Origin of the sequence: Micromonospora sp. SD12 (assembly GCF_052068495.1) — a bacterium.
GTDB lineage: Bacteria > Actinomycetota > Actinomycetes > Mycobacteriales > Micromonosporaceae > Micromonospora > Micromonospora echinofusca.
On record NZ_JBQHDF010000011.1, the window covers coordinates 113,133 to 169,644 of the forward strand.

At 75.0% G+C, this 56,512-nt stretch carries 49 protein-coding genes and 1 pseudogene (2 of these 50 only partly in view); 33 read left to right on the forward strand and 17 right to left on the reverse strand.

The features are described from left to right. The 5 genes from ACTMS2_RS20850 to ACTMS2_RS20870 all read left to right on the forward strand — a co-directional run. Positions 1-778, forward strand: partial view of a CapA family protein gene (locus ACTMS2_RS20850; protein ID WP_441176901.1) — the 3' portion only. The gene continues 386 nt to the left of window position 1, outside the view; the window shows 778 of its 1,164 coding nt (coding positions 387-1,164); the start codon falls outside the window, past its left edge; its stop codon occupies positions 776-778. A gap of 61 nt (positions 779-839) precedes the next feature. Continuing rightward, entirely contained in the window at positions 840-1,628 is a 789-nt protein-coding gene (gene nth, locus ACTMS2_RS20855; protein ID WP_172896620.1) for an endonuclease III, read from the forward strand. A 55-nt stretch (positions 1,629-1,683) separates the two neighbouring features. Then, positions 1,684-2,346 carry a TlpA family protein disulfide reductase gene (locus ACTMS2_RS20860; protein WP_441176902.1) on the forward strand — a complete coding sequence of 221 codons (663 nt, stop codon included), beginning with the start codon at positions 1,684-1,686 and terminating at the stop codon, positions 2,344-2,346. Next, the gene (locus ACTMS2_RS20865; RefSeq protein WP_393404349.1) at positions 2,343-3,035 is read left to right on the forward strand and encodes an NUDIX hydrolase; all 693 of its coding nucleotides are present in this window, start codon (positions 2,343-2,345) and stop codon (positions 3,033-3,035) included. Before ACTMS2_RS20860 ends, ACTMS2_RS20865 begins: the two co-directional genes overlap by 4 nt. Before the next feature lie 63 nt (positions 3,036-3,098). Then, positions 3,099-4,277, forward strand: a complete 1,179-nt coding sequence (locus ACTMS2_RS20870) for a MarP family serine protease (RefSeq protein ID WP_101413080.1) — start codon at positions 3,099-3,101, stop codon at positions 4,275-4,277. 100 nt (positions 4,278-4,377) lie between these two features. On the opposite strand, the pseudogene ACTMS2_RS20875 reads toward ACTMS2_RS20870, so the two are convergent. The 3 genes and pseudogenes from ACTMS2_RS20875 to eccCa form a co-directional block, all read right to left on the reverse strand. Further along, positions 4,378-5,106 (reverse strand): annotated as a pseudogene (locus ACTMS2_RS20875) (phosphatase PAP2 family protein); the annotation flags it as partial. 46 nt (positions 5,107-5,152) lie between these two features. Next, positions 5,153-6,562: a type VII secretion-associated serine protease mycosin gene (gene mycP, locus ACTMS2_RS20880; protein WP_441176903.1), complete on the reverse strand. Its 1,410-nt coding sequence runs from the start codon at positions 6,560-6,562 to the stop codon at positions 5,153-5,155. A gap of 110 nt (positions 6,563-6,672) precedes the next feature. Next, on the reverse strand, positions 6,673-10,638 hold the full coding sequence (eccCa, locus tag ACTMS2_RS20885) for a type VII secretion protein EccCa (protein WP_441176904.1): 3,966 nt from the start codon (positions 10,636-10,638) through the stop codon (positions 6,673-6,675). 101 nt (positions 10,639-10,739) lie between these two features. Between eccCa and eccD the strand changes: the two genes are divergently transcribed. After that, positions 10,740-12,140 (forward strand): type VII secretion integral membrane protein EccD, encoded by a 1,401-nt coding sequence (gene eccD / locus ACTMS2_RS20890; protein WP_441176905.1) that lies wholly within the window; start codon positions 10,740-10,742, stop codon positions 12,138-12,140. A 34-nt stretch (positions 12,141-12,174) separates the two neighbouring features. Here eccD and ACTMS2_RS20895 read toward each other — a convergent pair whose 3' ends face one another. Next, positions 12,175-12,681, reverse strand: coding sequence for an inorganic diphosphatase (locus ACTMS2_RS20895; RefSeq protein ID WP_089003820.1), 507 nt, complete (start codon positions 12,679-12,681; stop codon positions 12,175-12,177). Between the two features lie 705 nt (positions 12,682-13,386). Here ACTMS2_RS20895 and dacB point away from each other — a divergent pair. The 4 genes from dacB to ACTMS2_RS20915 all read left to right on the forward strand — a co-directional run bounded on the left by dacB (position 13,387) and on the right by ACTMS2_RS20915 (position 18,716). Next, positions 13,387-14,814: a D-alanyl-D-alanine carboxypeptidase/D-alanyl-D-alanine endopeptidase gene (gene dacB / locus ACTMS2_RS20900; RefSeq protein WP_441176906.1), complete on the forward strand. Its 1,428-nt coding sequence runs from the start codon at positions 13,387-13,389 to the stop codon at positions 14,812-14,814. Between the two features lie 78 nt (positions 14,815-14,892). Then, positions 14,893-15,963 (forward strand): zinc-dependent metalloprotease, encoded by a 1,071-nt coding sequence (locus ACTMS2_RS20905; protein WP_441176907.1) that lies wholly within the window; start codon positions 14,893-14,895, stop codon positions 15,961-15,963. A gap of 10 nt (positions 15,964-15,973) precedes the next feature. Beyond that, positions 15,974-16,966 carry a tRNA lysidine(34) synthetase TilS gene (gene tilS / locus ACTMS2_RS20910; protein WP_441176908.1) on the forward strand — a complete coding sequence of 331 codons (993 nt, stop codon included), beginning with the start codon at positions 15,974-15,976 and terminating at the stop codon, positions 16,964-16,966. Positions 16,967-17,072: 106 nt separating this feature from the next. Further along, complete coding sequence (locus ACTMS2_RS20915; protein WP_441176909.1) at positions 17,073-18,716, forward strand: gamma-glutamyltransferase family protein; 1,644 nt, start codon at positions 17,073-17,075, stop codon at positions 18,714-18,716. 57 nt (positions 18,717-18,773) lie between these two features. On the opposite strand, the gene ACTMS2_RS20920 is transcribed toward ACTMS2_RS20915, so the two are convergent. Then, positions 18,774-19,733 carry a GlxA family transcriptional regulator gene (locus ACTMS2_RS20920; RefSeq protein ID WP_441176910.1) on the reverse strand — a complete coding sequence of 320 codons (960 nt, stop codon included), beginning with the start codon at positions 19,731-19,733 and terminating at the stop codon, positions 18,774-18,776. A gap of 150 nt (positions 19,734-19,883) precedes the next feature. Here ACTMS2_RS20920 and ACTMS2_RS20925 point away from each other — a divergent pair, with 150 nt between their 5' ends. The 4 genes from ACTMS2_RS20925 (at position 19,884) to folE (ending at position 23,922) form a co-directional block, all read left to right on the forward strand. After that, complete coding sequence (locus ACTMS2_RS20925) at positions 19,884-20,021, forward strand: hypothetical protein (protein WP_199184607.1); 138 nt, start codon at positions 19,884-19,886, stop codon at positions 20,019-20,021. A gap of 101 nt (positions 20,022-20,122) precedes the next feature. Next, positions 20,123-20,698: a hypoxanthine phosphoribosyltransferase gene (gene hpt / locus ACTMS2_RS20930; RefSeq protein WP_089003078.1), complete on the forward strand. Its 576-nt coding sequence runs from the start codon at positions 20,123-20,125 to the stop codon at positions 20,696-20,698. 495 nt (positions 20,699-21,193) lie between these two features. Further along, a complete protein-coding gene (ftsH, locus tag ACTMS2_RS20935) occupies positions 21,194-23,218 on the forward strand; it encodes an ATP-dependent zinc metalloprotease FtsH (protein ID WP_357722613.1) in 2,025 nt (674 codons plus the stop codon). 38 nt (positions 23,219-23,256) lie between these two features. Then, positions 23,257-23,922: a GTP cyclohydrolase I FolE gene (gene folE / locus ACTMS2_RS20940; RefSeq protein ID WP_357722686.1), complete on the forward strand. Its 666-nt coding sequence runs from the start codon at positions 23,257-23,259 to the stop codon at positions 23,920-23,922. Positions 23,923-23,986: 64 nt separating this feature from the next. Here the strand turns inward: folE and ACTMS2_RS20945 are convergent, their stop codons facing one another. Beyond that, complete coding sequence (locus ACTMS2_RS20945; RefSeq protein WP_441176911.1) at positions 23,987-24,784, reverse strand: hypothetical protein; 798 nt, start codon at positions 24,782-24,784, stop codon at positions 23,987-23,989. After that, on the reverse strand, positions 24,781-27,327 hold the full coding sequence (locus tag ACTMS2_RS20950; RefSeq protein ID WP_441176912.1) for an FtsK/SpoIIIE domain-containing protein: 2,547 nt from the start codon (positions 27,325-27,327) through the stop codon (positions 24,781-24,783). Before ACTMS2_RS20950 ends, ACTMS2_RS20945 begins: the two co-directional genes overlap by 4 nt. A 195-nt stretch (positions 27,328-27,522) precedes the next feature. Here ACTMS2_RS20950 and ACTMS2_RS20955 point away from each other — a divergent pair, with 195 nt between their 5' ends. Beyond that, positions 27,523-28,080, forward strand: a complete 558-nt coding sequence (locus ACTMS2_RS20955; protein ID WP_441176936.1) for a hypothetical protein — start codon at positions 27,523-27,525, stop codon at positions 28,078-28,080. A 4-nt stretch (positions 28,081-28,084) separates the two neighbouring features. Here the strand turns inward: ACTMS2_RS20955 and ACTMS2_RS20960 are convergent, their stop codons facing one another. Genes ACTMS2_RS20960 through ACTMS2_RS20990 form a run of 7 tightly spaced genes read right to left on the reverse strand, consistent with a single transcriptional unit; the run spans position 28,085 to position 36,468 of the window. Then, positions 28,085-28,687, reverse strand: coding sequence for a hypothetical protein (locus ACTMS2_RS20960; protein WP_441176913.1), 603 nt, complete (start codon positions 28,685-28,687; stop codon positions 28,085-28,087). A gap of 13 nt (positions 28,688-28,700) precedes the next feature. Then, positions 28,701-29,867 (reverse strand): M23 family metallopeptidase, encoded by a 1,167-nt coding sequence (locus tag ACTMS2_RS20965; RefSeq protein ID WP_441176914.1) that lies wholly within the window; start codon positions 29,865-29,867, stop codon positions 28,701-28,703. Next, complete coding sequence (locus ACTMS2_RS20970) at positions 29,864-30,421, reverse strand: hypothetical protein (RefSeq protein ID WP_441176915.1); 558 nt, start codon at positions 30,419-30,421, stop codon at positions 29,864-29,866. The genes ACTMS2_RS20965 and ACTMS2_RS20970 overlap by 4 nt, the downstream gene beginning before the upstream one ends. Beyond that, positions 30,418-32,382 carry an MFS transporter gene (locus ACTMS2_RS20975; RefSeq protein WP_441176916.1) on the reverse strand — a complete coding sequence of 655 codons (1,965 nt, stop codon included), beginning with the start codon at positions 32,380-32,382 and terminating at the stop codon, positions 30,418-30,420. The genes ACTMS2_RS20970 and ACTMS2_RS20975 overlap by 4 nt, the downstream gene beginning before the upstream one ends. 1 nt (position 32,383) lies before the next feature. Further along, entirely contained in the window at positions 32,384-35,728 is a 3,345-nt protein-coding gene (locus ACTMS2_RS20980; RefSeq protein WP_441176917.1) for an ATP-binding protein, read from the reverse strand. A gap of 49 nt (positions 35,729-35,777) precedes the next feature. After that, positions 35,778-36,140 (reverse strand): hypothetical protein, encoded by a 363-nt coding sequence (locus tag ACTMS2_RS20985; RefSeq protein WP_089003089.1) that lies wholly within the window; start codon positions 36,138-36,140, stop codon positions 35,778-35,780. A gap of 13 nt (positions 36,141-36,153) precedes the next feature. Then, the gene (locus ACTMS2_RS20990) at positions 36,154-36,468 is read right to left on the reverse strand and encodes a hypothetical protein (RefSeq protein ID WP_089003090.1); all 315 of its coding nucleotides are present in this window, start codon (positions 36,466-36,468) and stop codon (positions 36,154-36,156) included. A 343-nt stretch (positions 36,469-36,811) separates the two neighbouring features. Between ACTMS2_RS20990 and folP the strand changes: the two genes are divergently transcribed. The 7 genes from folP (at position 36,812) to ACTMS2_RS21025 (ending at position 41,441) form a co-directional block, all read left to right on the forward strand. Beyond that, positions 36,812-37,729, forward strand: a complete 918-nt coding sequence (folP, locus tag ACTMS2_RS20995) for a dihydropteroate synthase (RefSeq protein ID WP_441176918.1) — start codon at positions 36,812-36,814, stop codon at positions 37,727-37,729. Continuing rightward, the gene (gene folB, locus ACTMS2_RS21000) at positions 37,726-38,091 is read left to right on the forward strand and encodes a dihydroneopterin aldolase (protein ID WP_441176919.1); all 366 of its coding nucleotides are present in this window, start codon (positions 37,726-37,728) and stop codon (positions 38,089-38,091) included. The genes folP and folB overlap by 4 nt, the downstream gene beginning before the upstream one ends. Beyond that, the gene (gene folK, locus ACTMS2_RS21005; protein ID WP_441176920.1) at positions 38,088-38,615 is read left to right on the forward strand and encodes a 2-amino-4-hydroxy-6-hydroxymethyldihydropteridine diphosphokinase; all 528 of its coding nucleotides are present in this window, start codon (positions 38,088-38,090) and stop codon (positions 38,613-38,615) included. Before folB ends, folK begins: the two co-directional genes overlap by 4 nt. Positions 38,616-38,634: 19 nt before the next feature. Next, entirely contained in the window at positions 38,635-39,177 is a 543-nt protein-coding gene (locus ACTMS2_RS21010; RefSeq protein ID WP_089003821.1) for a DUF3180 domain-containing protein, read from the forward strand. Between the two features lie 122 nt (positions 39,178-39,299). Beyond that, positions 39,300-40,514: an ABC transporter permease gene (locus ACTMS2_RS21015; protein ID WP_441176921.1), complete on the forward strand. Its 1,215-nt coding sequence runs from the start codon at positions 39,300-39,302 to the stop codon at positions 40,512-40,514. Positions 40,515-40,568: 54 nt separating this feature from the next. Beyond that, positions 40,569-40,883 carry a hypothetical protein gene (locus tag ACTMS2_RS21020; RefSeq protein WP_089003095.1) on the forward strand — a complete coding sequence of 105 codons (315 nt, stop codon included), beginning with the start codon at positions 40,569-40,571 and terminating at the stop codon, positions 40,881-40,883. A gap of 60 nt (positions 40,884-40,943) precedes the next feature. Then, complete coding sequence (locus ACTMS2_RS21025; protein WP_089003096.1) at positions 40,944-41,441, forward strand: hypothetical protein; 498 nt, start codon at positions 40,944-40,946, stop codon at positions 41,439-41,441. A 57-nt stretch (positions 41,442-41,498) separates the two neighbouring features. Here the strand turns inward: ACTMS2_RS21025 and ACTMS2_RS21030 are convergent, their stop codons facing one another. Beyond that, the gene (locus tag ACTMS2_RS21030; protein ID WP_441176922.1) at positions 41,499-42,500 is read right to left on the reverse strand and encodes an ABC transporter ATP-binding protein; all 1,002 of its coding nucleotides are present in this window, start codon (positions 42,498-42,500) and stop codon (positions 41,499-41,501) included. A gap of 2 nt (positions 42,501-42,502) precedes the next feature. Here ACTMS2_RS21030 and ACTMS2_RS21035 point away from each other — a divergent pair, with 2 nt between their 5' ends. The 4 genes from ACTMS2_RS21035 to ACTMS2_RS21050 all read left to right on the forward strand — a co-directional run bounded on the left by ACTMS2_RS21035 (position 42,503) and on the right by ACTMS2_RS21050 (position 47,082). Further along, positions 42,503-43,186 (forward strand): ABC transporter permease, encoded by a 684-nt coding sequence (locus tag ACTMS2_RS21035; protein WP_441176923.1) that lies wholly within the window; start codon positions 42,503-42,505, stop codon positions 43,184-43,186. A 58-nt stretch (positions 43,187-43,244) separates the two neighbouring features. Then, positions 43,245-43,967, forward strand: a complete 723-nt coding sequence (locus ACTMS2_RS21040; RefSeq protein WP_441176924.1) for an ABC transporter permease — start codon at positions 43,245-43,247, stop codon at positions 43,965-43,967. A 248-nt stretch (positions 43,968-44,215) separates the two neighbouring features. Next, a complete protein-coding gene (locus ACTMS2_RS21045) occupies positions 44,216-45,220 on the forward strand; it encodes a glycine betaine ABC transporter substrate-binding protein (protein WP_441176925.1) in 1,005 nt (334 codons plus the stop codon). 122 nt (positions 45,221-45,342) lie between these two features. Continuing rightward, positions 45,343-47,082, forward strand: coding sequence for a hypothetical protein (locus ACTMS2_RS21050; RefSeq protein ID WP_441176926.1), 1,740 nt, complete (start codon positions 45,343-45,345; stop codon positions 47,080-47,082). 73 nt (positions 47,083-47,155) lie between these two features. On the opposite strand, the gene ACTMS2_RS21055 is transcribed toward ACTMS2_RS21050, so the two are convergent. Both ACTMS2_RS21055 and ACTMS2_RS21060 read right to left on the reverse strand, forming a co-directional pair. Further along, on the reverse strand, positions 47,156-48,325 hold the full coding sequence (locus ACTMS2_RS21055) for an NADH-quinone oxidoreductase subunit D (protein WP_441176927.1): 1,170 nt from the start codon (positions 48,323-48,325) through the stop codon (positions 47,156-47,158). Then, positions 48,322-49,503: an SAM-dependent methyltransferase gene (locus ACTMS2_RS21060; protein ID WP_441176928.1), complete on the reverse strand. Its 1,182-nt coding sequence runs from the start codon at positions 49,501-49,503 to the stop codon at positions 48,322-48,324. The genes ACTMS2_RS21055 and ACTMS2_RS21060 overlap by 4 nt, the downstream gene beginning before the upstream one ends. Before the next feature lie 184 nt (positions 49,504-49,687). On the opposite strand from ACTMS2_RS21060, the gene ACTMS2_RS21065 reads away from it, so the two are divergent. The 7 genes from ACTMS2_RS21065 to ACTMS2_RS21095 form a co-directional block, all read left to right on the forward strand. After that, positions 49,688-50,641: a Rossmann-like and DUF2520 domain-containing protein gene (locus ACTMS2_RS21065; RefSeq protein ID WP_250102175.1), complete on the forward strand. Its 954-nt coding sequence runs from the start codon at positions 49,688-49,690 to the stop codon at positions 50,639-50,641. Between the two features lie 29 nt (positions 50,642-50,670). Further along, positions 50,671-51,519: a pantoate--beta-alanine ligase gene (panC, locus tag ACTMS2_RS21070; protein ID WP_441176929.1), complete on the forward strand. Its 849-nt coding sequence runs from the start codon at positions 50,671-50,673 to the stop codon at positions 51,517-51,519. 36 nt (positions 51,520-51,555) lie between these two features. Then, complete coding sequence (panD, locus tag ACTMS2_RS21075; protein WP_089003105.1) at positions 51,556-51,981, forward strand: aspartate 1-decarboxylase; 426 nt, start codon at positions 51,556-51,558, stop codon at positions 51,979-51,981. A gap of 167 nt (positions 51,982-52,148) precedes the next feature. Beyond that, the gene (locus tag ACTMS2_RS21080; protein ID WP_441176930.1) at positions 52,149-53,039 is read left to right on the forward strand and encodes a septum formation family protein; all 891 of its coding nucleotides are present in this window, start codon (positions 52,149-52,151) and stop codon (positions 53,037-53,039) included. A gap of 146 nt (positions 53,040-53,185) precedes the next feature. Then, positions 53,186-54,880 carry an L-aspartate oxidase gene (locus tag ACTMS2_RS21085; protein ID WP_441176931.1) on the forward strand — a complete coding sequence of 565 codons (1,695 nt, stop codon included), beginning with the start codon at positions 53,186-53,188 and terminating at the stop codon, positions 54,878-54,880. After that, positions 54,877-55,773 carry a carboxylating nicotinate-nucleotide diphosphorylase gene (nadC, locus tag ACTMS2_RS21090; RefSeq protein WP_089003108.1) on the forward strand — a complete coding sequence of 299 codons (897 nt, stop codon included), beginning with the start codon at positions 54,877-54,879 and terminating at the stop codon, positions 55,771-55,773. The genes ACTMS2_RS21085 and nadC overlap by 4 nt, the downstream gene beginning before the upstream one ends. Positions 55,774-55,805: 32 nt before the next feature. Then, a protein-coding gene (locus tag ACTMS2_RS21095) for a type III pantothenate kinase (protein ID WP_441176932.1) crosses the window boundary here: on the forward strand, positions 55,806-56,512 show its 5' portion. 52 nt of this gene lie beyond the right edge of the window; the window shows 707 of its 759 coding nt (coding positions 1-707); it begins with the start codon at positions 55,806-55,808; its stop codon lies off the right edge, out of view.

Sequence of the window (56,512 nt, forward strand, 5' to 3'; positions counted from 1 at the left end):
CTGCTTCCAGTTCCGGGCCCCGCCCGAGTACGCCGCACACCTGCGCGACGCCGGCTTCGACCTGCTCAACCAGGCCAACAACCACGGCTACGACTTCGGTCCGAAGGGCTACGAGAACACCCAGAAGGCGCTGGAGAAGTACGAGCTCGCGCACACCGGGGCGCCCGACCAGATCACCGTCGTCGACGTCAAGGGGGTCAAGGTCGCGGTCGCCGGCTTCTCGTCGTACGTCTGGTCCAACAGCCTCACCGACATCGCCGCGGCGAAGAAGGTGATCACCAAGGCGGCCGGCATGGCCGACGTGGTCGTCGTGCAGGTGCACATGGGCGGCGAGGGGGCCGACAAGACGCGGGTCAAGCCGGGCACCGAGATGTTCCTCGGCGAGAACCGGGGCGACCCGGTCAAGTTCTCCAAGGCGATGATCGACGCCGGGGCGGACCTCATCGTCGGGCACGGCCCGCACGTGCTGCGCGGCATGGAGTTCTACAAGGGCCGGCTGATCGCGTACAGCCTGGGCAACTTCGCCGGCGGGGGCAACTCGCTGAGCAACGCCGGCCGGCTCGGCTGGGGCGGGGTGCTGAAGGTGTCGCTGAACCCGGACGGCAGCTGGGCCGGCGGCTCGTTCGTCTCGACGTACATGAACTCCATCGGCAAGCCGACCATGGACCGCGACGACCGCGGGCTGGGCCTGCTGAAGCAGCTCACCAAGAGCGACTTCCCGGAGACCGGCGCCCGCTTCGACGACTCGGGCGCGATCAGCGCGCCGCAGGGCGGCTGACCGGGCCGGTACGGCGCGTGGCCCCGGCCGCGCGTCGGCCGGGCGACGTAGGCTGGCCGGCGTGACCACGAGTTCCTCCGGCTTCACCGAGACCGACCTCGGGCGCACCCGCCGCGCCCGGCGGATCGGCCGGATGCTGACCGACACCCACCCCGACGCGCACTGTGAACTGGACCACTCCAACCCGCTGGAGCTGGCCGTCGCGACGATCCTCTCCGCCCAGTGCACGGACAAGAAGGTCAACGAGGTCACCCCGAAGCTCTTCGCCCGCTATCCGACCGCCGCCGACTACGCGGGCGCGGACAGGGCGGAGCTGGAGGAGCTGATCCGGCCCACCGGCTTCTACCGCAACAAGACCGACTCGTTGATGAAGCTCGGCCAGGCCCTCGTGGAGCGGCACGGCGGCCAGGTCCCCGGCAGGCTCGCCGACCTGGTCGAGCTGCCCGGCATCGGCCGCAAGACCGCCAACGTCATCCTCGGCAACGCCTTCGACGTCCCCGGGATCACCGTCGACACGCACTTCCAGCGGCTGGTGCAGCGCTGGCGGCTGACCGCCGAGACCGACCCCGTCAAGATCGAGCACGCGATCGGGGCGCTCTTCCCCCGGCGCGACTGGACCATGCTGTCGCACCGGATCATCTTCCACGGCCGGCGGGTCTGCCACGCCCGCAAGCCGGCCTGCGGCGCGTGCACGCTGGTGAAGCTGTGCCCGTCGTACGGCACCGGCCCGACCGAGCCGGCGGCGGCCGCGAAGCTGCTCAAGGGCCCCCGGGCCCGGGACCTGGCGGTGGCGGCCGGGGTCGACCCGGAGCTGGTGCCGGTCCAGGCCGTCGTGGCGGAGGCACCGTGAGCGTGAGGAGTGAGCCGGTCTTGCGAGCCCCGCAGTCGCGAACCACGGTGAACCGATGAGCGTGAGGAGTGAGCCGGTGGCGCGGGCCCCGCAGTCCCGACGCCGCCTCGCCGCCCTGCTCGTACCCGTGCTGTTGGCCGCCGCCGGGTGCACCGCCGGCACCGAGGAGAAGGACCCGGGCCCCTCCGAACGGCAGAAGGCTGCCGCGAGTCGCCCGTCGCCCTTCCAGGACTGCTCCGCCCTCGGCACGCCGCCCGCCTCCGCCCCGCCGGCGGTGCCGTCCGGCGGCGGGGGGCAGACGCTGCCCGAGCTGACTTTGAACTGCTTCACCGGCGGCGCCCCGGTGGCCCTGCGCGACCTGCGCGGCCCGGCGGTGATCAACGTCTGGGCGTCCTGGTGCCCGCCCTGCCGCAAGGAACTGCCCGCCTTCCAGCGGCTCAGCGAGCGGGCCGCCGACCAGCTCCGGGTGGTCGGGGTCAACAACCAGGACGGCCGCGAGGCGGCCCAGGCCATCGGTGAGGACTTCGGCATCCGCTTCCCGGTGCTGGTCGACCAGGGTGAGGGCCTGAAGCGGGAGCTGAACCGCAAGGCCATTCCCCTGACCGTCTTCGTCGACGGGCAGGGCCGCGTACGGCACGTCGACTCCACAGGTGCCCTCGACGACGCCCGGCTGGCGGAGCTGGTCCGCCAGCACCTCGGCGTGACGGTGCCGGCGTGAGCCGGCGGCCCCCGGGCTGGTTCGACCCGCTGCTGGCCCGGCTCGGCAGCGCGCGCAGCGAGGACTTCACCCGACTGGTCACCCCGGAGAGCGGGGGGCGGGAGAGCGCCGTGCTGGTGCTGCTCGGCGAGGAGCCCGGCGCCGGCCCCGACGTGCTGGTCCTCCAGCGGGCGGCCACCCTGCGCAACCACGCCGGTCAGCCGGCCTTCCCCGGCGGCGCGGCCGACCCGGAGGACGCCGACGCCCGGGCCACCGCGCTGCGCGAGGCGAACGAGGAGGTCGGCCTCGACCCGGCCAGCGTCACCGTCCTGACCGAGCTGCCGAAGCTCTGGATCCCGGTCAGCGACTTCGTGGTCACCCCGGTGCTCGCCTGGTGGCACGCCCCGCACCCGGTGCACCCCCGGGAGCCGGCCGAGGTGGCGCACGTGGCCCGGCTGCCGGTCACCGAGCTGGTCGACCCCGCGAACCGGATGCGGGTCCGCCACCCGAGCGGCTGGATCGGCCCCGCCTTCTCGGCGCGCGGGATGCTGGTCTGGGGCTTCACCGGCGGGGTGCTGGCCACTTTGCTGGAGATGGGCGGCTGGGCCCGGCCGTGGCCGCGCGACCGGGTCGTGGACCTGCCGCCGACCGGGGAGGCCCCCGCGCCCTCCGCAGGCACCGACGCGGTGGACGAGACGCCGGTGCGCTGACCGGACGGTCACCTTCGGCAAGCGATGGTCATCTCGCGGGCCCGGTGCCCGTACGCTTGACGCGTGTCCGCCGTGGATCTCGTACTGCTGCTGCTCATGCTCGTGTTCGCGATCAGCGGATACCGCCAGGGCTTCGTCATCGGGGTGCTGTCGTTCTCCGGCTTCTTCCTGGGCGCGCTCGTGGGCCTCCAGCTGGGGCCGTTGCTGGCCCGGCAGTTCGTCGACAGCGGCACCCGGGTGCTGGTGTCGCTGGTGGCGATCTTCGGGCTGGCGGTGGTCGGGCAGGCGCTCGCCGGCTGGCTCGGTTCGCACCTGCGCAAGACGATCACCAGCGACGTCGGCAAGCGGGTCGACGACGTCGGCGGGGCGTTCGTCTCGCTCTTCGCCGTCCTGCTGGTCGCCTGGCTCGTCGCGGTGCCGCTCGGCTCGTCGTCGCTGCCCTGGCTGGCCTCCTCGGTGCGCAACAGCGCGCTGCTCACGGTGGTCGACCGGGTCCTGCCCGATGAGGCGCAGCAGCTCTCCACGGCGCTGCGCGACACCGTCGACACCAACGGCTTCCCCGACGTCTTCGGCGACCTGGCACCCACCCGGGCCCGGCAGGTGTCGCCGCCCGACCCGGCGCTCGCCGGCTCCCAGGTGGTCGTCAACAGCCAGCGTTCGGTGGTCAAGGTGCTCGGCTCCGCCCCGAGCTGTTCGCGCCGGATCGAGGGCTCCGGCTTCGTCTACGCCGACGACCGGGTGATGACCAACGCGCACGTCGTCGCCGGCACCCGGTCCACGGTCGTGGAGCTGAACGGCGACCGGTACGACAGCAAGGTGGTCGTCTACGACCCCGACCGGGACCTGGCCGTGCTGCACGTGCCCGGGCTGCCCGGCCCGTCGATGCGCTTCGCCGCCGGTAACGCGGGCAGCGGCGCGGACGCGATCGTGCTGGGCTTCCCGCTCGACGGCCCGTACAACGCGCAGTCGGCGCGGATCCGGGACGTCGACCGGATCACCGGACCGGACATCTACTCCGCCGGCAACGTGACCCGGGAGGTCTACACGATCCGGGCGCTCGTGCAGAGCGGCAACTCCGGCGGCCCGCTGGTCTCGTCGAACGGGCTGGTGCTCGGGGTGATCTTCGCGGCGGCGGCCGACGACCCGAACACCGGCTTCGCGGTGACCGCGGCCGAGGCCCGTCCCGTCGCCCTCGCCGGCGCCGAGCGCACCCGGGCCGTCGGCACCGGCGAATGCACCTGACCGGTCAGGCTCCCGTCGTCGGCCCGTGACCCGCCAGCGGCCCGTGACCCGCCAGCGGCTTCTGGCCCGACGGCGGCTTCTGGCCCGACGACGGCGCGGGGCGGCCGGGTGGGGCGGCCCGCCAGACGGTGAGGGCGGCGGCCGTCGCGGCCACCACGGCCGCGCCGAGCAGCCAGCCGGCCAGCACGTCGCTGGTCCAGTGCACGCCGAGGGCCACCCGGCTGAACCCGGTCACCAGGGCCAGCAGCAGGGCGGCCGTCCACACCACCGGGCGCGCCGCCGGCCGTACGCGCGGGAGGAACACCACCAGCAGCACCCCGGCGGCGAGGGCGGCGTTGAGCGCGTGCCCGGACGGGAAGGCCAGGCCGGGCGCCTCGGCCACCGGATCGGGCAGATCCGGCCGGGGCCGACCGACGAGCAGTTTCAGCAGCGGGCCGAGCAGGCCGCCGACCGCCATGGTGACCGCCACCCAGACGGCCAACTGCCGGGCCTGGCGGTGGAGCAGCCAGAGCACCAGGACCAGGGCCGCCACGCGCAGCGGCATCGGGGCGAACACGTCGGTCCAGAGGGCCATCAGGCGTACCCACGCCGGATGGTCGGCGGCGAGGCCGGCCAACGCGTCGGTGACCGCCGTGTCGAGCCGGCGCAGCGGGGGCCAGTCTCCCAGCACCAGGAACGCCAGCAGCGTGAACGGCACCGCCACCAGGAACGCGGCGGTCGCGGCGAGGGTCAGCCGCAGGCCCCGCGCGTGGTCCGGGTGCAGGCGGCGGTCACGCCACGAGGAACGCGGTGGGGCGACGAGGGTACGCGGCGGGCCGGACGGGCTCATGACATCCGTCCTACCCGCGACGCGGCCCGGTCAGACCCGTTGCGGCTCAGCCCGGCGGCGGCGGACGGCGCCAGGTCGCGGCGGCGCGCCGGTGCGAGGCCAGCGGAGTCCACTGGCGGAACCGGCGCACCATCAGCGCCGCCCCGGCCAGCAGGGCGACGAAGAACGCGGCCCCGGTCCAGAGCTGCTCCGGCGTGGTCTCCTCCTGCGTACCCGCGGGCTGCGCCGCCCACCGGGACTGCTGGCGCGGCACGGTGAAGCCACGCGGGTCGCCGCCGACCCCCGCGACGTCGGGCCGCGCCGCCCCCGGTGCCGGCCCGAACCCGACCACGCCAGGGGAGGACTGGTCGTCCAGCGGGTTGCGGCCCACCGGGCCCACCTCGGCGTCGAGCGCGGCGACCGGGTCGACCATGCCGTACCCGAAGCGGTCGTCCCGGCCGGTCGGGCCGATGTCGCGGGCGGTGGTGAGCAGCCGGTTGACCACGTCGCCGGCGGGCATCTCGGGGTAGCGGGCCCGCACCAGCGCGGCGGTGGCGGCGACCAGCGGCGCCGCGAAGCTGGTGCCCTGCACCCGCCAGTAGCCGCCCGGCCGGGCCCCGACGAGGCCGGTGGCGGGGGCGGTCAGCACGGTGGCCCGCCCGGTGATCGAACCGGACCAGAGGTTGTCGCTGTCGCGCTCCGTGCCGGCGACCGCGATGACGCCCGGCTCGCGGGCCGGGTACCAGACCTTCGCGTTGGCCGCGTCGCCCAGGTTGCCGGTGCAGGCGACCACGACGACGTCCCGGACGAAGGCGTAGTCGAGCGCGGCCGCCAGGGCGGGGCTGTCGCCGCTGCCGCCGAGGGACAGGTTGATCACGCGGGCGCCGTTGTCGACGGCCCAGCGCACGCCCTTGGCGACGATCAGCGCGTCGTCGTAGCGGTTCTCGGCGTCGAGGACGCGCACCGGGAGGATCCGGGCGTCCGGCGCCAGGCCGACGGCCCCCCGCTCGTCGTCGTTGCGGCCGGCTATCAGCGCGGCCACGGTGGTGCCGTGGCCGACCGGATCGGGACTGCCGGTCGCGCCCCGGGGCGCGACCAGGTCGAGGCCGGGCAGCACCTGGCCGGCCAGGTCGGGATGGGTGGCGTCCACGCCGGAGTCGACCACCGCGACGGTGACGCCCTTGCCGGTCGAGCTGCGCCACGCGGTCTTCGCCCGCAACACGTCGAGCTGCCACTGCTCGTCGCGGACCTGGTCGGGGCGCTTCCTGCCGTCGGGCGCCGCGAACGCCACCGGAACGACGGCGGCCGGCTGGTCGAGGACGGGAAGGGGGGCGGGCTGCCGAGGGGCGGCGCCGGCCGCCGTCACCGGAGCCGCGACCGACACGACGGCGGCCGCCAGGCCGAGCAACGTACGTCCGGCGATCCGCCGAGCCGCTGGCGGACAGCTGTGCCGCACGGTCGTCACATCCTCAGGCATTCATCGCGACGCAAACATGACGATCGGAGATTACCGGTTCTCCGCTCCCTCGCGGGGTGTTCCCGGGACACTGGTCACGACCGCCCCACGGGGCCGTCCCGGGACACCGGTCACGGCGGCGGCAGATGGGCCAACTGGACCAGGCGTACGCCCTCGCGCCGGGTGACCAGCCGGCCGCGCCCCGGGGGCAACGGGCCGGGCCGGACCGGGCCGACCAGCGCCCCCTCCTCCGGGCTGCCCGCCATCACCAGCCCCGAGGTGGACAGCTCGCGCAGGCGTTGCACGAGCGGCTCGTACTGGGCCCGGCCGGCACCGCCCGAGCGGCGGGCGAGCACCAGGTGCAGCCCGACGTCCCGGGCGTGCGGCAGGTGCTCCTCCAGGGCACGCAACGGGTTGGACGGCCCGCTGGCGACCAGGTCGTAGTCGTCGACCAGCACGAACAGCTCCGGTCCGGACCACCACGACCGCTGCCGCAGCTGCGCGGGCGTGACGTCGGGCCCCGGCACCCGCCCCGCCATGTAGCCGGCGGCCGACTCGATCAGGTCGGTGGTGTGCGCCGCGGCCGAGCCGTACCCGATCAGGTGCGGCGACGCCGACTCCGTCATGTCCACCAGGCTGCGGCGGTAGTCGACCAGGATGACCCGGGCCTGCTCGGGGGTGAACCGGGTCATGATCGAGGTGGCCAGCGCGCGCAGGAACGACGACTTGCCGCACTCGGCGTCGCCGAAGACCACGAAGTGCGGCTCGGTGGCGAAGTCCAGCACCACCGGGCGCAGGTCCGCCTCGGCGATCCCCACCGGGATGCGCAGGCCGGTGGTCGCGGCCAGGTCCAGCTCGGCGTACGGGAGCACCGGCGGCAGCAGCCGCACCGGGGGCGCGACGGGGCCGGTCCAGCTCCCGGCGGCCTGCTTGACCAGGTCCGTCGTGTCCCCGCCGGACGCGGCGAGCTGTGGCAGCGCGGTGAGGAAGTGCAGGCTCTCCGCCGTGATGCCCCGGCCGGGGGTCTTCTCCGGCACGTTCGCCGCCGCCCGGCGGGCCACCAGCGAGTCGGCGGGGTCGCCGAGGCGCAGCTCCAGCCGGGAGCCGAAGAGGTCCCGGATCGCCGGCCGGAAGTCCAGCCAGCGCACCGCCGTCGCCACCACGTGCACCCCGTACGACAGCCCCCGGGTGGCGAGGTCGGTGATGAGCGGCTCCAGGTCGTCGTACTCGCCGCGCAGCGTGGCCCAGCCGTCCACCACCAGGAACACGTCGCCGAACGGGTCGGCCCCGGGCTGGTCGGTGCCCGCCAGCGCGGCCCGTCGCTGCCGCCAGGTCGCCATCGACTCCACGCCCAGCTCGGCGAAGCGTCGTTCCCGGTCGACCAGCAGCGTCGCGATCTCGCCGACCGTACGCCGCACGGCCGTCGGGTCGGCGCGGCCGGCGACCCCGCCGACGTGCGGCAGGTCGCGCAGCGCGGCCAGCCCGCCGCCGCCGAAGTCGAGGCAGTAGACCTGCACCTCGGCCGGGGTGTGGGTGAGCGCCATGGCGCAGATCAGCGTGCGCAGCGCGGTCGACTTGCCGCTCTGCGGGCCGCCGATCACGGCGACGTGGCCGGCGGCGCCGTCCAGCGCCAGCCAGAGCAGGTCACGGCGCTGCTCGAAGGGCTTGTCGACGACCGCCACGGGCACGTGGAGGGCGCCGTGCAGCTCCGGGTTGCCGAAGGTGAGACCGCGCGCCGGGTCGGCGCCGACCGGGCCGAGCAGCTCGTCCAGCGCCGGCGCCCGGCCGAGCGGGGGGAGCCAGACCTGGTGGGCGGGCGGCCCCTGCCCGGCCAGCCGGTCGACCATCAGCTCCAGCAGGCTCTCCGTGCCGCCCTCGTCGGCCGTGGCGGGCAGGGCGGGCGGCCCGACCGGCTCCGGCTTGGGCACGAGGTGGGTGGAGAAGGCGAGCAGGCGCGGGGCCCCGGTGCCGCCCGCGCCCGGTGCGGCGCCGCGTCGGCGCAGCGCCCCCGAGACGTACGCGGCCTTGAACCGCACCAGCGGTTCGGTGCCGAAGCGCAGGTAGCCGTGGCCGGGGGAGCGGGGCAGCTCGTGCGCGTCCGGCACCCCGAGCACCGTGCGGGACTCCAGCGCCGAGAAGGTCCGCAGCCCGATCCGGTACGACAGGTGGGTGTCCAGCCCCCGCAGCCGGCCCTCCTCCAGCCGCTGCGAGGCCAGCAGCAGGTGCACGCCGAGCGACCTGCCCAGCCGGCCGATCTGCACGAACAGGTCGATGAAGTCGGGCTTGGCCGACAGCAGCTCGGAGAACTCGTCGCAGATCAGCAGCAGCGACGGCAGCGGGGCGAGCGGGGTGCCGGCGGCGCGGGCCCGCTCGTAGTCGCGCAGGCTCGCGAAGTTGCCGGCCCGGCGCAGCAGTTCCTGGCGGCGGACCAGCTCCCCGTTGATGGCGTCGACCATCCGGTCGACCAGCGGCAGCGCGTCGGCCAGGTTGGTGATCACCGCGGCGGTGTGCGGCAGTCGGTCGAAGGAGGCGAAGGTCGCGCCGCCCTTGAAGTCGATCAGTACGAAGTTGAGCTGCTCCGAGCTGTGCGTGGCGGCCAGCCCGAGCACCAGGGTGCGCAGCAGTTCCGACTTGCCGGAGCCGGTCGCCCCGATCAGCAGGCCGTGCGGCCCCATCCCGTCCTGCGCCGACTCCTTCAGGTCCAGCTCGATGGCGCCGCCGTCGGTGCCCACCCCGATGGGCACCCGCAGCCGCTCCCGGGCGGACCGGGGCGCCCACCCCTGCTCGGCCGTGAAGCTCTCCGGGTCGCCGAGACCGAGCAGCTCGGGCAGGCCCAGCTCGGCGCCCGGCGGGGCGTCCGGGCCGCGGGCCGCGCTGGCCAGCCGCAGCGGGGCGAGCCGGCGGGCGACGGCCTCCGCGTCGACGAGGTCCAGCCGGTCCGCCGTACCCACCTCGGCGTGCCCCTCCGCCGAGTGGGAGTGCAGCCGGCCCCGGCGCAGCTCCAGCAGCAGCGCGAACCGGTCCAGCAGGCGCGGCGGCGGGGTGTCCAGGTCGATGATCGTGACGGCGTCGATGCCGCCGTCGCCGGTCAGGTCGGTGGCCCCCGTCAGGTCGCCCCCGTCGAGCACCACCACCACGTGCGGGCCGTCGGTGGCCGGGCCGGCGGGGCTGAACCGGGACCGGCTGGCCAGCACCTCGTCGAGCAGCCCCTCCAGCTCCGTCCCCGCGCTGGTGACCAGCCGGACCGGGCCGAGCGCGTCGGTGCGGGTGGGGTGGTGGGCGTGCGGCAGCCACTTGACCCACTCCCAGGCGGCCCGCCGCTCCGGCCCGGCGCAGACGGCGACGAGCAGCTCGTCCGGGGCGTGGAAGACCGCGAGCTGGGCGAGCATCGCCCGGGCCAGCGCCTGGGCGGCGGACCCGTCGCCGCCGGTCGGGCCGGCGTCGCGTACGAAGACCCGGGCGAAGCTGCGCAGCGACAGCGCCACCGGCAGGTCGGGCACCACGGCGTACGCGTCCAGGAACCGGCGCAGCGCGCCGGCGGTCATCGGTTCCAGCTCCTCCAGCGGGCGGGTGACCGGGGGGACCAGCGGCGTGGCGAGGGTCTGCGGGCCGACGGCGACCCGGACGACCGCGAAGTCCGGGTCGGTGGGGCGGCGTTCCCAGACCCGGTGGCTGTCGACGGTCGACCAGAGCCGGCCGGGGTCGGGGTGCCGGTAGTAGAGCCCGGCGCGCTGCTGCCCGGCGGTCTGCCGGACCCGGCGCCGCAGCACGGTCAGGTGCCGCAGGTAGTCCCGCCGGGCGGCCATCATCTCCGACTTCTTCGGGGTGCCGGAGGCGCTGCCCCACGAGGTCACCAGCATGGCCAGCGAGGAGAGCCCGAACATCCCACCGACCACGTACGAGTAGGCGCCCCCGCCACGGCCGAACATCATCGCCATCGCCACGGTGCCGCCGAGCATGGGCAGCACCATGAGCAGTTGCTGCCAGCGCCCGCCGGCGACGGCGGGGATCTCCGGCGGCGCGTCCACCGGCAGCTCACCCACCGGGATCTCCGGCGCCGGTCGGCGGGGTGGCCGCTTGATGACGACAGTGGACACTCGACCTCCTGACAGCGCTCGGTAACCCGAGCCTGGCTCATGGTAGGTAAAGTCCTGTCGTCCGCGCAGCCACCAACCCCGCCGGAGATGGAGATCAGTCGATGACGATCGGGCTGGCCCGGGTCACCATCAGCGCCCCTCAGCGGCGGGTGGACGTCGCCCTGCCCGAGCAGGTGCCCCTGGCCGAGCTGCTGCCCGAGGTGCTGCGGCACGCCGGCGAGGGGCTCGCCGACGACGGCGAACGGCACGGCGGCTGGGTGCTGCGGCGCACCGACGGCGCGGTACTGGCCACCGCGCAGGCGCTGCTGCCGCAGGGGGTCCGCGACGGCGAGGTGCTGCACCTCGTGCCGGCCCGCGCCGAGTGGCCCGAGCTGGAGTACGACGACGTGGTCGAGGCGATCGCCGACGGTGCCCGGCGGCGCGGCGGGGCGTGGTCACCGGCCGCCACCCGGGCCGCCGCCCTGGCCGGGGCCGCCGTGCCGCTCGCCGTCGGGCTGCTCGCCGTGACGGCCGGCGGGCCGGCGCACGAGGCGGCCTGGCCGGCCGCCGCCGTGGTGGCGCTCCTGCTCACCCTCGCCGGGGTGGTGGCGTCCCGGGCCCACGACGACGGGCCGGCGGGCGCGACCCTGGGCGGCTACGCCCTGCCGTACGCGGCGGCGGCGGGGGCCCTCGCGGTCAGCTCCGGCGACCCGGTCGGGCCGGTGCCGGGGCTGCGCTGGATCGGCGCGCCCGAGCTGCTGGCCGGCTCGGTGGCGCTGCTGCTGGTGTCGGTGCTCGGGCTGGTCGGCGTCGCCACCCGGCTGCGGGTCTTCGTGGCGGGCGCCACCGTCGGGGTTGCCGGCGCGCTGGCGGCCCTCGGCGGGCTGCTGCTCAGCCCGGCCGGCACGGCGGCGGTGCTGCTCTGCGTGCTGGTCTTCGCCGTGGGGGCGGTGCCGCTGCTGGCCATCCGGCTCGGCAAGGTGCCGCTGCCCCCGATCACCCTGCCCACCGGCGAGCCGGGTGGCGCCGACCGGGCCCGCGACCTGCCCGACCGGGACCGGGTCTACGCGGCGGTGGCCCGCACCGAGGAGATGCTCACCGGCATGCTGCTCGGGCACGCGGTGCTGGCGGTCGCCGCCGCGGTGGTGCTGGGCCTCTCCGGCGGGACGGCCGGCCGGCTGCTGGTGGCGGTCGCCGCGGCCGTGCTGCTGCTGCGCTCCCGGCTGTTCGTGTCGCTGCGCCACCGGGTGCCGACCGTCGCAGCCGGCCTCGCCGGGTACGCGGTGCTGGGCGCCGTCCTCGTCGACGGGTCCGGTCCGACGGGCCGGCTGGCGCTGGTCGTCGGCGGGCTGACGCTGGCCCTCGTGGCGGTGGCCGCCGGCACCACGTACGCCCGCCGGCCGGTCTCCCCGTACGTCGGCCGGCTCGCGGACCTGACCGACACCGCCCTGGTGGTGTCGGTGGTGCCCGTGGCCTGCGCGGTCCTCGACCTGTACGAGCGGGCCCGGGGGCTGCTCGGCTGAGCGGCCCCCGGGCCCGTCGGTGGTCTGTGCCGGGTCAGTGCGTGGACTCGCCGCGCGCCTCGGCCTCCCGGGCGCGCCGGTACGACGCCGCGATCTCCGCCTCGGCCTCGATGCGCCCCACCCACGTGGCGCCCTCGACCGACTTGCCGGGCTCCAGGTCCTTGTAGACCTCGAAGAAGTGCTGGATCTCCAGCCGGTCGAACTCGCCGAGGTGGTGGATGTCGCGCAGATGCTCCTGGCGCGGGTCCTCGTAGGGCACGCAGAGGACCTTGTCGTCGCCGCCCTTCTCGTCCGTCATCCGGAACATGCCGATGGTGCGGCACCGGATCAGGCAGCCCGGGAAGGTGGGCTCGGGGACCAGCACGAGCGCGTCCAGCGGGTCGCCGTCCTCGCCCAGCGTCCCCTCGATGAAGCCGTAGTCGGCCGGGTACTGCGTGGAGGTGAAGAGGGTGCGGTCCAGCCGGATCCGGCCGGTCGCGTGGTCGACCTCGTACTTGTTGCGGTGACCCTTGGGGATCTCAACCGTCACGTCGAAATCCATCTGCACGCTCCCTCGTTTGCCCACGCTGGCCAACGGAAACCAGCGGCACGCCGCTCCACGGATGAATGCCCACCCGCGGGCTCCGGCCGCCGCATAGTGTTCGGACCGAAGTAGTGTCACCCAAGCAGATTTTCGCGGGGCGAGGAGGGGGCCGTGGGGAGGGAAGATTCACACTACCGTCCGGATGCCGATGCTGGACGGGGTACCGGCCGATCTGCTTCCGGCGGCGCGACCGGGCGGTTCCCGGTCCCCGACGCCCATCTTCCCCGCCCACCCGCGTCCCCCGGCCCCGCCGACCTGACGCCCGGTCCGCCCCCGGACAGCGGAGTCCTCGCAGGTTCCGGCGTCCCGGCTGGCTCCGGCGCACCGAGCGGTCCCGGCGTTCCGGCTGGTCCCGGAACCTCGGGCGGTCCCGGCCTTCCGGGCGGTCCCGGCCTTCCGGGCGGTCCCGGCCTTCCGGGCGGTCCCGGCCTTCCGGGCGGTCCCGGCCTTCCGGGCGGTCCCGGCCTTCCGGGCGGTCCCGGCCTTCCGGGCGGTCCCGGCCTTCCGGGCGGTCCCGGCGGACCGGCGACCGGTCCCGCGGGCCAGGAACCCTCGTCGGGGACGGCGGACCTCTGGGCCGCCGCCGCGACCCGGCCGGCCGGCGGGCCGCCCGGCCCGGGCGCCCCGGAGCCGCCCGCGCCGACCCCCCGCCGTCGCCGGCGGATGCCCGTACTGCTGGCCGCGGTGCTCGTGCTGGTCCTGGCCGCCGTCGGGATCGCCGTGCTCCGCCCGGGACCGGTGGCGGAGTGGCTGGGCGACGAGCCCGCCGGCCCGGGAGTCGCCACACCGGCGGCGGAGCCGGCGCCCGTGGCGGTGCTGGCCGCCGCGGACGCGAACGCCCCGATGCCCACCCCCGAGGGCGTACGCGCCGCGCTCGCCCCGCTCGTGGGCGTGCCCGCCCTCGGCGACCGGGTGCACGTGTCGGTGGCCGACGTGGCGACCGGTCAGCCGCTCTTCGGCCGGGGCGAGGACGACGGCACGGTGCCCGCCTCGGTGACCAAGCTCGTCACCGGGGTCACGGTGCTCGCGGCGCGTGGTCCGGCGTACCGCATCCCGACCCGGGCGGTGGCCGGCGCGGCCCCCGGTGAGGTGGTGATCGTCGGCGGCGGGGACCCCACGCTGGCGGTCGACAAGAAGGGCTTCTACCCGGGCGCGGCCCGCCTGGACGACCTGGCCGCCCAGGTGCGCGACGCCCTCGGCGGCGCGAAGCCGACGAAGGTCACGGTCGACTCGTCGCTCTACTCGGGCCCGGTCTTCGAGCCGGGCTGGGACGACGACATCCCCACCGGCGGTTACGGCGGCGCGATCACGGCGCTGATGACCGACGGGGCCCGCAGCGACGTGACGCGCGCGAAGAAGGACGAGGCGGCCGGCAACCACTGGGCCGAGCGGGTGTCCCAGCCCGACCTCGCCGCCGGTCGGGCCTTCGCGCGGCTGCTCGGCGTGCCGCCCGGCGCCGTCGCGCGCGGCACCGCCCCCGCCCCCGCCCCCGCCGCCGGCGCCACCCCGGGGCCCGGGGCCGAGCTGGGCAAGGTGGAGTCGCTGCCGATGGTCCGGCTGGTCGACATCATGATCAGCGATAGCGACAACATCGTCGCCGAGGCGCTGGCCCGCCAGGTCGCGCTGGCCCGCGACCAGCCCGCCTCCTTCGTCGGCGCGGGCGCGGCGATGGACGCGGTGGCCGCGGAGCTGGGCCTGCCGGCCGACGAGCTGACCCTCGCCGACGGCAGCGGCCTGTCGCGCAGCAACCGGATCAGCCCCTCGCTGCTCACCGACCTGATCGCGCTCGCCGGTGACGGCAGCCGACCCGAGCTGGCCGCGATCTTCGGCGGCCTACCCGTCGCCGACTGGTCCGGCACCCTCGCCGACCGGTACGAGACGGCGGCGACGAAGGCCGGCGCCGGGGTGATCCGGGCCAAGACCGGGACGTTGACCAAGGTGCACGCCATCGCCGGCCTGGTGAGTACGAGCGACGGGCGGCTGCTCACCTTCGCGGTGCTCACCGACGCGGTGCCCCCGGACGGGCTGACGGCCGCCCGGGGAGCGCTGGACCGGATCGGCGCGGCACTGGCCGGCTGCGGCTGCCGCTGACCGCGTGCGCGGGCGTCGGCGTCGATCCCCGGGCGCGAGCCCGGGCCGGGGTGTCGCGGCGCGGGTACGGTGGGGTGCATGGCGCAGTTCGTGGACTGGGATCTGGCCGCCGCTACCGCGGGGGCGCTGAGCAAGTCGGGCCCCCGGGTGTCGTACGCCGAGGCCACCGACGTGGTCGCTGAGCTGCGGCGGCTGACCGACGAGGCGGCCGGGCACGTCGCCGACTACACGGGGCTGCGTTCGCAGGTCTCCCACCCGCCCGTGCGGGTGGTCGACCGGCGGGACTGGGCGGCCACCAACATCGCCGGGCTGCGCGAGGTGATCACCCCGTTGGTCGGCCGGCTCACCAAGGACAAGCAGCCGGGCGCGCTGACCGAGGCGATCGGCTCCCGGGTCACCGGCGTGCAGGCCGGCACCGTGCTCGCCTACCTCTCGGGCCGCGTCCTCGGCCAGTACGAGGTCTTCTCCGCCGACCCTGGGCAGTTGCTGCTGGTCGCGCCGAACATCGTCGAGGTGGAGCGCAAGCTGGGGGCCGACCCGCGCGACTTCCGGCTCTGGGTCTGCCTGCACGAGGTGACCCACCGCACCCAGTTCACGGCCGTGCCGTGGATGCGGGCGTACTTCCTCAGCGAGGTGCAGGCCTTCGTGGACGCGTCGTCCAGCGGCGGCGAGCACCTGCTGGAGCGACTGCGCCGGGGCGTCGCCACGCTCTCGGACGCGGTGAAGGACCCGGAGAGCCGCACCAGCGTGCTGGACATCGTCCAGACCCCGGGGCAGCGGGCCGTGCTGGACCGGCTCACCGCGCTGATGACCCTGCTGGAGGGGCACGCCGAGTTCGTCATGGACGGCGTCGGCCCGCAGGTGGTCCCGAGCGTGGATCGGATCCGGGCGGCGTTCAACCGGCGCCGGGAGGCCGGCAACCCGCTGGAGAAGGCCATCCGTCGGCTGCTCGGCATCGAGGTCAAGATGCGCCAGTACGCCGAGGGCCGCAAGTTCGTGCACGGCGTCGTCGACCGGGTCGGCATGGAGGGCTTCAACAAGATCTTCGGCTCGCCGCTCACCCTGCCCCGGCTGGAGGAGCTGGGAGACCCGGACGCCTGGGTGGCGCGGGTGCACGGCCCGGTCGGCCCGGCGCCGACCGTCGGCTGACCGTACGCCCGTGGCCGCGCTCGCCCCGCCGGTGGCCGCGATCCGGGTCGCGGTCCGCCGCGCCCTGGCCGACCTGCCGCCCGGCGGGCCGGTGCTGGTCGCCTGCTCGGGCGGTGCGGACTCGCTCGCGCTGGCCGCTGCCACCGCGTTCGTGGCGCCCCGGACGGGTCGCGTCGCCGGCCTGGTGACGATCGACCACGGGCTCCAGGAGGGGTCGGCGCAGCGGGCCGCGGCGGTGGTGACGTGGGCCCGCGAGGTCGGCCTGGCGCCGGTCGAGTCGGTGCGGGTCGAGGTGGCCGGCCGGCCGGGCGGTCCCGAGGCGGCGGCCCGCGAGGCCCGCTACCGTGCGCTCGCCGAGGTCGCCCACCGGCTCGGGGCGGCGGCGCTGCTCACCGGGCACACCCGCGACGACCAGGCGGAGACGGTGCTGCTCGCGCTCGCCCGGGGGGCCGGCCCGCGCGGCCTCGCCGGGATGCCCGCCCGACGGGACCTCGACGGGGTGCCGCTGCTGCGCCCGCTGCTCGAGGTCGGCCGGGAACAGACCCGTACGGCGTGCGCGGTGCTCGGGCTGAGCCCCTGGGAGGACCCGCACAACGCCGACCCCTCGTACGCCCGGGCCCGGGTCCGGGCCGACCTGCTGCCCGCCCTGGTCCGCGCGCTCGGGCCGGGGGTGCTGGACAACCTGGCCCGGACCGCCCGGCTGGTGGCGGCGGACAACGCCGTCCTCGACGGGCTGGCCGCCGCCGCGCTGGCCGACGTCCGCCACCCGGACGGCGGCCTCGCCGTACGCGGGCTGGCCGACCTACCGGCGGCGGTACGCGGCCGGGTGCTGCACGCCTGGGCCCGGGAGTTGGGCGCCCCGCCCGCCGCCCTGTCGCACCGGCACGTGACCGCCCTGGACGCGCTGGTGACCGGCTGGCGCGGGCAGGGGGCGGCGCACCTGCCGGGCGGGCTGCGGGTGCTGCGCCGCGACGGCCGGCTCGCCGCCATCGTTCCCCGCTGATCCGTTCCGCCGGACGGTGACCCAGTGGCGCCCCGGAGCCGGGTCCGTCGGCACGGGGCCCGGTTCCGGGGCCGCGGGATCCGCCGGGAGGCGGTAGACATGGCGCATGGCGTACCCCCGACAGCCGCTCTTCGCGCCGCACGGCGCGGTGGCGACGAGCCAGCCGCTGGCCGCGGCGGCCGGCCTGGCCGTGCTGCGACGCGGCGGCAACGCCGTCGACGCGGCCCTGGCCACGGCGATCACCCTGACCGTGGTGCAGCCCCCGTCCAACGACATCGGCGGCGACCTGTTCGCGATCGTCTGGGACGGCGAGCGGCTGCACGGCCTCAACGCCTCCGGCCGGTCCCCGGCGGCCCTGACCCGCGAGCGGGTGCTCGCCGCGACCGGGGGGCGCGGTGCGGCCGCGGTCGACGCGTTGGGCGGCGCGCAGCGGGCGGGCCTGGCGATGCCGGCCCGGGGCTGGCTGCCGGTGACCGTGCCCGGCGCGCCGGCCGGCTGGCGCGACCTGCACGACCGGTTCGGCTCGCTGCCCTTCGCCGACCTCTTCGCCGACGCGATCGGCTACGCCGAGCACGGCCACCCGATCTCGCCGGGGGTGTCGGCGATCTGGTCCCGTGCGCTCGCCGCGCAGGTCGACCAGAGCGGCCCGGAGTTCGCGGAGTTCGACCGGGTGTTCGCCCCCGGCGGCCGGGCGCCCCGGGCGGGGGAGCGGTGGCGCAACCCGGACGCGGCGCGGACCCTGCGGCTGATCGCCGAGACCGGGGCGGAGGACTTCTACCGGGGCGGGATCGCGGCGGCGCTGGCCGCGCACGCGGCCCGCACCGGCGGCCTGCTCACCGGCGACGACCTGGCCCGGCACGCCTCGACCTGGGTGACCCCCGTGTCCGCCCGCTACCGGGGCCACGAGGTCTGGGAGCTGCCGCCCAACGGGCAGGGCCTGGCGGCGCTGCTGGCGCTGCACATCCTGGACGGTGCGGAGCTGGCCGGGCTGCCGCTCGCCGAGCGGCTGCACCGGCAGATCGAGGCGACGAAACTCGGCTTCGCCGACGCGCACGCCCACGTCGCCGACCCGGAGCGGGTGCCGGTGCCGACGGAGGCGCTGCTCTCGCCGGCCTACGCGGCGGCCCGCCGCGCGCTGATCACCGAGCGGGCCGGGGAGCCGACGGCCGGCGACCCGGAGCGCGGCGGCACGGTCTATCTCTGCACCGCCGACGCCGACGGCATGATGGTCAGCCTGATCCAGTCGACCTACCTGGCCTTCGGCTCCCGCGTGGTGCTGCCCGGGCACGGCTTCGCGTTGCAGAACCGGGGGCTGGGGTTCCGCCTCGATCCCGCCCACCCCAACGTGGTGGGGCCGGCGAAGCGGCCCTACCACACCATCATCCCGGGCTTCCTCACCCGCGACGGGCGGCCCGTGGGCCCGTTCGGGGTGATGGGCGGGCACATGCAGCCGCAGGGGCACGTGCAGCTGGTCTCGGCGACCCTGGACGGCGGGCTCGACCCGCAGGCCGCGCTGGACGCGCCGCGCTGGTACTGGCACGCCGGCCGCTCGGTGTTGGTCGAACCGGAGCTGGTCGCCACCGCCGAGGGGCGCGCCGCCGTCACCGAGCTGCGGGCCCGGGGTCACGAGATCGCCGTCGCGGAGGAGCCGGCGGTCTTCGGGCACGGGCAGGCGATCTGGCGGCTGCCGGACGGCGGATACGCGGTCGGCTCGGAGCCCCGGGTGGGCGGGGGAATGCTCGGCTGGTGACCGGCGGGCCGGCGGCCCCGCTCCCGGTGCCGCGGTCCGTCGCTGCGGCTCCGGGGCTCAGGCCTCCACGCGTTCGCGGAAGGTGGTCCGGTAGGTGTGCGGGGTGGCGCCGACCCGGCGGGCGAAATGGTGCCGCAGCGCCGCCGAGTCGCCGAAGCCGGCCCGGTCGGCGACGGCCTCGACGCTGAGCCCGGTCTCCTCCAGCAGCCGTCGGGCCAGCAGCACCCGCTGGTTGGTCAGCCAGTCGTGCGGCGTGGTGCCGGTCTCGGCGCGGAACCGCCGGGCGAACGTGCGCGGGGACATCTCCGCCCGGGCGGCCAGCTCGTCGACGGTGACCGGGCGGTCCAGGTGCCGCATGAGCCACTCCAGCACCGGTTCCAGGGTCGGCGCCTCGGGGGTCACGGGGATGGGTGCCTCGATGTACTGCGCCTGGCCGCCGTCGCGGTGCGGGGGCACCACCATCCGGCGGGCCAGCCGGGTGGCCGTGGCGGAGCCGTGCTCCTGGCGGACCAGGTGCAGGCAGGCGTCGATGCCGGCGGCCGTGCCGGCGCTGGTGAGCAGCCGGTCGTCCTGCACGTAGAGCGCGTTGCACCGGACCCTGGCGCTCGGGTGGCGGCGTTGCAGCTCGTCGACGTAGCGCCAGTGGGTGGTGCATTCCCGGCCGTCGAGCAGGCCGGCCTCGCCCAGCACGAACGCGCCGGAGCAGACGCTGAACACGTACGCCCCCCGGTCGGCGGCCCGGCGCAGCGCGGCGAGCGCGGTGGCCGGCACGACGGTGCCGTCCTGGTGTGCCGGGACGGCGACCAGGTCCGCCTCCTCCAGCGGGCCGAGGTCGGCGTGCGGGGTCAGGTGGAAGCCCGACGAGGTGCGGACCGGAGCCGCGTCGGGGCTGCACACGTGGAAGCGGTAGCCGGGGAACCCGTCGGCGGTGCGGTCGGTCCCGAAGACCTCCGCGAGGACGCCGAGCTCGAACGTGGCGACCCGGTCCAGGGCGAGAACGGCGACCGATCTGAGCATGTGACGAGGGTAACCGCCCGGTTGGCAGGAAATCGAGGGGAGGTGGCAATCCTGCCACTGTCCGGGCGGCGGCAACCGACGGAAACTGGTTCCAGTCCGGTGCGCACCGGCGGCGAAACCGACAGCAACCATGCGAAAGCGAGCGCCGCCATGGAGATCCTGCTCTTCCTCTTCTTCCTCGTCCTCCTCGCCCTGGCCTCGGCCGTCGGCCTCACCGCCGACAGCCGGGACTCGGCCGACTGGAAGCCGTCCGACGACGGTCGGCGCTGGCGGTCCCGTCCCTGCTGAGGTGGAACGCGGCCTTCGCGGGGTTCGTCCGGGGTGGGACCGCGCCCAAAAGGGGCGGCCCCGCCGACGGAGGCCATCCGGCGTACGGCAGGCTAGGAGCCATGGCTGACGGCTCCTGGTACGACGCCGACATCGACCACGTGATCATCTCCGAGGCGCAGATCCGCGAGAAGACCGCGGAACTCGCCAAGCAGGTCTCGGCGGACTACGCCGACGTCGATGACGGGCTCCTGTTGGTCTGCGTCCTCAAGGGCGCGGTGATGTTCATGGCCGACTTCGCCCGGGCGCTGGGCCGCAGCGGGCCGCCCGCCGAGCTGGAGTTCATGGCCGTCTCCTCCTACGGCCAGGGCACCACCTCCTCCGGGGTGGTCCGCATCCTCAAGGACCTGGACCGGGACATTGCCGGCCGGCACGTGGTCGTGGTCGAGGACATCGTCGACTCGGGTCTCACCCTGTCGTGGCTGCTGCGTTACCTGGAGTCCCGCTCGGCTGCGAGCGTCGAGGTGGTGGCGCTGTTCCGCAAGCCCGACGCGGTCAAGGTGCCGGTGCCGGTGAAGTACGTCGGCTTCGACATCCCGACCGAGTTCGTCGTCGGCTACGGCCTCGACTTCGGCGAGCGCTACCGCGAACTGCCCTACGTCGGCGTGCTCAAGCCCGAGGTGTACGCCCGGACCTGAGCCCGCCCGCGTCGGCCCGCGACATCGGCGCCGGTCGAGCGGACGTTCAGCGGGCTCTCAGCGAGCCGGACTACGGTGGAGGCCGGTGGCGTGGAGGCTCCCTCCACGCCCGACCCCCGAACCGCGGGACCGGGCGGACGGGAGGCCGGGCGCGGAGCTCGCGTCACGCCGGCTAGACCCGGTTCGCCCTACGCGTAATTGTTGGGCTCACAGGCCCGCTCCGCGCGCACACGATGATCGGATCGTGCGCGTACGCGGGGCTCGCAAGCTCGCTCGGTGAGCGCACAGCTGTTCCCTTTGTGCGTCACTGCGGGGCTCGCAAGCTCACTCCTCGCGTGCACGGTGTACCGTCGAATGACCGCGGCGCGGCAGTTTCGCGCCTCGGGGTCGAGCCGGCCCGCACGGCGGCTCCGGCCGCCGCCGCAGGCGGCGACACCATCAGACGGTCAGGACGTCGATCAGGAGGATGCGGGCGCCTCGGCGCTCGACAACAGCATGGAACGTACGCGTTTCTTCCGCCGACCGGTGGTCTGGATCATCCTGGTCATCCTCGGCGCCGTTGTGCTCAGTCAACTGTTCACCGCTGGTCCCAGCTACCACCGGGTGGACACTTCCATTGCGCTCGACCAGCTCAACAAGGGCGGCATCGACAAGGTCGTCTTCCAGGACAAGGAGCAGACGCTCCGGCTCGACCTGAAGGACAAGGCCAAGTTCGGTGACACCAACACCGACCGGATCGAGGCGCAGTTCCCCTACGAGGTCGGCGACGAGGTCTGGAACGAGGTCCTCGAGGCCAAGGCGAACAACCGGGTCACCGGCCCGGCCAACGTCGAGGTGTCGTCCGACAGCATCTGGGTGAGCCTGCTGGTCAACCTGCTCCCGATCGCCCTGCTGGTGCTCCTGCTGCTCTTCTTCATGTCGCAGATGCAGGGCGGCGGCTCCCGGGTGCTCAACTTCGGCAAGTCCAAGGCGAAGATGATCACCAAGGACACGCCGAAGACCACGTTCGCGGACGTGGCCGGGGCCGAGGAGGCCGTCGAGGAGCTGCACGAGATCAAGGACTTCCTGCAGAACCCGGCGAAGTACCAGGCCCTGGGCGCCAAGATTCCGAAGGGCGTACTGCTCTTCGGCCCGCCCGGCACCGGTAAGACGCTGCTGGCCCGCGCCGTCGCCGGCGAGGCCGGGGTGCCCTTCTACTCGATCTCCGGCTCGGACTTCGTGGAGATGTTCGTCGGTGTCGGCGCCAGCCGGGTCCGCGACCTCTTCGAGCAGGCCAAGGCGAACGCGCCGGCCATCGTCTTCGTCGACGAGATCGACGCGGTCGGCCGCCACCGTGGCGCCGGCATGGGCGGCGGTCACGACGAGCGCGAGCAGACCCTCAACCAGCTGCTCGTCGAGATGGACGGCTTCGACACCAAGGGCGGGGTCATCCTGATCGCCGCCACCAACCGGCCGGACATCCTCGACCCGGCGCTGCTGCGCCCGGGCCGCTTCGACCGGCAGATCCCGGTGGACGCCCCCGACATGGAGGGCCGCAAGGCGATCCTGCGGGTGCACGCCAAGGGCAAGCCGTTCACCCCCGACGTCGACCTCGACGCGGTGGCCCGGCGTACCCCCGGCTTCAGCGGTGCCGACCTGGCCAACGTGATCAACGAGTCCGCGCTGCTCACCGCCCGCAAGGACCAGCGGGCGATCACCAACGACTCCCTGGAGGAGTCGATCGACCGGGTGATCGCCGGTCCGCAGCGCCGCACCCGGGTGATGAGCGACCAGGAGAAGAAGATCACCGCGTACCACGAGGGTGGGCACGCGCTGGTCGCCTGGGCGTTGCCGCACGCCGCGCCGGTGCACAAGGTGACGATCCTGTCCCGCGGTCGGTCGCTGGGCCACACCCTGGTCCTGCCCACCGAGGACAAGTACACCCAGACCCGCGCCGAGATGGTCGACACCCTGGCGTACGCGCTGGGTGGCCGGGCCGCCGAGGAACTGGTCTTCCACGAGCCGACCACGGGCGCCGGCAACGACATCGAGAAGGCCACCCAGCTGGCCCGCGCGATGATCACGCAGTACGGCATGAGCTCCAAGCTCGGCGCGATCAAGTATGGCACCAGCGGCGACGAGCCGTTCCTCGGCCGCAACATGGGCCACGAGCGGGACTACTCCGACGCCGTCGCCGCCGAGATCGACGGCGAGATGCGGGCGCTGATCGAGCTGGCCCACGACGAGGCCTGGGAGATCCTGGTGGAATACCGGGACGTCCTGGACAACATCGTGCTGGAGCTGATGGAGAAGGAGACCCTCTCCACCGCCGACATGGCCCGGATCTGCGCCCGGGTGGCCAAGCGGCCGCCGATGGCGCCGTACAACGGCTTCGGCAAGCGCCAGCCCTCCACCGAGCCGCCGGTGCTCACGCCGGCCGAGAAGGACGCGCTGAAGGTACAGGCCCAGGCCGACGGCGCCCAGGCCACGGTGGGCGGCGGCACCGCGAGCAACTCCAACAACTCGGACGGTACGCACTGAGCACCGACCCGACGGCCAGTTCCCGGGTGCACCGGGAACTGGCCGTCTCCGCGACCGAGCCGGACGGCGACGACACCCTCGACTACGTCGCCGCGCGCCTGATCAGCGGCAAGCTCACCGGCAGGCCCATCGAGGAGACCATGGACCTCGGGCGGATCGAGAAGGCGGTCCGCGAGATCCTCATCGCCGTCGGGGAGGACCCGGACCGCGACGGGCTCCAGCAGACGCCGGCCCGGGTCGCCCGCGCGTACGCGGAACTCTTCGCCGGCCTCCGGGTCGACCCGGCCCAGGTGCTCAGCACCACCTTCGAGGCCAACCACGAGGAGTTGGTGCTCGTCCGGGACATCGACGTGATGAGCCTCTGCGAGCACCACCTGCTGCCGTTCCGGGGCAGCGCCCACATCGGCTACATCCCGGGGCCGGACGGCCGGATCACCGGCCTGTCCAAGCTGGCCCGGCTGGTCGAGGTCTTCGCCCGCCGGCCGCAGGTGCAGGAGCGCCTCACCTCCCAGATCGCCGACCTGCTCATGGAGCGGCTCGCGCCGCGCGGCGTGGTGGTGGTGCTCGAGTGCGAGCACATGTGCATGGCGATGCGCGGCATCCAGAAGTCGGGCGCCAAGACCATCACGTCCGCCGTACGCGGCACCCTTCAGCGCGACGCCAAGTCCCGCGCCGAGGCGATGGCGCTGATCATCCCCCGCTGACACCGCACGACCGGCCGGCCGCCCGCAACCCGGGTCGGCCGGCCGTCGCTCTGGGCGGTGGTGCTCAGCCGGCCAGCATCGCGAGCAACAGGCCCGCGCTGACCAGCACCGCCGGGACCAGGCACACCAGGGCGCCCAGCCGGGCCGTGCGCGCCACCCGGCCGCCGTCCGGCGGCGGGAAGAGCCGCCCCACGCCGATCCAGCCCGCCGCGAACGCCACCGCCGGCATCGGCAGACCGCAGACCAACGCGGCCACGCTGGCCGCCCCGGTGCCGGTCGCCACGAACAACGCCACCTGGATCGCCGGCACCAGCAGCGCCAGCGGCCCGTACACGAGCAGGTTCCGCAGGTGCGGCGGCCAGGCGGCCAGACGGGGCAGTCCGCGCGCGGAGAGCGTCGCGTCCGCGGCGTCCGCCCGGCCCCGGGCTGCGCGCAACGCGGCCAGCACCGCCGCCGGCCCGCCCGCCATCGCCCGGGCCGCCTCGGTCAGCTCCGGCGGCGTCGGGACCAGCGAGATCGGCGGTACGCCCCGCTCGCGCAGCCGGGCCTCCTGCGAGGCCAACCGGGTGCGTACGGCGGTCAGCTCCTCGCGGGCGGCCTGCACCGACCGGGCCTGCTCGCCGGCTGCGGTGGCCGCGTCGCGGCGCACCCCGTCGAGCTGACGGGCGGCGGCGAGGTACTCGGTCCACGCGGCGGCCACCGCGTCGGCGTCCCCGCCGGTGCCCGCCTGCCCGGCGGTGTCCGCCTGTCCGGCCGGGTCCGCCTGCCCGGCCGGGTCGGTGCGTTCCGGTGTCGGGTCGGCCCCGGAACGCTGCCCCGGCGCGGACTGTCCCGCCGTGGTCCGTGCCCCGCCGCGGGTCATGCCGCCTCCTCCTCGCCGAAGGGGACCAGCACGGTGCCCTGCTCGCCGGGGCCGTCCCAGAGCACCGCCCGGCCGGGGCGGGGCCGCCACTGCACCTGCCGGCCGAAGACCGATGCGAGCTGCGCGCCCGGCAGGTCCACCACGGCCACGGCGGCGAGCTTGTCCACCTCGCCCTCGGGTTCAAGCAGCGCGGCGAACGACGGCACCGTCCGCCAGCGGCCCAGCAGGTGCCGGCCGATGGGCGGCCCCTCCCGCAGCAGCGCGCGCAGCCGCTCCGGGGGCAGTTGCTCCGGCGTCGGCACGTCCAGTCCGAAGACCACCAGGAAGGCCGGCGCGGGGTCGTCCACGGCGGCGAGCAGGCCCGGAAGGTCCACCGTCTCCACCGGATGGCGCCCCGCCAGCTCGGCCGCCAACGCCTCGACCGTCGGGCGGCACTCCTCGTCCGGCGCGGCCAGCACGAAGCGGGCGCCCCCGGGGGCGTGGTGCACGGCCGTGCTGCGTACGGCGGTGACCAGCAGCCGGGCCGCCTCCGGCCCGGGGCCGAGCACGGCCAGGTTCCGCCCCGGAGCCGGCCCGAGCGACACCGCGACGGTCGTCCGGGGCACGTCCACCGCCCGGCCCAGCAGGGCGGCGGGCCCGGGTGCCTGCCCGGCGAGCGCCGCCCGGTACCGGGGATCGTTGCGCAGCAGCGGGCGGGCGTAGCCGGCGAAGACCACCGGCGGGGACGCCCCCTCCGGGCGGGCCGACCAGAGCCGGTGCCGCAGCGCCTCGACGGTGTCGGGATGGTCCTGCGGGTCCGGGAACCGGACCATCCGCTCGTGCCCCCGGATCGCGCCCCGGGGCCCGCCGAGCCCGCCGGCGGTGTTCACCACCGCGCTGCCCACCGGCAGCCCGGCGGCCGAGTCGTTCGTCGGCTCCAGCACGGCACCTCCGCCGGGCAGCGCCACCCGCACCGGGAACTGCCCCAGCACCGAGTCCCGGTCGGTACGCGAGCCCAACCCCAGGTCGCCCTCGCCGGACAACACCAGGTGCACCCCGTACGCCCGTCCGGTGCGGGCCAGCGCGTCCAGCCGGGCGGCGGCGTCGGCGGCCAGCCGGTCCCGTTCGACGAAGAGCAGCGGCAGGTTGTCGAGCACGCAGACGACCCGGGGCATCGCCCGGTGCTGGCGCAGCTCGGCGAAGCGTTGCCCGCCGGCCCGGGCGCCAGCCTCCTCGCGCCGGCGCACCTCCGCCACGAGCTCGTCCAGCAGACTCAGCACGTACTCCCGGTCGGCCGCCATCGCGGCGGCCCGCACCTGCGGGATCCACGACCGGTCCCGCTCGGTCTGGAGAAACTCCACGAAGGACTCGGCGTCGGCGAGATCCGCCAGGTAGAGGACCAGCTCTTCGGGACCGTAGCGGGCGGTCAGGCCGAGCAGCGCGGTGGTGAGGAAGGTGGACCGACCCGCGCCCGATCGGCCGCTGACCAGCCAGTGCGGCGTCAGCTCCGTGAAACCGAGGGACACCGGCCGGCCACCGGCGTCGCCGACGGTCGTGGTCAGCCCGCCCACCCCGCTCGCCGTCCACAGCTCCTCGTCGGCTGCCGGCAGCAGATCGGTCAGCGCCAGCCGGGAACCCGCCTCCACCTGCGCGGCCAGCCGGCGGCAGACCGCGTCGACGAGTTCGCCCGGCGGATCGGTCTCGATGAAGACCGGCGAGTTCAGCCCGCCCGGCGGCTCGGCGCCCGGCCCGGCGAACGGGCTGCCCGGCGGATCACCCAGCAGCGCGTACGCGGTGCGGACCGCCAGCGTCGTCGCCCTCGGCAGCGGCTCCCGGCCGCCCGCCGGGGGCCAGCCGGCCACGACGAGATGCAGGCCGGCGGACCGACCCGACCCGGCCAGGGCCCCGATGCGGGCCAGGTCGGTGGGCCCGGTCGACTCGGGCAGTGCGGCGATCACCAGCAGCAGCGTCCGGTCGTGCCGGCGACGCCCGCTCGTCCCGGGGGCCACCCACTGCTCGGCCTCGGTGAGTACGGCCCGCAGACCCGCCACGTCCACGGCCGGCGGCGGCAGCAGGCCCGCGTCCGCGAGCGGCGCGAAGGGCGCGAGGGTCGTGCCGGTCGCGTCGACCGCGCGGACCAGCAGCGCCCCGGCCGGGGTCGCCGCCAACAACCGCAGCAGTACGCCCCGCAGCAGCCCCGCCACCCGGGGATCACGGGCGTCGACGTCCACCGCGAGGTGACCCGTGCCGAGCAGCGGCACCAGCGCCGGGAACCGGGCGTCGTCCAGCGGTGCCGCCGTACCGACCCGGACGAAGGGAGGCGGCCCCTCACCGGCCGGTGTGGTCGGTGCCGTCGTCTCCAGGGGAGCGCCCGCCCAGCCGGGAGCCAGCAGCGCTGCCGCGGACCGGAGGCGGTCCGCCAGCTCGTACTGGCGGCGCTGGTCGGCAGGGACGGGCCGGGTGTCGTCGAGGACGCTCGCGGCGGCAGTCGCGGTGGCGGCGGCCCGCCGGTGCAGTGCGGCGGCGCGGTTGGTGCGTGCCTTCGGACCGACCACCGCGTCCACCCCCTCCGCCCGAGGTCGGCAACCCCTCCCCGCGCAGAGACCGTAACCCAGCCGGGCCGACTCGTCCGGGATGCGCGGCGGCACTGCGCCGGGGATGTCGTGGATCTCACCGATGGGGAGTGGTCCGTCACGATCCGCTGGATCTGGGGCATTGGGTCTACCGCGTCCAGCCGCTAGCCTCAGAGGGTGGAATCAGTGCAGCCCCCCGCCGGTTCCCAGGTCTCCCGCGTACCGGCGCAACGGCCCCCCTCCGACCACCTGGCGCCGCCCTCGCCGGCCCCGGCACCGGAGCGGCCACGGCGGCGGCTGCGCACCGTGCTCACGGTGGTCACGAGCGTCGTGGTGGCACTCTGCCTGGGCGGGGTGGCCGCCGGATTTGTGCTCTACAACCGGGCCGCGGCACCCGACCGGAGCGCGCCCGACGTGGTGGTGGACAACTACCTCCGTGCCTTCCTCGTGGACCGCAACGACACCCGGGCCAACCTCTTCACCTGCGAGAACGCCGACAAAGCCGGCCAGCTAAGGGCGTTGCGCGACGATCTCGTCGCGCGCGAGAAGCGTTTCGCGACCACCTTCACGATCAGCTGGGGCAGTCTGCAGGTGCAGCAACAGGGCAGCGGCGCCGAAGTTCAGGTCGAGCTCATCATTTCCGCCCGTGTCGACGGAATTTCCCAAAGTGATCGACAGGCGTGGCAGTTCACCACCCGCTTGGACGATGACTGGCGGGTCTGTGCAGGATCTAGGGTCCCCTGACCCGCTACTCAATCCAGAGCAAATGCACCGGAACCTCCAAGGTGGTCGGCGACTGGCCCCGCCAGGCCCAGCGATACCAGTCCACCTCCGGCGTCACCCGGACGCAGATGTCGCCTTCCGCGCCGGAGTAGGTCTCGGTGACGGCTCGCAGGTCCCGGTGCTCCACGGAGTCGACGACGTGCACCACCCGGCGACCCGTGACGGCGTCCGACTCGAAGACGGGGGTCGGAGCGCGGTGCGCCGGGGCGTCCAGGGAGACCAGGCGGACGCCCGTCTCGCGGTCCATCGACGCGTCCGGCCGCCGTGTCCCCACCGTCTCCACCCAGACCCGCTCGACCGGGACCAGGGGCGCGAAGACCTCCACCTGGTCGGACTCCGCCCGGTACCACTCGTGTTCGGGGATGACCGGTACGTAGGTTCGACTGCCCTGCACCACCCGGTCGTCGGCCCGAAGGTCAGCGCGCCAGCCCAGCCCGGGCAGGCCGACCAGCACGCGCTGACCGCGCAGCTCGACGCGACCGGTGGCCGGCACGATCTCGATCGGTCTGGGCGGTCGGGGCGCCCAGTCCGGATGGTCGGCGAACGGGTCGGGAAGCGGGTCGTTCATGACGACGAGCGTCTCATCCCGCGCCCTTGAGCGGCGCGCCACGCGAGCGCATGAACGGCACCGGGTCGATGGCGCCGCGGCTGCTCCGGTCCTCGTCCTCGTGCACCTCGAAGTGCAGGTGTGGGCCGGAGGAGTTGCCGCTGCTGCCGACCTCACCGATGACCGTACCGGCCTCGACGAGTTGGCCGACCTTGACCCGGGGCTTGCTGACCATGTGGCAGTAGCGGGTGATGAACCCACCGGCGTGCAGGACGTCGACGAACCAGCCGCAGCCGCCCTTGTTCGGCCAGCCGTCGACGTTGCAGGTGCGCCGGCCGCTCTTGTCCGGGTCGCACTGGGAGATCAGGACGCGTCCGGTGGCCGCTACCCGGATATCGGTGCCCTTCGGCGCGGCGATGTCGACCCCGTTGTGCCCAGGGCGGCTCGCAGTGCGGAAGCCCGAGCCGACGCCGCCGGGGATGGGAGCCGTCCAGCCCGAGGCGGCGATCTGCCCGGTGGCGGCGCGATCGCAGACCTTCCTACCGTCGATCAACGCGATCCGGGCAGCTCCGCCGGCCAGCGCGTTGACGATTTGGGCGGCCACGTCCTCGTGTTTGGCGTACGCGTCCGGGAAGGCGCTGATCTGCACGGCCTGCGCGGCCCGGGTGAGCGGCATCGTCTCCCAGCCGGGCACCTTGACCAGCTTCTCGTAGAACTTCCGGGCGGCGTACTCGGGTGTCATCCGCTGCGCCACGGTGCCCCAGCCGGCTCGCTGCTGAAAGAGACCGACCGAGTCGTGGTCGGCACCGACCCCCTCGTTGGGGAGGTCCTCGGACTCGCCGACGGTCCGGTTCGCCAGATTGCGCAGCCGGGACTCCTGCATGGCGGTCGCCACGGCGATCACCCATCCGCGCGGCGGCACCTTCATCTCCTGCCCGACCTTGATGATCCGAGCGGCGTTACGAAGCTGGACCTGACCGTACCCGGACATCCGGGGGATCTTGCCGCGGACCTCGACCCGGTAGTTCTCCTTGCAGTCCATGCTCACCGGGGCCATGTCCGTGGACTCGCCGCCCAGTTCCGTGAGGAAGAAGGCCCCCGCACCGCCGGTGCAGCAGAGCAGGGCGAGCGTCGCCGTCAACGCGGCGGCTAGTGCGCCGAGTCGGAGCTGTCGACCGCGCGGTCGCGTCCCATCGCTCATTTCTGCTCCCAGTCCACGGCATCCACCAGCCACCGCCCGTCGGGCGCCACCAGTTCGAGGCGGAGCCGACCCGTGTCGAGCGGAACCAGCACCTCGACGAAGTTCTCGGACCGGGGCTGGAGAGTGACGTCGCCGTCGACCTGACCGGTCGGCACCCCGGACGGGTCGACGCCGGCCAGCTTGTCGGTCAGCACCGGGGTGGAGAGGGGACGGAGGCCCTTCTGCCACTGCTCCGCCGTGGTGCCCGGCTTGCCGAGCCAGGCGGCGACGAAGCGTTCGGCGGTCTGCTCCGGTGTCAGTTCGCCGGGACGGGTGACCGGGGACGGCGGAGCGCCCGTCGAGAACGCGCCGTCATCACCGGCAGTGGGGGCGACCGTGGTGATCGGTCGGTCGGGACGGTTGCTGAGCCCGGAGGTGGGATCGCCCGGCCCGGACACGAGTCGCGCCGCGCCGATGATCCCGAACACGAGTACGGCGATGCCGACCGCGATGCCGAGCCGGGACCGGAGTACCCGGGTGACCAGGAATTCGACCGCCCGCCGCATCGCACTCACCGCGCCTCGGAGCGGATCCGCGGGGTGGGTCGGTCAGGCGCGCGCTCGGCGGAGCCGGGACGGTAGATGGCGAACGAGGGGTTCTCGTCCGGCACGTCCGGCTCGGTCCAGGCGGCCGGCTGCCGCCGCCGGGGCCGGGGCGCGACCGGGCGAGAGGTGCCCCGGTCCTCGGTCGGCGTCGGCTCCTCGGTGGCCTGCTCGCGGCCGTCGGGCCGCTGCCGCTCCTCTGCGCCACGGGTGGCGGGGCCACCACGGGTGGCGGCGTGCGCCGGATCCTCCAGCCGTGCCTCGGGCCGGAGGGTGCGCTGCTCCGCCACCACGATCCGACGCCGGCCCGTCGTCGGCTCGGCCGTCCCGCCGGGCTCCGCGACGTCGAGCCGGGCGGCGGTGCGCATGTCCCGGAAGAAGCGCCGGTGCCACGAGCCGGCCGAGCTGACCGCCTCGCTGCTGTCCTTGCCCCCGAGCTGGGTGATCCGGCGGTAGGGACGCAGCAGCAGCCAGCCGACCACGCCGCATAGCCAGACCAGCACCACCTGGAGCCAGCCGGGCAGGGTCGGCGTGCTCATGATGAGGTCGACCGCGAAGAGATAGATGGCGGCGCCGGTGCCGAAGATGGCGATGTTGAAGACGGCGGCGACCACCGCGTTCGCCAACCGTCGCAACCCGGCGCTGGCCGGGCGCATCAGGCCCACCGTCCCGAGGATCGGCGCGGCGATCACCGCCCACCGGAAGATCAGGAAGCCCAGCAGCACCAGCAGCGAGGCGGTCAGGTCGAACATCGCGAAGAGAACCGCGGCCAGTACGGCGATGAATCCGGCACCCACCCGATCCATGTCCCGAACGCCCTGGAGGTACTCGTACGCCTCCGGGTCCTCGGTCTCGATCTGCTGCGCCACCCGCGCCCACTGCTGCTGCTTCGCCTTGATGGTGGCAGGTCGCGTGGCCGGGTTCGACCGGAGCTTCGCCGCCTCCTCCCAGGAGAGCGACTTCGCGTCGTATAGCGCCGGTCCGTACTTCTTCGCGGTCTCGCTGTCTGCTGAGCCGAGCACGCCTCGCAGCCAGTTGCGGTAGAGCATCGCCTCGGTGGCCGTGTCACTGGCCCGCACGGCCGGCGGACGCTTGTCGACGCAGGCGTCTGGATTAGGCAGTGTGCATTTATCTGGTGGCGTGTCCTTGGTGGCGGGACCGACCGCGTCGTGGACCACGCCCAGGGTGGTGACGAGGGTGCCGTCGGCGATGTTGGCCGACTTGACCGGCCAGGCGGCCAGGGCGGTCACCGCCACCATCACCAGCAGGGCCCAGCCCGCCGTGGTCATCGCGTTGCTCATGTCCGACTGACGGGAGCGCCAGAGCAGGTACAGGCCGACCACGCAGAGAGTGACGATGCCGAAGACGCTGAACACCTTCTGGTAGACGGCCTTGGTCGCCTGGTCCACCAGAGGGTCGGCCCAGCCCCACATCGAGCGCGGGTCCCAGGCACGTTCCCGCAGCGCGTTCGAAGCGCCCACGATCGCTGTGGCGATCATGAACTCGCCGTTGGCCACCGTGTTGGTGAACTTGTAGTCGGGGTGCAGCACCGCGGTCGCGCAGCCGCTGTCGACGTCGTACGTCGAGTAGCTGTATCCCGCGTAGCCGTAGTCGCTGTAGAAGCCCTTCGGACCCGACTGCTTGGCCGACTCCGGGCGGGACGCGAACCAGCCGGCGAGCCCGGAGTCGGGGGCTCCGGGAGTGGGGGCGTTCCGGCACTTGACCTCGGAATCGGCGACCTCTTTGAGCTTGTCGACGCAGGCGCGGAAGTCGGCCTGCCACTCCGGGGTGGTGCAGAGGTCGGCGTTCGCCTGGGCCGTCAGCGGTGCGGGGGCGGCCGCAGCGGCACCGACGGCCGGCCAGCCGATGGTCGCCCCGGCGAGTACGCCGAGCGCGAGCAGGAACGCCGCCAACCGTGCCCGGGCCCGCGCCATGTCACGCCTCCATGTTCGGCAGGATGGCCGGCAGCACTCCGGCCGCCGCGGCGATCGCGGCGGGGGTGGTGTCGAGGTGATCCAGCAGCCCGTCGACGTACGAGACGTCGACGCGGACCTTCTGCACGCGGCCGTCGACGTCCCGCATGACGAATTCCCGGAAGCCGAGCCGGGTCGCGCTGGTGGCGTCGGCGGTGGAGAGGGAGGCCAGGGTGGCCTCGTAGCCGTCGTTGACGGGCACCCGCAGCAGGCGGAGCGCTTCGGAGGCGATCTCCGCGTCCTCGGCGATCCGGCCGACGAAGACGGTCGAGACCAGGTTCTGCACGTCGAGGCCGAGGATGTCGCGTGGGTTCTGCGAGGCGACCAGCGCGGCGAGGTTCCACTTGCGGGAGTCGCGTGCGAGCCGGACCAGGAACGACCGCCCGGAACGCCATCCCTCCATGAAGTGCGCCTCGTCCAGGCCGACCAGCTTCCGCGACGACATCGAGCCGCCGTAGCAGCGGCGCACGGCCAGCCGGTGCGCGGTGTGCAGCATGGGCAGGGCCAGCGACTCCTCGGCGGACCAGTATTCCCGCTCGATCTTGAGGTCGGGCAGTCGCAGCCCGGCCATGGTGATCACGGTGAGGGCGGCGTCCGCGCCGAGCAGTCCCTCCGGCGGCCGGCCGAAGAAGAGCATGGCCAGCGGCATCTCGGCGGTGTCCAGCAGCAGGTTGGCCAGTTCCTTGCCGGCGTCGTCGTCGAGCTGACTGAGGCAGGCGACCACGTCGTCCAGGGTGGAGGTCTCCTCCGCCGGCACCTGGCGTACGGCGTGCCGGAAGAGGGTGGCGGTGGATGCCTCCCGGGCGACCTGCGGGGGCACCAGCATCATGCAGATGTCCTGCACCAGCATCCGCCGTTCGGCGCGGGCGTTGGAGACCGCGATCTCGAACTCCCGGTCGCCGGCGGCCCCGGTGCCGAACTCGCTGCGCAGCGGCGTCGGGATGAGCGAGTACGGGGCCAGGGTGCCGTGCTCGGAGCCGGTCAGGTTCAGCACCCGCGCGTACGGCCGCAGCTCCGGCATGGCGCAGAGGCGGGCGAGCGGGCCGGACGGGTCGAGCAGCGTCACCTGCACCCCGCGTCGGGCCGCGAGGTAGCCGAGTGCGCCGAGCAGGGTCGACTTGCCGCCGCCCGGTTCGGCGACGAAGACGGCGAGCCCGGAGCGTTCGCGTACTTCCATCGGGAAGTGCAGGTCGAGGAAGACCGGCCGGCGGCAGGTGCCGGCGGTGCGTCCGATGAGGTCGCCGCGCCGGTCGCCCACGGTGCTGGCGGCCTGGGGGAGCGCGGCGGCGAGCAGGTTGACCGGCATCCGCCGGACGTAGCCGGTGTTGGCGATCGGCTCGCCGGGGATGAACTCGCGGGCCAGCCAGTCCTGGTTCTTCGGATGTTGCAGCGAGATCCGCAGCTCGCGCGAGTAGAGCTGGATGAGCCGGCGGGCCCGCTCCAGGCACTCCTCGCGGTTGCGGCCGCCGACGGCGATCCGGTGCCAGCCGTGCGCGCGGGCGGAGTCGACCGGCAGGCCGGTGGTCATCTCGTCGCCGATCACCAGGGCCCGCTTGGCCAGCCGCTCCAGCTCGGGCGGGGCGTCGATGCCGTGCTCGGCGTAGTCGAGCTGCTGGGAGCGGATCATCCGCAGCCGGTGTTCGAGGTTACGGAAGGAGTCGCCGGAGCCGAGGATGTCGACGCGGGTGGAGAGCTCCATCGGCCACGGCAGCCGCTCGTGGAAGTGCAGCCAGGGTTCGTGTCGCTCGGGGATCTCCAGCGGCTCCATCCGGCCGACCGCCAGCACGGCGACGTGCCGTTCCTCGCCGGTCATCCGGTTGACCAGCTTGACGGTCGAGCCGTACGGGGTGCGGTAGCGCTCGACCTGCTCGGTGAGGGCGAGCAGGTCGCCACGTTCCCACCGGCCGTCGGTGAGCGGGGAGAGTTCCCCGGGCGGCGCCATGCACAGCGCCACCGAGCGGTAGAGCAGCCACTCCAACTCCTGGGCGGTGACGCGCCGGCCGCGCATGCCGAACGCGCCGAGCACCTCGTCGAACTGCTCGACGGTGCGGCCGAGCTTGCGGCGCTCGCCCTCGGCGACGCCCCGGCCGAAGGTGCGCAGCAGCCGTTCGGTGAGCGAGTCGCCGAGGGAGCGTCGGGCGAAGGTGACGCCGAGGTAGGTCTGCCCCTCGGCGTGGTTGACCGAGAGCAGGTGCCGCTGCGCGGCCACGAGGTGGTCGCCCCAGCCGGCGGTGCCGGGCACGTCGGGCAGCGGCGCGGGGGTGTGCGCGTCGATGGTGCGGGCCCACTCGTCGGCCGGGAAGGGCCGGGTGGTGCGTCGCAGGTGCAGCCGGAAGCCGGCGAGCCCGGCGTACTGCTCGGAGATCGCCGACAGCAGCGCCTCCCGCTCCGCGTCCGGGCGGAACGCCCAACGCACCTCCGGCAGCCAGTACCAGGCGGTGACGGTGTTGGGGGTGAAGGTGAGGTGGCCGGCGATCTCGGTGATGGCCAGCTCGACCGCCGGGTCCCGGTCGCCGAACTTGATCTTCGGTGCCTTGACCCGGGCGGGCTTGGTGGGCTGGCTGCGCCGGCCGGCGGAGCGCTGCCGGGGCGGCGCTACCTCCCGGCCGGTCCGCTCCGTCGGGCGTTCCCCGTCACGGCGGGACGCTGGCCCGGCCACGGGTTCCGGCGCGGGCGGCTCGACCGGAGCCGCCTCGAGAGGCGCGGGTCGACCGGGCGGCGGTGCCGGCACGGCGGCGGTGGTGTCCTGCGCCGGTGGGCGGAGCGTGGGCAGCCGGTCCCCGGGCTGGTGCGGCACCCGGGACCTGGCCGGCCGGACGGGCTGCTCGTAGGCGGCAGCCGGCCGGTCGACTGGTGGTGCCACCGGGGAGGGCACCGGGTCGGCGGCTTCGCGCGGGTGGGCCACGTCGCTCTGTCGACCCGCGCGCGCCGGCGGGGGAGTCGGGGCCGCCGGGAGCGCCGCCGGCTGCGGCGGGGCCGCGGCGTGCTCGCGTCCGCTGGCCCGCTGCGGGGGCGCCGCCGGGCGGGGCGCGCCGGGGCGCGCCCCGCCGAACAGGTCGAGGAAGGGCGAGTCGATGTCGGCGCCGTCGCCGACGGGTTGCGGCTCGGCCGGCGGCGTCCGGCGCGGCGCCGGACGGGGTGCCTGGAACACGCCCACTCCGCCGTGCCCGGGTGTCGTCACCAGGGCCGGGTCGAGGACGACCTCGTCGACCTCGGGCTCGTCCGGGTAGTCGAACGACCGCGCACGGTTACCGTGCGGGACGGCCGGACGCCCTGCCGGGGAACCCGGCGTGGAACTGCGATTCATGCGACCGCCTCATCCGCGTCGTTCGACTGCCTGGTCGGGGTGCGACCGGTCATGCCAGTTCCTCCCGGATCCTGATCCGACTGCCGACCAGGCGGGGGTCCCGCTGCTCCGCGGCCGGCTCCCGGGTCCGCCGCCAGTCGGTCAGCGCGGTGCGGATCACCATGCGCGCGGGCCGGTCCGGGTCGACGTACCGGAAGATGAACGAGGTGCTCACGATGGCGAGCGCGATCTCCCAGGCGGGGAAGAGCTCCACCTGCAACGTGAACAGCCAGTGGATGAACATGTAGAGGGGAACGAGCAGCATGAACAGCCCGTACTGGGCGTACGGCAGGTGGACGGGAAGGGTGTAGCCGGGCGGCCCGAGGTAGACCAGGCGAGCCCGGTAGATGTCGTCGTCGGTGCGCAGCCGCATCTCGTGCCCGCGCCTATTCGAAGATCAGGTCGATCAGGTAGTCGCCGATGAAGAAGAGTGTGGCGGCTCCGGCGATGAAGGCGAGCCCGACGATCGCGATCGCCGAACTGGTGAGGACCTTGGAGATCTCACCCCGGCTGGCCCGCCCGATGAAGATGACGCCCAGCACGGCCAGCAGGATCGGTGCGATCTTGCTGGCGAAGAATGTGACGACACCCTCGGTGTCGATGCCCTTGGGCGCGGGCTCGGCGAGTGGAGTCGACGCCAGGGTGGAGAGCGTGTGGGCGGCGGCGGACGTCGCCGTCTCCATCAGCTCGATGGCGATCACTGGAACCTCCCCAAGTCGCGGCCGGCGGCGCCGCGGTGGTGCAGTAGGCATGCCTGGCGGGAACGGTGCTCCCTGTGCGCAGCGTCGGCGACCCTGCGTTCGTTACCCACCACGGAGGGTGGTGAGCTTTGGGCGGATTTTCCCGCTTCGGCCCTCCCTCCAGGCTTCGCCATCTCGATGCCGGGCAATTCCAAAGCGTACGGGCACCCACTGTTTGCGACAAGCCGCGAAGAGTCTGCCCGATCCGGCCCGGACGACCGATCGTACACCTGTTCGAATGCGCATGTCACCGCCCTCGACCCGGCCGATCCGGGGAGGTCCGCGCGACCGGTACCGTCTAGCCGTGACCGATCTGGTACGGGCCTCGGCCCCGGTGGTGATGGGCGTCCTCAACGTCACGCCCGACTCCTTCTCCGACGGCGGACGGTACGCCGACCTCGATGCCGCCGTCGGACACGGCGTGCGGTTGCGGGCCGAGGGCGCCCACCTGGTGGACGTCGGCGGCGAGTCCACCCGGCCCGGTTCCGACCGCGTCGACGCGGCGACCGAGACGGCCCGGGTCGTCCCCGTGATCCGGGAGCTGACCGCCGCCGGCGTGCCGGTCAGCATCGACACCACCCGCGCGCGGGTCGCCGAGGCGGCCCTCGCCGCCGGTGCGGCCGTGGTCAACGACGTCTCCGGCGGCCTCGCCGACCCCGACATGGCCCGCGTGGTGCGCGACGCCGGCTGCCCCTGGGTGCTGATGCACTGGCGGGGCCACTCCCGCCAGATGGGGGAGCTGGCCCGCTACGGCGACGTCGTCGCCGACGTGCGCGCCGAGCTGCGCCACCGCGTCGACGAGGCGTTGCGCGCGGGGGTCGGCGCCGACCGCATCGTCATCGACCCGGGCCTCGGCTTCGCCAAGACGGCCGCGCACAACTGGGAGCTGAGCAGGCACCTGTCCGACCTGCTGGACCTGGGCTTCCCGCTGCTTTTCGCGTCCAGCCGCAAGTCGTACCTGGGGCGGCTGCTGGCCGGCCCCGACGGCACCCCGCGCCCCACGGACGACCGCGACGTGGCCACCGTCGCCACCAGCCTGCTCGCGGTTGCCGCGGGCGCCTGGGGCGTACGCGTGCACGACGTCCGGGCCACCGTGGACGCCCTCGCCGTCTGGCAGGCCACGGGCGCGCCCCGCCTGGCGTCCGCGTCCACCGGCGGGGTCCCGGCGGCCCACGCCGGCGCCGGACGGGACCGTACCGCCGACCACGGAGGAGACCGATGACCGACCGGATCCAGCTGACCGGCCTGCGGGCGCACGGCCGGCACGGGGTGTACGACTTCGAACGCGAGCAGGGGCAGGACTTCGTCGTCGACGCCGTGCTGGAGATGGACCTCGCCCCGGCGGCCCGCTCCGACGAGGTGGGCGACACCGTCCACTACGGCGAACTGGCCGAACGGCTGGTCGCGGTGGTGACCGGCGAGCCGGTCAACCTGATCGAGACGCTCGCCGACCGGCTGCTGACCGTGTGCCTGGCCGACCCCCGCGTCGAGGTCGCCACGGTCACCGTACACAAGCCGGAGGCGCCCGTGCCGCACGCCTTCACCGACGTGGCCGTCACGATGACGCGGCGGCGGGACCGGTGACCCGCGCCGTCCTCTCCCTGGGCAGCAACCTCGGCGACCGGCTGGCCCACCTGCGCTCCGCCGTCGCGACGTTCGGCGACAGCGTGCTGCTGGTCTCCGGCGTCTACGAGACTCCACCGTGGGGGGACGCGGACCAGCCCGCGTACCTCAACGCGGTGCTGCTCGCCGAGGACCCGGCCGCGGGCCCGTACGACTGGCTGGAGCGGGCCCGGGCGGCGGAGCGCGCCGCCGGGCGGACCCGCGACCCGCAGCGGCGCTTCGGGCCGCGCACCCTGGACGTCGACGTCGTCGCGGTGTGGCGCGACGGCGACGAGCCCGTGCTCAGCGACGACCCCGAGCTGACCCTGCCGCACCCCCGGGCCCACCTGCGGGCCTTCGTGCTGCGGCCGTGGATCGACCTCCAGCCCTACGGGCGGCTGCCCGGGCACGGTTGGCTGACCGACCTGCTCAACAACGGTCCCGCCGCCGACGACGCGCTGGATCTGCGCCCCCGGCCGGATCTGGCGATAGAGTCGACGGCATGACCCAGTGGAGCCGGCCGGCATGACGCAGGCGCAGTCCCCAGGACCCGGCGGGACGGGGCCCGAGCGGTCCCGGATGGGCCCCACCCGGGCCTCCACCCTGCTCGTGGCCGGCCTCGGCGCCGCCGCGCTGGCCTGGCTGCTGATCAGCACCCTCTACTACGACTACCTGCCGGAGCTGCCCTGGCTGCCCGTGGTCACGCTCGCCGCACTGGCCGTGCTGGAGGCGTACGCCGCGGCCAACACCCGGGCGCGCATCGAGCGCCGGCCGGGCCGCGACCCGGTCAATCCGCTGCTGGTGGCCCGGTTCGTGGTGCTGGCCAAGGCGTCGGCGTTGGCCGGCGCGATCTTCGCCGGCTTCTACGCCGGGCTGACCGGCTGGCTCTTCGTGGAGCGCACCGACGCCGCGGTGGGCGACCGGCCGGTGGCCGGCGCCGGCCTGCTCGCCGCCCTGGCGCTGGTGGCGGCGGCGCTCTGGTTGGAGCGCTCCTGCCGGGTTCCGGAGCAGGAGGACGACGAGGACCGCGAGCCCGGCAACCGGGAGGGCCGCCCCGGTCCGCGCTGATCGCGGGGGGTTACGCCCGGCCTTCCACGCGGGTACGGTGCCTGCGACCGGAGAGCAACGCCGCCCCGGTCCGCCCGTGCGTCGGACCTGGCTGGACGGGCGGCCATGTGGGAGGCGGCGTCATGCGGTACGACGAACCGGGGCGGGAGCCGTCCCCCGAGCCCTCGTCCGGCATCCCCGCCTCGGTCCTGGAGAACGTCTTCGACGACCCCGCGCACGGCGAGCCCGGGCGCGACCGGTTCGCCGTGCACGTCGTCTGGGAACTGCTGCTCCTGGCCGGGCTGGGCGTCCTCGCGTACCTGCTCTGGGCGGAGGAACCGGCCGCGCTGCGCGGCGACGGGCTGCGTTCCCTGCTCCTCGACGCGGTCGTGCTCGGGTTGCTGGCGCTGGCCGCCGGGCTGACCCTGCGTACGGCGGCGGTGAACCTGGCCGTCGGGCCCGTGGCGGTCGCCGCCGCGCTGCACGTGGCCGAGCAGGGCGACCGGGGCGTCAATGCCGCCGTCGGCCCGGCCCTGCTGGTCGCCGCGCTGGGCGGCCTCGCCCTGGGGCTGGTCGTGGTGGTGCTGCACGTTCCCGGCTGGGCCGCGTCCCTCGCCGGGGCGGGCGGGGTGATCGTCTACATCCAGCAGCGCTCCGCGTCGGTGCTGCCGCAGGGCGACTACGACCCGGAGCGCGGTGCCCTGCACCTCTTCGTCGGGTTCGCGGCCGTCGCGGTGCTCGGCGGCCTGTTCGGGTCGGTGCGGGCCGTCCGCCGGATGGTCGGCCGGTTCCGCCCGGTCGTGGACCCGGCCCGCCGCCGGGGCGCGGTGGCGGCGGTCGTCACCACCGGCGCGTTCGTCGGCTCCACGGTGCTGGCCGCGCTGGCCGGCATGCTCGTCGCCAGCCGGGACATCGCCCCGGTCGCGCCGAACCCCGGGCTCGACTGGACGGTGCTCGCGGTCGGCCTGGCGCTGCTCGCCGGCACCAGCGCCTTCGGCCGGCGCGGCGGCGTATTCGGCACGCTGCTGGCGGTCTGCCTGGTCACGGTCCTCCTGGCGTACGCGCGGGCCCGCGGCTGGACGGTCAGCCGGTGGGCGGTCGGCGCCGCGGCGCTCGGCGTCGGGCTGCTGGTCACCCGGCTGGTGGAGGCGTACGGGCGGCCGGCGGTCGGCGCCGCGGCGGAACCGGTCCCCGCCGGTGACGCCCGGATCGGCTCGGGCTGGACGGCGTCCCCGGCCGACCCGGTCGGCGACTGGCCGCCCGCCGTGCCGAGGCGGCCCTCCGAGAGCCCCGTGGACCCCTGGAGCGACCCGGGCTGGGAGAACGGCCCACGCCGGTGGGACGCCGGCGAGCGGTGAGCCGGCACCGCGTCCACCGGGCCGGAAGTGATCTCGCCGGTTAGGCTCGGCGGCATGACCGACACACCATCGACCTCCGCCGGCCCGTCGTTCGAGGAACTCGACGCGTTGTCCACTGAGGAGCTGCGCGAGCGGGCGTTCGCGGTCGCCCGGGAGCGCCGCGACGTGCGCTTCTTCTGGTCCGTGCTGCGGCACCTGCCGAACGCGGACGAGGCCGCCGCCCTCGACGGCGCACCCAACTCCGTGGGGCCGACGATCGACGAGGCCGCGGCGCTGTGGCGGGAGCTGACCGGGCACGGCTACGAGGAGTCGGCGCCGCTGCTGCGGGCCGCGTTCATCGACTACCTGATGAAGCACCCGCGACGGTGACGGCGACCGACGGCCCCGGGCAGGTTTGCCTCCCACGGTCCGCCGGGAACTGACCCGATCATGGCGCTCACCAACCCGCCCCGGACCGGCGGTCGCTACGGGACGGCGGCGGGCACGGGCGCGCTCGCGGCACTCCTGCTGGTCGCGGTCTGCGGCAGCCCGGCGTACGTCGGCTGGGCCGCCGGCACCGACCCGAACTCCGCCGGCGGCTGGTACCTGCAACTGCTCTCCTGGCCGGCGTGGCGCTTCGACGGCGACGGGGCGACCGGCGGCCTGCTCGTGGCGAACCTGCGGGCCGTCCTGCTGGTCATCCTCGCGGCGCTCTTCCTCTACCTGCTGCCCACCTCGCAGGTGGCCCGGGTGCAGGGGTCGGGGACGCAGTTCTTCTCCGGCTGGGCCGCGTACGTCCTGGCCAGCGGCTTCGCCTCGCTGATCGCCGCCTTCCTCGGCCCGGAACCGGCCCTGCTCACGGCGATCCAGGCGGGCGGCGCCGGCGCGACTTACGGCTTCCTCTCGGGCTGGATCATCGGTACGGCCAGCCTCGGCGGCCGCGCCTGACCGGCCGCCGCCCACCCGCACGGGCCCGCACTCCTCAAGCGCCTGGCCCGGCTGCCCTCACCCCTCGCGGTCGCCCAGTTCGAGCAGCCGCGCCCGGCTGAGTACGCCGACCGGCCGCCCCCCGTCGGTCACCACGATGCGTTCCGCGGCCGAGCTCAGCAGCGTTCCCAGCGCGTCGTACGCCGAGCCGCCGAGCGGCATCGTCGGCAGCCCGGCCACCCCGGTCTGGGGCAGCGGCTCGACGGTGTCGCCGGTGACCGGGGTGACGGCCAGCCGGCGGATGCCCCGGTCGGCGCCCACGAACTCCCGTACGAAGGGTGTGGCGGGGGCGCCGAGCACGGCGGCGGGGGTGTCGTACTGCTCCAGCCGCCCGCCCTCGGAGAGCACCGCGATCCGGTCGCCCAACCGGACCGCTTCGTCCAGGTCGTGGGTGACCAGCACGATGGTCTTGCGCACCTCGGCCTGCAACCGGAGGAACTCCTCCTGCAACCGGGTCCGCGCGATCGGGTCGACGGCCGAGAACGGCTCGTCCATCAGCAGCACCACCGGGTCGGCGGCCAGCGCCCGGGCCACCCCGACCCGCTGCCGCTGCCCGCCGGAGAGCTCGTGCGGGTAGCGGCGGCCGAACGTGGCCGGGTCGAGCCCGACGAGTTCCAGCAGCTCGTCGACGCGGCGGCGGCTGCGCTCGCGGGGCCAGCCGAGCAGCCGGGGCACGGTGGCGACGTTGGCGCTGACCGTCTGGTGCGGAAAGAGCCCGACGTTCTGGATCACGTAGCCGATCCGGCGGCGCAGCCGGACCGGGTCGACCCGGGTGACGTCCTCGCCGCCGAGCAGGATCCGGCCGCCGGTCGGCTCGATGAGGCGGTTGACCATCCGGAGCACCGTGGACTTGCCGCAGCCCGACGGTCCGATCAGCACCGCCAGCTCGCCGGCTCTGATGTCCAGGCTCAGCTCGCGTACGGCCTCGGTGCCGCCGGGGTAACGCTTGCGGATGCCCTCCAGCACGATCGACGCCGCGCGCGGTTCGGCGGGGGCGGTGCCCTCCGGGGTAACGTCCACACATGTCCTTCCGCCTGAGCTACCGGGCCGACCCGGGTAACCCGTGGTTCTCCTGGCAGTACGTGCGGGACAACTCTGACACGATCCTCGCCGCCGTGCGTGAGCACGCCTCGCTGACCGCTCGCGCGGTGCTGATCGCCGCCCTGATCGCGCTGCCGCTGGCGGTGGCCGCGTACTGGTACCGCTCGCTGGCCGGGCCGGTCCTGGCACTCACCGGGGTGCTCTACACGGTGCCGTCGCTGGCGCTCTTCGCGTTCATCGCCCCCTACCTGGGCATCGGCGCGGCGACCGCGCTCAGCGTGGTGGTCCTCTACGCGCTGCTGGTGATCGTCCGCAACGCCGTCGCCGGGCTCAACCAGGTGCCCCCCGAGGTCCGCGAGGCCGCCGAGGGGATGGGGTACGGCCGCTGGGGCCGGCTGTTTCGGGTCGAGCTGCCGCTGGCCCTGCCGGGCATCCTCACCGGGCTGCGGCTGGCCACCGTCTCCACGGTGGCCCTGGTGACCGTGGGCGTGGTGATCGGGCGCGGCGGTCTCGGGCAGCTCATCTTCGCCGGCTTCCAGAACAACTTCTACAAGGCGCAGATCATGACGGGGACGCTGCTCTGCGTCCTGCTCGCCCTGGTGCTCGACCTGATCCTGGCGGGTGCGGGTCGGCTGCTGACCCCCTGGCTGAAGCGGGCCCGGTGAGCGCGAGGAACGCAGCGCAGCGGAGTCCCGCAGTCGCGAATGACGGAAGGCGGGTCCGGTGAACCCGGTCGAGGCGGCGTTGGTCTGGCTCAACGATCCGCTCAACTGGACGAACCCGGGCGGCATCCTGGACCGGCTCGGCGAGCACCTGTCGATGTCGGCGGCGGCGGTGGCCCTCGGCTGCCTGGTCGCCTGGCCGATCGGGCTCTGGCTCGGGCACACCGGCCGGGGCGGCGGCCTGGTGGTGCTGGTGTCCAACGTGTCGCTGGCCGTGCCCACGCTCGCCCTGCTCACCATCCTGCCGCTGACCTTCCTCGGCTTCGGCCGGCCGTCGGTGGTGGTCGCGCTGGCCGTGTTCGCGGTGCCGCCGCTGCTGGCCAACGCGTACACGGGCGTGCGGCAGGCCGATCCGGAGGCCCGGGACGCGGCGCGCGGGATGGGCTTCTCCGGCTGGCAGTTGCTGCGCCGGGTCGAGCTGCCGCTGGCGGTGCCCTACCTGGCGGCCGGGTTCCGCACGGCGGCGGTGCAGGTGGTGGCGACCGCTGCGCTGGCGTCCTTCGTCAACGGCGGCGGCCTGGGCCAGATCATCCGGGCGGGCTTCGGGCTGGACATCGCGGCCGGCGGCGGACAGATCATCGCCGGCGGCGTGCTGGTGGCCGGGCTCGCCCTGCTGCTGGAACTGCTACTGGCCCTGGTCGAGCGGCTGGTCACGCCGCGCCCGCTGCGGGCGGACCGCCGTCGGGCGCGCCGCCGGGCGGCGCAGGCGGTGGCCGGCGGCTGAGCTTCTCCGCCCACCCCGACGCCGAGCCCGAGTGGGCGCGCGAGGGCGAATCCGGTTCACCTCCGGTGACGATCCGGTGACGAACTACGCCTCGGGTTGTCGGTCCCGCGTGGAAGATGTTGGGGTGGGAAACCGGGCGGTCGCACAGCGGCCGCCCGTGGCAGACAGCGGGCGGCCGGACGAGATCGCCCGTCGGACACGCGGCCGGCCCGGCAGGGCCGCGCCGGGACACGGAAGGCGGGCACTGGATGCGCGCACGTACACGCCTGGCCGTCGGTGCGGTGGGAGCCCTCGCCGCGGCGGGGATGCTGACCGGCTGCGGCGACGCCGGCTCCTCCGGCACGGACGCCCCCGAGCAGGCGGCCTCCGGCGCCGGCTGCGCGCCGGTGGCCGGTGACCAGCTCGTCGTGCTCGACGACGACAAGAAGCTCCAGAACACCGACAACGTCATCCCGGCGGTCAACGCCGACGCGGCCAACCCGCAGTTGCTCGCGGCGCTGGACAAGGTCTCGGCCGCGCTCGACACGCCGAAGCTGATCCAGCTCAACAAGGCCGTCGACGTCGACCGCAAGACGGCGCAGAAGGCGGCCGAGGAGTTCGCGGCGGCCAACGGCGTCACCACGGGCATCGCCAAGGGGCCCGGCGGTCAGATCGTGATCGGTGCGGCCAACTTCACCGAGAACCAGATCCTGGCCGAGCTCTACAAGATCGCCCTGACCGCCGCCGGCTACGACGCCAAGGTGCAGCAGATCGGCAACCGCGAGCTCTACGAGCCGGCCCTGGAGAAGGGCGAGATCCAGGTCGTCCCCGAGTACGCGGCGACCATGGCCGAGTTCCTCAACACCAAGGCCAACGGCAAGGACGCCCCGCCGGTGTCCTCGCCGGAGCTGGAGAAGACCGTCGCGGCGCTCAAGGCGGCCGGCGACAAGGCCGGCCTCGTCTTCGGCACGCCGGCCGCGGCCCAGGACCAGAACGCCTTCGCCGTGACCAAGTCGTTCGCCGACAAGTACGGCGTCCGCACCCTCTCCGAGCTGGCCGCCAAGTGCTCGGGCCAGGCCACGGTGCTGGCCGGCCCGCCGGAGTGCCCGCAGCGGCCGAAGTGCCAGGCGGGGCTCGTCCAGGTCTACGACTTCAAGGCCGGCTCGTTCAGCTCGCTGGACCAGGGCGGCCCGCAGACCAAGAACGCGCTGAAGACGGGGGCCGCGAGCGTGGGCCTGGTGTTCTCCTCGGACGGCGCACTGGCCGTCGGCTGATTCCGGCCCGGCCACCGGCGGCGCCACGCCGCCGGTGGCCGGCGTGGCGTTCGGCGGTGAAGATGCCGGATGCCCCGTTCACCCTTTCCGGGGCGGCACGACCCTCGGTAGGCTGCGGACCCATGCCAGCCCCGGTCGCCCCCGCCGACAAGCGCAGCCCGTCGCTGCTCACCATCCTCTTCTGGGTCGGTGTCGCCCTTGCGCCGGTGGCGGCGTTGATCCTGCTCGTCGCCGACGGCAACGGTCCGCTGCGGTTCGCCGCCGTGCTCGCCATCATGTCCGTCGTCCTGATCGGCCTGTCGATCGCGCTGCGCGCCGACGGCGCGGGCCCGGCCCGGACCGAGGAGTTGCTCGACGAGATCGAGCAGCTCCGCCGTGAGCTGCGCGGGGAGATCGTGGCCGCCGCCCAGCGCGGCAACCAGGCGCTCGACGACGCCCAGCGGGCCCAGGAGGAGGTCGCCGCGCTGCGCCGGCGGCTGGACGTCAGCAGCGCCGCGCTGGCCGGCGTCGCCGCCCCGACCGGCGCAGGCCGCGCCCGGGCGGTCGACGACGCGGGCGCCGGCCGGGCGCGGGCAACTGTCGACGACGCGGGCTTCGGCCGGGGGCGGGTGCCGGACCAGGACGACGTGGCGCCCCGTCGGGGACGCGCCGACCGGGACGACGAGGAACCCGCCCGCAGGCCGCAGCCCGCTCCGCGCGCCGAGCGTTCCGCGCCGGCCGGCGGCTACGGCACCGAGCGGGCGGCCGCCGCCCCGGCTGGCGGGTACGGCCAGGAGACCCCGACGCCCACCGGCGGGTACGCGGACCGGCCGGCGGCCGGCGGCACGGCCGGGGTGTACGGGGCGACCCGGCCGGCGGAGCCGGGCAGCCAGCCAGGGGCCCGCCCGCTCGGCGTGGTGCGGCACACCGAGACCGTGCACGTCACCACCCGGCACACCATCGTCGACGGCTCCGCGTCCGTGCCCCCCGACCGGGGCGCCGGGTACGCGGGGCGCTGGTCGCCGGGGCCGGAGGAGCGGCCGTGGCCGGGCGAGCAGGACGATCGTTCCTGGGCCGGTCACGGGCACGCCGAGGGCGACGACCGGTCCCGCCGCGGCGACCGGCCGCGCCGGGACGACGACGGCCTGCGGCCGGGCCCCGGATCCGTCCCGGACGACCGGAGCCGGCCGGATCAGCCCGGCGGCGGGGAGTGGTCGGCCCAGGGCGACGACCGGGACTGGTCCGCCGCACCCGGTGCACGGGAGCGGTCCGCCGGCCGTGCCGACCGGGAGCGGCCGGGTCGGCACGACGGGCGCGGGCAGCAGTGGGACGCGCCGGCATCCGCCGGACCGGGCTGGGGAGCGCCGGCCGGACCGCCCGGGCGCGGCCGGGCGTACCCGCCCGACGAGGCGGGCGGGGAGCAGTGGTCGCAACTGAGCGCCGGGGACCGGTGGGCCGCCGTGCGGGACGACGAGCGGGGTCGGGAACTGCGGGTCGGGGAGCGGCGCGCCGAGGTGCACGCCGACGCCAGCGGCACCGAGTACCGGGTCGCGGACCGCTGGGCGGCGGTCCGCCGGGACGAGCCGCGCCGGGGGCCGGAGCGGGGCGACGACGGATGGCGCGGCGGCTGGTCGGAGACGGACGACGCCCCCGCCCTGCCGGCCGGCGGGGTGCCGGTGCCCGACGAGTGGCGCCCGCCCCGCCAGCGGGCACACCAGCCCGAGGCGCGGCACGACGCCCGCCAGCCCGAGGCGTACCGCCCCCGCCGGGCGGAGCCCGAGCCGGAGCGGTACGGCCGGCGGCTGGAGGAGCACTACGGCTATCCGCCGCAGGACGACGAGCCCCGTGGGGGCGGTGCCCGCCCCACCGACCGCTGGCGCTGACTCGTCCTCGACATCGGGCGGGGAAGGCATGCCCGGCCGGCCCGCCCGCGTCCCCGGGGCGGTGCCGGGCGGGTCACTTGTCGATGTCGCCGACCACGAAGAACATCGAGCCGAGGATGGCGATCAGGTCCGGCACCAGGCAGCCGGGGAGCAGGGTGGCCAGCGCCTGCACGTTCGCGTACGACGCGGTGCGCAGCTTGAGTCGCCACGGCGTCTTCTCGCCCCGGGAGACCAGGTAGTAGCCGTTGATGCCGAGCGGGTTCTCCGTCCAGGCGTAGGTGTGCCCCTCGGGGGCCTTGAGCACCTTCGGCAGCCGGGTGTTGACCGGCCCGGTGAGCCGGTCCACCCGGTCCAGGCACTGCTCGGCGAGGTCGAGCGAGGCGTACACCTGGTCGAGCAGCACCTCGAAGCGGGCGTGGCAGTCCCCGGCGGTCTTCGTCACCACCGGCACGTCGAGCTGGTCGTAGGCCAGGTAGGGCTCGTCGCGGCGCAGGTCGAAATCGAGGCCGGAGGCCCGGGCGACGGGCCCGGACGCGCCGAACGCGGCGGCGTCGGCCGCCGAGAGCACCCCGACGCCGACGGTGCGGGCCAGGAAGATGTCGTTGCGTCGGATGAGGTTGTCCAGGTCGGGCATCCGCCGGCGGACCTCGGCGATGGCGGCCCGGGCCCGGCCCGTCCAGCCGGACGGCACCTCCTCCTTGAGCCCGCCCACCCGGTTGAACATGTAGTGGATCCGGCCGCCGGAGACCTCCTCCATGACCGCCTGGATGGTCTCCCGCTCGCGGAACGCGTAGAACATCGGCGTGATCGCGCCGATCTCCAGCGGGTAGGAGCCGAGGAACATCAGGTGGTTGAGCACCCGGTTCAGCTCGGCCAGCGCCATCCGCAGCCAGGTGGCCCGCTCCGGCACCTCCATGCCCATCAGCCGCTCGACGGCGAGCACGACGCCCAGCTCGTTGGAGAACGCCGAGAGCCAGTCGTGCCGGTTGGCCAGCACAATGATCTGCCGGTAGTCGCGGACCTCGAACAGCTTCTCCGCGCCCCGGTGCATGTAGCCGACGATCGGCTCGCAGGCCACCACCCGCTCGCCGTCGAGCACCAGCTTGAGCCGGAGCACGCCGTGCGTGGAGGGGTGCTGCGGCCCGATGTTGAGCACCATGTCGGTGCCGAGCTGCTCCCCGCCGGCCCCGGTGCCGACGGTCAGTTCGCGGAGGTCGCCGGCGTCCGTGGTCATGTCCGTCATCGTGCCATGAACCGCGCGGGGTCGACGCCGACCGGTTGCCGCAGCCACCAGTGCCCGCCCAACCCGGCCGGGTCGGTCAGTTCGGTCACCGCCGACGCGGCGGCGAGCGCCCGCACGTACCCGGCCGGGTCGCCGACGGCCAGGCTCAGCGGCGGTCGCCCGCCGTCGGCCCCGAGCGCCCGCAGCGCCTCCCGCTGCGACCCCAGGTCGTACGCGCACCGCGCGACCCGGGCGCCGGCGGAGGCGACCGAGTCCATGGCGACGTGCGCGGTGACGTCGCAGGATCCGTCCGGCACCGGCGGCACCTGCCGCCCGCCCCGGTACCCGGTCAGCGTCCCGTCCACGGGCCGGCCGTCGCGCAGGTGCCCGTAGTCCACGGCCAACGCCAGCCCCCGGTCGACCCTCCGTACCGCCTCGGCCCAGGCGTCGTCGCGGGTCCGGCCGATCTCGGCCCGCACTGCCGTAGGGGGTTCCGACCCGGTCGAGCCGGTCCCGTCGATTCCGGCCGCTGGCACCGGCCACCATCGGGCCAGCCAGTCCGCGTCGGCGGGGTCGACCCGGTCACCGACGGTCTCCTCGCCGGTGGCCGGGTCGACCAGCAGGTAGCGCCAACCCTCGGCGGTGTGCACCGCGACGTCGAGCGGCACGTTGTCCAGCCACTCGGTGGCCACCAGCAGCCCGGTTATCCCGGCGGGGATCTCGTCAAGCCAGTCGATCCCGTCGGGCAGGTCGACCGGTCGGGGAGCCTTCTCGACCGCGGTGAGGCGTACCCGGAAGGCGAGCGGAACCGACGCGGAGGGCGCGGGACCGGCGGACGACGGGCCGGACGAGGCCGAGGGCCGGGCGGCGGCCGGAGGAGTCGGGGTTGCCGGGGAGCCCGTCCGCGGAGGGATCAAGCCTGACCGCCCGGAGCGGGCGGGCTCCCCGGCAACCCCCAGCGCGGCGGAGAGCGCGCGCAGCAGCTCGCCCCGGCCGGCCCCCACGTCGACGACGTGCAGGACGCGGGGGTGGCCGAGGGCGGCGTCGACCTGCTCGACGAGTCGCAGCAGGGCGGCGGCGAACGCCGGCGACGCGTGCGCGCTGGTGCGGAAGTGGTCGGCGGGCCCCGACCCGGAGACGAAGAAGCCGCCCGGCCCGTAGAGCGCCCGTTGCATCGCGTCCCGCCAGCGGATCGACATCGGTTCCTTCCCACGCGGCGTGCGGTACCGGGCCGACCCTACGCAGCCGGTCGGGGCCGGTCCGTCGTCCCTCGGGCCGCCGGTGCCGTCGGTGAACGTTTTCACACATCCTTGTCCCGGTTCCGTGGCCCCGGCGCATACTTGCGATCGACCGGTACCCCTTCTCGAGGACTGGATCGTCGCCATGAGCGCACCCCTGCGCCCGCGCCCGGCCGCCCCCCACGGGGCCGCCGTTCCGCCGGCCGCCATCCCCCGTTTCCTCACCGTCGGCGTCGTCGGCTCCGGCCGCGTCGGTGCCGTGCTGGGCGCCGCCCTCGCCGCCGCCGGCCACCGGGTCGTCGCCGCCACGGCCGGCTCCGGCGCCTCCCGGGCCCGGGCGGCGCTGCTGCTTCCCGGCGTGCCCCGCCGGTCCGCCGACGCCGTGGCGCGGGCGGCCACCGACCTGCTGCTGCTCGCCGTGCCCGACGACGCGCTCGCCGGGGTGGTCGCCGCGCTTGCCGGCTCCGGCGCGCTGCGCCCCGGCCAGGTGGTCGCGCACACCTCCGGCGCGCACGGGCTGGCCGTGCTCGCCCCCGCCGCCGAGGCGGGGGCCCGCCCGCTGGCCCTGCACCCCGCGATGACCTTCACCGGTACGCCGGACGACCTCGCCCGGCTGGCCGGCATCTCGTACGGGGTGACCGCCCCGGCGGAGCTGCGCCCCCTGGCCGCCCGGCTGGTCGCCGACCTCGGCGGGGTGCCGGAGTGGGTCGGCGAGGCGGACCGGCCGCTCTACCACGCGGCGCTGGCGCACGGTGCCAACCACCTGGTGACCCTGGTCAACGAGGCCGCCGACCGGCTGCGCGACGCCGGGGTGACCCAGCCGGAGAAGGTGCTCGCCCCGCTGCTGCGGGCCGCCCTGGAGAACGCGCTGCGCCTCGGCGACGACGCGCTGACCGGGCCGGTGTCCCGGGGCGACGCCGGCACGGTCGAGCGGCACCTGGCCCGGCTCGCCGCGACCGCCCCCGAGTCGGTCGCGCCCTACCTGGCGCTGGCCCGGCGTACGGCCGACCGGGCCATCGCGGCGGGCCGGCTGCGGCCGGTCGACGCGGAGTCGCTGCTCGGCGTGCTCGCCGGCGACCGACGGCAGGTGGCGGCGTGACCGGGCCGACGGTGGACGGAGGGGATCACGTGACGGAACTGGTGCACGGCCGCGCCGAGCTGGCGGCGGCGCGGGACGGGCTGAAGGGCACCGTCGGCGTCGTGATGACCATGGGCGCGCTGCACTCCGGGCACGAGACGCTGCTGCGGGCGGCCCGGGAGCGGGCCGACCACGTGATCGTCACGATCTTCGTCAACCCGTTGCAGTTCGGCCCGAACGAGGACTTCGACCGCTACCCGCGCACCCTCGACGCCGATCTGGAGATCTGCCGGCGGGCGGGCGCGGACGTGGTCTTCGCCCCCTCGGTGGCCGACATGTACCCGGACGGGCAGCCCCGGGTGCGGGTCAACCCCGGCCCGCTCGGCGAGGACCTGGAGGGGCAGAGCCGCCCCGGGTTCTTCCACGGGGTGCTCACCGTGGTGCTGAAGCTGCTCCAGCTCACCCGCCCCGACCTGACGTTCTTCGGCGAGAAGGACTACCAGCAGCTGACCCTGGTGCGGCGGATGGCCCGGGACCTCGACGTGCCGGTCGAGGTGGTCGGCGTACCCACCGTGCGGGAGCCGGACGGGCTGGCCCTGTCCAGCCGCAACCGCTACCTCTCCCCGGCCGAGCGGGAGGCCGCGCTGAGCCTGTCGGCGGCGCTGCGCGCCGGGGCCGCGGCGGCCGACGAGGGCGCCGACGCGGGGGCGGTGCTCGCCGCCGCGCACGCGGCCTTCGGCACCGGTACGCCCGGCGCGCGCCTCGACTACCTGGTGCTCACCGACCCGGACCTGGAGCCGGGGCCGGTCTCCGGGCCGGCGCGACTGCTCGTCGCCGCCTGGGTGGGTGCCACCCGGCTGATCGACAACGCGGCGATCCGGCTCGCCCCGCGTTCCTGAACCCGACCCCGCCACCATCCCGCGAAAGGCACCCCGATGCTGCGCACCATGCTCAAGTCGAAGATCCACCGCGCCACGGTGACCCAGGCCGACCTGCACTACGTCGGCTCGGTGACGGTCGACGAGGACCTGCTCGACGCCGCCGACCTGATCCCCGGCGAGCAGGTGGCGATCGTGGACATCACCAACGGGGCGCGGCTGGAGACGTACGTGATCCCGGGCGAGCGGGGCAGCGGCGTGATCGGCATCAACGGTGCCGCCGCCCACCTGGTGCACCCGGGGGACCTGGTGATCCTCATCTCGTACGGGCAGATGGACGACGCCGAGGCCCGGTCGTACCGGCCGCGGGTCGTGCACGTGGACGCCGACAACCGGGTCGTCGAGCTGAACACCGACCCGACCACCGCCGCCCCCGGCACCGCCGGCGCCCCGGTGCCCAACCCCTTCGCCGCCGCCGTCTGAGCGGACCGCTTCCTCCTGTCGTCCGCGCCGCGCCCGTTCGTCCCCTTCGTGATCCCTAGGGTCGTCCGGGGCGTCAAAGTGGTCGCCTGTGCGGTCTGTCATCGGAAGGTCATCCCTGGGTAGTCTGGTTGCCCGTCGACAGACGCGGGTGGCTGGGGGAGGCCGCGATGCGCCGTGCGATTGCCCTGCTCGCTGCCGTCGTCACGGCATCGCTGCTGGCCGGGTGCGCCGACTCGGGCGGGCTGGACGGTGACCTGGTCGACGACTGGGCGGCCCCGTCCGCCCCCGGGCCCTTCACCCCCACCGCCGGGGTGTGCCAGGTCGCCGACTTCGCCGACGTGGTGACGCTGGCCGCGTACGCGCCGGTGGACTGCGCCGCGCCGCACCGGGTCGAGACGGTGCACGTCGGTGCCTTCCCCGCCGAGCGGCCCGCCCCACCGCCGGGCGGCTCGGCCGAGCTGCGGGGCGCCTTCGCCGACTGCGACACCCGGGCGACCGGTCACGTCGGCGCCGACTGGCGGGCGGGGCGGCTGCGACTGGCGGTGGCGGTGCCGTCCGGGGCGGGCTGGGCGGCCGGCGCCCGCTGGTACCGGTGCGACCTGACCGAGGTGAGCACCGTCGAGGCCGCCGCCACCGTGGTGCTGCGCACCGGCAGCCTCCGGGACGCCCTGCGGGGGCCGTCCCCGCTGCGCCTGGGCTGCCAGCGGGCCCGCGCCGACGGCGGGTCGGTGCGTACGCTGCTCCCCGTCGACTGCGCCGCCCGGCACGACGCAGAGTTCGTCGGCGTGTGGCGGGCGCCCGACCGCCCGTACCCGACCCGCCCCGCCGACTGGGCCCCGCTGTACGCCGGCTGCCGCTCCGTGCTCGGCCGCTACGGGGGGGTGCCCGACGACGCCGACCTGCGCTTCCGCAGCGGCGTCGTGGTCCGCCCGCCGGGGGCCGGCCGGTGGCGCGTCGGCGACCGGGGCGTCCGCTGCTACCTCTGGCTCGACGACCGTACGGTGACCGGCTCGCTGCGGGGCGCGGGCCCGGCGGCCCTCCCGGTCCGGACGCGGTAGCACCCGCCGGTCCGGGCCGCGCCAGACCGAGCCGCGCCGGCCTGCCGCCGTGCGTGGCGTCGGCCGGCGCGTCCGGACGCGATGGCGCGTACCACTCGTCCCGCCCCGGCCGCCCCTCGCGAGGGTCCTTCGGGTTGACTGTGGGCATGGAGCTTCCGACCGTCGACCTGCCGGCGCTGCCCAGACTGCTGGCCGCCCCCGCGCCCGGCTGGGTGGAGACCACCGACGTGATCGTGGTCGGTTCCGGGGTGGCGGGGCTGACCGCCGCGCTGCACCTGCGCGAGGCGGGGCTGCACGTCACGGTGGTCACCAAGGTCAACATCGACGAGGGCTCGACGCGTTGGGCGCAGGGCGGCATCGCCGCCGTGCTCGACCCGCACGACACCCCGGCCGCGCACGCCTCGGACACCGAGATCGCCGGCGTCGGGCTCTGCGACCCGGCGGCGGTACGGGTGCTGGTCGAGGAGGGCCCGACCCGGCTGCGCGAGCTGATGCGGATCGGGGCGGAGTTCGACCGCAACGCCGACGGCTCGCTGATGCTCACCCGGGAGGGCGGGCACCGGGCCGACCGGATCGTGCACGCCGGCGGCGACGCGACCGGGGCGGAGGTGCAGCGCGCCCTGCACGCCGCCGTACGCCGCGACCCCTGGATCCGGCTGGTCGAGCACGCCCTGGTGCTGGACCTGCTGCGCGCCCCGGGCGACTCCCCGGAAGGGCTCGGCGCGGCGTGCGGCATCACCCTGCACGTGCTCGGCGAGGGCAGCGAGGACGGCGTGGGCGCCATCCTGGCCCGCGCGGTCGTCCTGGCCACCGGCGGGATGGGCCAGATCTACGCGGCCACCACCAACCCGGCCGTGTCGACCGGCGACGGGGTGGCCCTCGCGATGCGGGCCGGCGCGGCGGTGACCGACGTGGAGTTCGTCCAGTTCCACCCGACAGCGCTGATCACCCCGGCCGGTGCCGGCCTTCCGGGCGCCGGGCACGCCCAGCAGCCGCTGGTCTCCGAGGCGTTGCGCGGCGAGGGCGCCCACCTGGTCGACGGCGACGGCAAGCGCTTCATGCTCGGGCAGCACGAGCTGGCCGAGCTGGCGCCCCGGGACGTGGTGGCCAAGGGCATCCACCGGGTCCTGCTGGCCACCGGCGCGGACCACGTCTTCCTCGACGCCCGGCACCTGGGCGGCGACTTCCTGGCCCGGCGGTTCCCGACCATCGTGGCGTCCTGCCTGGCCATCGGCGTCGACCCGGCGACCGACCTGATCCCGGTGGCCCCGGCCGCGCACTACGCCTCCGGCGGCGTCCGCACCGACCTGCGCGGCCGCACGTCCATCCCCGGGCTGTACGCGTGCGGCGAGGTCGCCTGCACCGGTGTGCACGGCGCGAACCGGCTGGCCAGCAACTCGCTGCTGGAGGGGCTCGTGTTCTCCCGACGGATCGCCGAGGACATCGCGGCCGGGCTGCCCGGGCAGGCCCAACCGGCGCCGACGGGCGCCTGGGTCGGCGGCGAGGGCTGGGTGGTGCCGGCCGAGGCGACGCCGGAGCTGCAGCGGGCGATGACCCGGGGCGCGGGTGTGCTCCGCTCGGCCGACACCCTCGCCGGGACCGCCGCCGTACTGGGCCGGCTCGGCGAGGGCCGGGGGCGGCCCCGGACGGCCGACTGGGAGGCGACGAACCTGATCACCGTGGCGTCGACGCTGGTCGCCGCCGCGTACGCCCGGCGGGAGACCCGGGGCTGCCACTGGCGGGAGGACTTCCCGACGGCCGACGAGCGGTGGCACGGCCACCTGGTCGGCGCCGTCGGGGCGCAGGGCCGGCTGACGCAAGCGTGGGAGGGGACCCGATGACGGAGTCGACGGAACGGGCACTGCGGGACGCGGGCCTGGACCCGGCGCAGGTGCGGCGGGTGATCGAGGGCGCGCTCGCCGAGGACCTGGGGCCGGACCTGCTCGACGTCACCAGCGTCGCCACCATTCCGGCGGAGCAGACCGACACGGCCGACCTGGTGGCCCGCGCCGACGGCGTGGTGGCCGGGCTGGCCGTGGCGGCGGCCGTGTTCGAGCTGGTGGGCGAGGCGACCGGCGCCGGCCGTACGGTCGAGGTGTCGGTGGTGGCCCACGACGGCGCGCGGGTGGCGCGCGGCGACGTGCTGGCCACGGTGGCCGGCCCGACCCGGCTGCTGCTGACCGCCGAGCGGACCGCGCTCAACCTGCTCTGCCGGATGTCCGGCGTGGCCACCCACACCCGGGCCTGGGCGGACGCCCTGGCCGGCACCAAGGCGATGGTGCTCGACACCCGCAAGACCACGCCGGGCCTGCGCGCCCTGGAGAAGTACGCGGTACGGGCCGGCGGCGGCACGAACAAGCGGATGGGCCTGCACGACGTCGCGATGATCAAGGACAACCACAAGTTCGCGGCGGGCGGCATCACGGCCGCCTTCCGTCGGGTCCGGGAGACCTTCCCGGAGGTGCCGGTGCAGGTCGAGGTCGACACGGTCGCCGAGGCCCTGGAGGCGGTCGAGGCCGGGGCGGACTTCCTCCTGCTGGACAACATGACCCCGGAGATGCTGACCGAGGTGGTCGCGTCGGTGGGGGACCGGGCGGAGCTGGAGGCGACCGGCGGGCTGACCCTCGACGTGGCGGCGCGGTACGCGGCGACCGGCGTCGACTTCCTGTCGGTCGGGGCCCTGACGCACTCCTCGCCGATCCTCGACATCGCCATGGACCTGCGCACCGGGTGAACCGGCGGCCGGCCGTTGTCTAGGCTGCGTGCGTGCTGCTCTGCATCGACATCGGAAACACCAACACCGTGCTGGCGACCTTCGACGGCGACAAGCTGGTGCACTCCTGGCGGATCAAGACCGATGCGCGCTCGACGGCCGACGAGCTGGGCCTGAAGTTCCGCGGGCTGCTCGCCGGGGACGCGGTCGAGATCACCGGGGTCGCGGCCTGCTCCACCGTGCCGGCCGCGCTGCGCTCGCTGCGCACCATGCTGTCCCGCTACTACGCGGACCTGCCGAGCGTGATCGTGGAGCCCGGGGTGCGCACCGGGGTGCAGCTCGCCATCGACAACCCGAAGGAGGTGGGCGCCGACCGGGTGGTGAACACCCTGGCCGCCTACACCCTCTACGGCGGGCCGTCGATCGTGGTGGACTTCGGCACCACCACCAACTTCGACGTGATCAGCGGCCGGGGCGAGTTCCTCGGCGGCGCCTTCGCCCCGGGCATCGAGATCAGCTTCGACGCGCTCGCCGCCCGGGCCGCCCAGCTGCGCAAGGTCGAGGCGACGAAGCCCCGCTCGGTGATCGGCAAGAACACCGTCGAGTGCCTCCAGTCCGGCCTCTACTTCGGCTTCGCCGGGCAGGTGGACCGGATCGTCGAGCGGATGATCGAGGAGATCGGCGGGGTGAGCGCCGTGATCGCCACGGGCGGGCTGGCCTCGCTCGTGATCAACGAGTGCCGCACGATCACCCACCACGA

Coding starts and splice junctions, on each gene's coding strand:
- panD (WP_089003105.1), top strand. CDS start 51,556: ATGCTGCGCACCATGCTCAAGTCGAAGATCCACCGCGCCACGGTGACC.
- mycP (WP_441176903.1), bottom strand. CDS start 6,562: ATGCCTGAGGATGTGACGACCGTGCGGCACAGCTGTCCGCCAGCGGCT.
- ACTMS2_RS20960 (WP_441176913.1), bottom strand. CDS start 28,687: ATGAACGACCCGCTTCCCGACCCGTTCGCCGACCATCCGGACTGGGCG.
- nadC (WP_089003108.1), top strand. CDS start 54,877: ATGACGGAGTCGACGGAACGGGCACTGCGGGACGCGGGCCTGGACCCG.
- folB (WP_441176919.1), top strand. CDS start 37,726: ATGACCGACCGGATCCAGCTGACCGGCCTGCGGGCGCACGGCCGGCAC.
- ACTMS2_RS21060 (WP_441176928.1), bottom strand. CDS start 49,503: ATGTCGATCCGCTGGCGGGACGCGATGCAACGGGCGCTCTACGGGCCG.
- eccD (WP_441176905.1), top strand. CDS start 10,740: ATGACGATCGGGCTGGCCCGGGTCACCATCAGCGCCCCTCAGCGGCGG.
- ACTMS2_RS20985 (WP_089003089.1), bottom strand. CDS start 36,140: ATGCGGCTGCGCACCGACGACGACATCTACCGGGCTCGCCTGGTCTAC.
- ACTMS2_RS20925 (WP_199184607.1), top strand. CDS start 19,884: ATGGAGATCCTGCTCTTCCTCTTCTTCCTCGTCCTCCTCGCCCTGGCC.
- ftsH (WP_357722613.1), top strand. CDS start 21,194: ATGGAACGTACGCGTTTCTTCCGCCGACCGGTGGTCTGGATCATCCTG.
- ACTMS2_RS20965 (WP_441176914.1), bottom strand. CDS start 29,867: ATGAGCGATGGGACGCGACCGCGCGGTCGACAGCTCCGACTCGGCGCA.
- ACTMS2_RS21015 (WP_441176921.1), top strand. CDS start 39,300: ATGCGGTACGACGAACCGGGGCGGGAGCCGTCCCCCGAGCCCTCGTCC.
- dacB (WP_441176906.1), top strand. CDS start 13,387: ATGCCCGTACTGCTGGCCGCGGTGCTCGTGCTGGTCCTGGCCGCCGTC.
- ACTMS2_RS21020 (WP_089003095.1), top strand. CDS start 40,569: ATGACCGACACACCATCGACCTCCGCCGGCCCGTCGTTCGAGGAACTC.
- hpt (WP_089003078.1), top strand. CDS start 20,123: ATGGCTGACGGCTCCTGGTACGACGCCGACATCGACCACGTGATCATC.
- ACTMS2_RS20915 (WP_441176909.1), top strand. CDS start 17,073: ATGGCGTACCCCCGACAGCCGCTCTTCGCGCCGCACGGCGCGGTGGCG.
- ACTMS2_RS20920 (WP_441176910.1), bottom strand. CDS start 19,733: ATGCTCAGATCGGTCGCCGTTCTCGCCCTGGACCGGGTCGCCACGTTC.
- ACTMS2_RS21025 (WP_089003096.1), top strand. CDS start 40,944: ATGGCGCTCACCAACCCGCCCCGGACCGGCGGTCGCTACGGGACGGCG.
- ACTMS2_RS20980 (WP_441176917.1), bottom strand. CDS start 35,728: ATGAATCGCAGTTCCACGCCGGGTTCCCCGGCAGGGCGTCCGGCCGTC.
- ACTMS2_RS21065 (WP_250102175.1), top strand. CDS start 49,688: ATGAGCGCACCCCTGCGCCCGCGCCCGGCCGCCCCCCACGGGGCCGCC.
- ACTMS2_RS21010 (WP_089003821.1), top strand. CDS start 38,635: ATGACGCAGGCGCAGTCCCCAGGACCCGGCGGGACGGGGCCCGAGCGG.
- ACTMS2_RS21035 (WP_441176923.1), top strand. CDS start 42,503: ATGTCCTTCCGCCTGAGCTACCGGGCCGACCCGGGTAACCCGTGGTTC.
- ACTMS2_RS20905 (WP_441176907.1), top strand. CDS start 14,893: ATGGCGCAGTTCGTGGACTGGGATCTGGCCGCCGCTACCGCGGGGGCG.
- ACTMS2_RS21055 (WP_441176927.1), bottom strand. CDS start 48,325: ATGACGGACATGACCACGGACGCCGGCGACCTCCGCGAACTGACCGTC.
- ACTMS2_RS21085 (WP_441176931.1), top strand. CDS start 53,186: ATGGAGCTTCCGACCGTCGACCTGCCGGCGCTGCCCAGACTGCTGGCC.
- ACTMS2_RS21050 (WP_441176926.1), top strand. CDS start 45,343: ATGCCAGCCCCGGTCGCCCCCGCCGACAAGCGCAGCCCGTCGCTGCTC.
- ACTMS2_RS20895 (WP_089003820.1), bottom strand. CDS start 12,681: ATGGATTTCGACGTGACGGTTGAGATCCCCAAGGGTCACCGCAACAAG.
- ACTMS2_RS21080 (WP_441176930.1), top strand. CDS start 52,149: ATGCGCCGTGCGATTGCCCTGCTCGCTGCCGTCGTCACGGCATCGCTG.
- ACTMS2_RS20945 (WP_441176911.1), bottom strand. CDS start 24,784: ATGACCCGCGGCGGGGCACGGACCACGGCGGGACAGTCCGCGCCGGGG.
- ACTMS2_RS20860 (WP_441176902.1), top strand. CDS start 1,684: ATGAGCGTGAGGAGTGAGCCGGTGGCGCGGGCCCCGCAGTCCCGACGC.
- ACTMS2_RS21045 (WP_441176925.1), top strand. CDS start 44,216: ATGCGCGCACGTACACGCCTGGCCGTCGGTGCGGTGGGAGCCCTCGCC.
- ACTMS2_RS20975 (WP_441176916.1), bottom strand. CDS start 32,382: ATGGCGCGGGCCCGGGCACGGTTGGCGGCGTTCCTGCTCGCGCTCGGC.